This is a genomic window from Tritonibacter sp. SIMBA_163, assembly GCF_046535935.1.
Lineage (GTDB): Bacteria > Pseudomonadota > Alphaproteobacteria > Rhodobacterales > Rhodobacteraceae > Epibacterium > Epibacterium scottomollicae.
Map to the genome: position 1 here is coordinate 1 of NZ_JAWJBP010000010.1, position 57,671 is coordinate 57,671.

Annotated in this window: 46 protein-coding genes and 1 tRNA gene (1 of these 47 running past the window's edge); 24 read left to right on the top strand and 23 right to left on the bottom strand. The window is 62.4% G+C overall.

The window, feature by feature from the left end:
- Positions 1 to 245 precede the first annotated feature (245 nt).
- A tRNA-Leu gene (locus R0J92_RS14510) sits at positions 246 to 332 on the top strand.
- Between the two features lie 102 nt (positions 333 to 434).
- On the opposite strand, the gene R0J92_RS14515 is transcribed toward R0J92_RS14510, so the two are convergent.
- Positions 435 to 1,358 (bottom strand): LysR substrate-binding domain-containing protein, encoded by a 924-nt coding sequence (locus R0J92_RS14515; RefSeq protein WP_411052158.1) that lies wholly within the window; start codon positions 1,356 to 1,358, stop codon positions 435 to 437.
- Positions 1,359 to 1,528: 170 nt separating this feature from the next.
- Between R0J92_RS14515 and katG the strand changes: the two genes are divergently transcribed.
- The gene (gene katG, locus R0J92_RS14520) at positions 1,529 to 3,742 is read left to right on the top strand and encodes a catalase/peroxidase HPI (RefSeq protein WP_411052159.1); all 2,214 of its coding nucleotides are present in this window, start codon (positions 1,529 to 1,531) and stop codon (positions 3,740 to 3,742) included.
- Positions 3,743 to 3,794: 52 nt separating this feature from the next.
- On the opposite strand, the gene R0J92_RS14525 is transcribed toward katG, so the two are convergent.
- Genes R0J92_RS14525 through R0J92_RS14535 form a run of 3 tightly spaced genes read right to left on the bottom strand, consistent with a single transcriptional unit; the run spans position 3,795 to position 6,983 of the window.
- Entirely contained in the window at positions 3,795 to 4,907 is a 1,113-nt protein-coding gene (locus R0J92_RS14525) for an acetyl-CoA C-acyltransferase (RefSeq protein WP_411052160.1), read from the bottom strand.
- A complete protein-coding gene (locus R0J92_RS14530) occupies positions 4,907 to 6,067 on the bottom strand; it encodes an AMP-binding protein (RefSeq protein ID WP_411052161.1) in 1,161 nt (386 codons plus the stop codon). Before R0J92_RS14530 ends, R0J92_RS14525 begins: the two co-directional genes overlap by 1 nt.
- Positions 6,068 to 6,125: 58 nt before the next feature.
- Positions 6,126 to 6,983, bottom strand: coding sequence for a MurR/RpiR family transcriptional regulator (locus R0J92_RS14535; protein WP_106164401.1), 858 nt, complete (start codon positions 6,981 to 6,983; stop codon positions 6,126 to 6,128).
- Between the two features lie 113 nt (positions 6,984 to 7,096).
- Between R0J92_RS14535 and R0J92_RS14540 the strand changes: the two genes are divergently transcribed.
- The 10 genes from R0J92_RS14540 to R0J92_RS14585 all read left to right on the top strand — a co-directional run bounded on the left by R0J92_RS14540 (position 7,097) and on the right by R0J92_RS14585 (position 17,168).
- Positions 7,097 to 7,861, top strand: a complete 765-nt coding sequence (locus R0J92_RS14540; protein WP_411052162.1) for an N-formylglutamate amidohydrolase — start codon at positions 7,097 to 7,099, stop codon at positions 7,859 to 7,861.
- Positions 7,858 to 8,445 (top strand): TRAP transporter small permease subunit, encoded by a 588-nt coding sequence (locus R0J92_RS14545; RefSeq protein WP_106164399.1) that lies wholly within the window; start codon positions 7,858 to 7,860, stop codon positions 8,443 to 8,445. The genes R0J92_RS14540 and R0J92_RS14545 overlap by 4 nt, the downstream gene beginning before the upstream one ends.
- On the top strand, positions 8,442 to 9,761 hold the full coding sequence (locus R0J92_RS14550) for a TRAP transporter large permease subunit (RefSeq protein WP_106164398.1): 1,320 nt from the start codon (positions 8,442 to 8,444) through the stop codon (positions 9,759 to 9,761). The genes R0J92_RS14545 and R0J92_RS14550 overlap by 4 nt, the downstream gene beginning before the upstream one ends.
- Positions 9,751 to 10,488, top strand: coding sequence for a DUF4336 domain-containing protein (locus R0J92_RS14555; RefSeq protein ID WP_411052163.1), 738 nt, complete (start codon positions 9,751 to 9,753; stop codon positions 10,486 to 10,488). The genes R0J92_RS14550 and R0J92_RS14555 overlap by 11 nt, the downstream gene beginning before the upstream one ends.
- 29 nt (positions 10,489 to 10,517) lie before the next feature.
- Positions 10,518 to 11,552 (top strand): TRAP transporter substrate-binding protein, encoded by a 1,035-nt coding sequence (locus R0J92_RS14560; RefSeq protein ID WP_317384972.1) that lies wholly within the window; start codon positions 10,518 to 10,520, stop codon positions 11,550 to 11,552.
- Positions 11,553 to 11,627: 75 nt separating this feature from the next.
- Complete coding sequence (locus R0J92_RS14565) at positions 11,628 to 12,980, top strand: glutamine synthetase family protein (protein ID WP_411052164.1); 1,353 nt, start codon at positions 11,628 to 11,630, stop codon at positions 12,978 to 12,980.
- A 102-nt stretch (positions 12,981 to 13,082) separates the two neighbouring features.
- A complete protein-coding gene (locus R0J92_RS14570) occupies positions 13,083 to 14,465 on the top strand; it encodes an aldehyde dehydrogenase family protein (RefSeq protein ID WP_411052165.1) in 1,383 nt (460 codons plus the stop codon).
- 93 nt (positions 14,466 to 14,558) lie between these two features.
- Positions 14,559 to 15,704, top strand: coding sequence for an iron-containing alcohol dehydrogenase (locus R0J92_RS14575; RefSeq protein WP_411052166.1), 1,146 nt, complete (start codon positions 14,559 to 14,561; stop codon positions 15,702 to 15,704).
- Positions 15,705 to 15,856: 152 nt separating this feature from the next.
- On the top strand, positions 15,857 to 16,309 hold the full coding sequence (locus tag R0J92_RS14580) for a MarR family winged helix-turn-helix transcriptional regulator (protein WP_411052167.1): 453 nt from the start codon (positions 15,857 to 15,859) through the stop codon (positions 16,307 to 16,309).
- Positions 16,302 to 17,168: a serine aminopeptidase domain-containing protein gene (locus tag R0J92_RS14585; protein WP_411052168.1), complete on the top strand. Its 867-nt coding sequence runs from the start codon at positions 16,302 to 16,304 to the stop codon at positions 17,166 to 17,168. The genes R0J92_RS14580 and R0J92_RS14585 overlap by 8 nt, the downstream gene beginning before the upstream one ends.
- Before the next feature lie 4 nt (positions 17,169 to 17,172).
- Here the strand turns inward: R0J92_RS14585 and R0J92_RS14590 are convergent, their stop codons facing one another.
- On the bottom strand, positions 17,173 to 18,066 hold the full coding sequence (locus tag R0J92_RS14590; protein WP_411052169.1) for a rhodanese-related sulfurtransferase: 894 nt from the start codon (positions 18,064 to 18,066) through the stop codon (positions 17,173 to 17,175).
- 215 nt (positions 18,067 to 18,281) lie between these two features.
- Here R0J92_RS14590 and pncA point away from each other — a divergent pair, with 215 nt between their 5' ends.
- From pncA to pncB, 3 genes are all read left to right on the top strand, one after another.
- Positions 18,282 to 18,875 (top strand): bifunctional nicotinamidase/pyrazinamidase, encoded by a 594-nt coding sequence (pncA, locus tag R0J92_RS14595; protein ID WP_411052237.1) that lies wholly within the window; start codon positions 18,282 to 18,284, stop codon positions 18,873 to 18,875.
- An 86-nt stretch (positions 18,876 to 18,961) separates the two neighbouring features.
- Complete coding sequence (locus R0J92_RS14600; protein ID WP_411052170.1) at positions 18,962 to 21,232, top strand: ATP-binding protein; 2,271 nt, start codon at positions 18,962 to 18,964, stop codon at positions 21,230 to 21,232.
- A 63-nt stretch (positions 21,233 to 21,295) separates the two neighbouring features.
- A complete protein-coding gene (gene pncB / locus R0J92_RS14605) occupies positions 21,296 to 22,585 on the top strand; it encodes a nicotinate phosphoribosyltransferase (protein ID WP_411052171.1) in 1,290 nt (429 codons plus the stop codon).
- A gap of 81 nt (positions 22,586 to 22,666) precedes the next feature.
- Here pncB and R0J92_RS14610 read toward each other — a convergent pair whose 3' ends face one another.
- From R0J92_RS14610 to R0J92_RS14630, 5 genes are all read right to left on the bottom strand, one after another.
- Positions 22,667 to 24,124, bottom strand: coding sequence for an aldehyde dehydrogenase family protein (locus tag R0J92_RS14610; protein ID WP_411052172.1), 1,458 nt, complete (start codon positions 24,122 to 24,124; stop codon positions 22,667 to 22,669).
- Positions 24,117 to 24,590, bottom strand: a complete 474-nt coding sequence (locus tag R0J92_RS14615) for a GNAT family N-acetyltransferase (protein ID WP_106164388.1) — start codon at positions 24,588 to 24,590, stop codon at positions 24,117 to 24,119. The genes R0J92_RS14610 and R0J92_RS14615 overlap by 8 nt, the downstream gene beginning before the upstream one ends.
- Positions 24,587 to 26,197 (bottom strand): ABC transporter ATP-binding protein, encoded by a 1,611-nt coding sequence (locus R0J92_RS14620; RefSeq protein ID WP_411052173.1) that lies wholly within the window; start codon positions 26,195 to 26,197, stop codon positions 24,587 to 24,589. Before R0J92_RS14620 ends, R0J92_RS14615 begins: the two co-directional genes overlap by 4 nt.
- The gene (locus R0J92_RS14625; RefSeq protein ID WP_411052174.1) at positions 26,194 to 27,009 is read right to left on the bottom strand and encodes an ABC transporter permease; all 816 of its coding nucleotides are present in this window, start codon (positions 27,007 to 27,009) and stop codon (positions 26,194 to 26,196) included. Before R0J92_RS14625 ends, R0J92_RS14620 begins: the two co-directional genes overlap by 4 nt.
- Before the next feature lie 124 nt (positions 27,010 to 27,133).
- Entirely contained in the window at positions 27,134 to 28,081 is a 948-nt protein-coding gene (locus R0J92_RS14630) for an ABC transporter permease (protein ID WP_411052175.1), read from the bottom strand.
- A 109-nt stretch (positions 28,082 to 28,190) separates the two neighbouring features.
- On the opposite strand from R0J92_RS14630, the gene R0J92_RS14635 reads away from it, so the two are divergent.
- Complete coding sequence (locus R0J92_RS14635; protein WP_411052176.1) at positions 28,191 to 29,333, top strand: acetoin utilization protein AcuC; 1,143 nt, start codon at positions 28,191 to 28,193, stop codon at positions 29,331 to 29,333.
- An 87-nt stretch (positions 29,334 to 29,420) separates the two neighbouring features.
- On the opposite strand, the gene R0J92_RS14640 is transcribed toward R0J92_RS14635, so the two are convergent.
- A complete protein-coding gene (locus R0J92_RS14640; RefSeq protein WP_411052177.1) occupies positions 29,421 to 30,899 on the bottom strand; it encodes an ABC transporter substrate-binding protein in 1,479 nt (492 codons plus the stop codon).
- A 240-nt stretch (positions 30,900 to 31,139) separates the two neighbouring features.
- Between R0J92_RS14640 and panB the strand changes: the two genes are divergently transcribed.
- The 3 genes from panB (at position 31,140) to glpK (ending at position 34,418) form a co-directional block, all read left to right on the top strand.
- Positions 31,140 to 31,973 carry a 3-methyl-2-oxobutanoate hydroxymethyltransferase gene (panB, locus tag R0J92_RS14645; RefSeq protein WP_411052178.1) on the top strand — a complete coding sequence of 278 codons (834 nt, stop codon included), beginning with the start codon at positions 31,140 to 31,142 and terminating at the stop codon, positions 31,971 to 31,973.
- A gap of 15 nt (positions 31,974 to 31,988) precedes the next feature.
- Positions 31,989 to 32,831, top strand: a complete 843-nt coding sequence (gene panC / locus R0J92_RS14650; protein WP_411052179.1) for a pantoate--beta-alanine ligase — start codon at positions 31,989 to 31,991, stop codon at positions 32,829 to 32,831.
- Positions 32,832 to 32,933: 102 nt separating this feature from the next.
- Positions 32,934 to 34,418: a glycerol kinase GlpK gene (gene glpK, locus R0J92_RS14655; RefSeq protein ID WP_411052180.1), complete on the top strand. Its 1,485-nt coding sequence runs from the start codon at positions 32,934 to 32,936 to the stop codon at positions 34,416 to 34,418.
- 51 nt (positions 34,419 to 34,469) lie between these two features.
- On the opposite strand, the gene R0J92_RS14660 is transcribed toward glpK, so the two are convergent.
- The 11 genes from R0J92_RS14660 to R0J92_RS14710 form a co-directional block, all read right to left on the bottom strand.
- Positions 34,470 to 35,726 (bottom strand): flavin-dependent oxidoreductase, encoded by a 1,257-nt coding sequence (locus R0J92_RS14660; RefSeq protein ID WP_411052181.1) that lies wholly within the window; start codon positions 35,724 to 35,726, stop codon positions 34,470 to 34,472.
- 68 nt (positions 35,727 to 35,794) lie between these two features.
- Positions 35,795 to 36,349, bottom strand: a complete 555-nt coding sequence (idi, locus tag R0J92_RS14665; protein ID WP_317384991.1) for an isopentenyl-diphosphate Delta-isomerase — start codon at positions 36,347 to 36,349, stop codon at positions 35,795 to 35,797.
- A gap of 155 nt (positions 36,350 to 36,504) precedes the next feature.
- Positions 36,505 to 36,954 carry a c-type cytochrome gene (locus tag R0J92_RS14670; RefSeq protein WP_411052182.1) on the bottom strand — a complete coding sequence of 150 codons (450 nt, stop codon included), beginning with the start codon at positions 36,952 to 36,954 and terminating at the stop codon, positions 36,505 to 36,507.
- Between the two features lie 133 nt (positions 36,955 to 37,087).
- Positions 37,088 to 38,107, bottom strand: coding sequence for a P1 family peptidase (locus R0J92_RS14675; RefSeq protein ID WP_411052183.1), 1,020 nt, complete (start codon positions 38,105 to 38,107; stop codon positions 37,088 to 37,090).
- A gap of 99 nt (positions 38,108 to 38,206) precedes the next feature.
- Positions 38,207 to 38,953, bottom strand: coding sequence for an SDR family oxidoreductase (locus tag R0J92_RS14680; protein ID WP_411052184.1), 747 nt, complete (start codon positions 38,951 to 38,953; stop codon positions 38,207 to 38,209).
- 71 nt (positions 38,954 to 39,024) lie between these two features.
- A complete protein-coding gene (gene arfB, locus R0J92_RS14685) occupies positions 39,025 to 39,444 on the bottom strand; it encodes an alternative ribosome rescue aminoacyl-tRNA hydrolase ArfB (protein WP_106164456.1) in 420 nt (139 codons plus the stop codon).
- Positions 39,445 to 39,774: 330 nt separating this feature from the next.
- A complete protein-coding gene (locus R0J92_RS14690; RefSeq protein ID WP_106164375.1) occupies positions 39,775 to 40,407 on the bottom strand; it encodes a queuosine precursor transporter in 633 nt (210 codons plus the stop codon).
- A 133-nt stretch (positions 40,408 to 40,540) separates the two neighbouring features.
- Complete coding sequence (locus R0J92_RS14695; protein ID WP_411052185.1) at positions 40,541 to 41,470, bottom strand: esterase-like activity of phytase family protein; 930 nt, start codon at positions 41,468 to 41,470, stop codon at positions 40,541 to 40,543.
- On the bottom strand, positions 41,443 to 42,366 hold the full coding sequence (gene mepA / locus R0J92_RS14700; RefSeq protein ID WP_106164373.1) for a penicillin-insensitive murein endopeptidase: 924 nt from the start codon (positions 42,364 to 42,366) through the stop codon (positions 41,443 to 41,445). The genes R0J92_RS14695 and mepA overlap by 28 nt, the downstream gene beginning before the upstream one ends.
- Positions 42,363 to 43,748, bottom strand: a complete 1,386-nt coding sequence (locus tag R0J92_RS14705; protein WP_411052186.1) for an MFS transporter — start codon at positions 43,746 to 43,748, stop codon at positions 42,363 to 42,365. The genes mepA and R0J92_RS14705 overlap by 4 nt, the downstream gene beginning before the upstream one ends.
- Positions 43,749 to 43,791: 43 nt before the next feature.
- Positions 43,792 to 44,370: an acyl-CoA thioesterase gene (locus tag R0J92_RS14710; RefSeq protein WP_411052187.1), complete on the bottom strand. Its 579-nt coding sequence runs from the start codon at positions 44,368 to 44,370 to the stop codon at positions 43,792 to 43,794.
- A 133-nt stretch (positions 44,371 to 44,503) separates the two neighbouring features.
- Between R0J92_RS14710 and R0J92_RS14715 the strand changes: the two genes are divergently transcribed.
- From R0J92_RS14715 to yaaA, 3 genes are all read left to right on the top strand, one after another.
- Positions 44,504 to 44,791 (top strand): YggT family protein, encoded by a 288-nt coding sequence (locus R0J92_RS14715; RefSeq protein ID WP_106164370.1) that lies wholly within the window; start codon positions 44,504 to 44,506, stop codon positions 44,789 to 44,791.
- Between the two features lie 131 nt (positions 44,792 to 44,922).
- The gene (gene recQ / locus R0J92_RS14720; RefSeq protein ID WP_411052188.1) at positions 44,923 to 46,962 is read left to right on the top strand and encodes a DNA helicase RecQ; all 2,040 of its coding nucleotides are present in this window, start codon (positions 44,923 to 44,925) and stop codon (positions 46,960 to 46,962) included.
- A gap of 30 nt (positions 46,963 to 46,992) precedes the next feature.
- Positions 46,993 to 47,757 carry a peroxide stress protein YaaA gene (gene yaaA, locus R0J92_RS14725; protein WP_411052189.1) on the top strand — a complete coding sequence of 255 codons (765 nt, stop codon included), beginning with the start codon at positions 46,993 to 46,995 and terminating at the stop codon, positions 47,755 to 47,757.
- 3 nt (positions 47,758 to 47,760) lie between these two features.
- Here the strand turns inward: yaaA and R0J92_RS14730 are convergent, their stop codons facing one another.
- Positions 47,761 to 50,013, bottom strand: coding sequence for a response regulator (locus tag R0J92_RS14730; protein ID WP_411052190.1), 2,253 nt, complete (start codon positions 50,011 to 50,013; stop codon positions 47,761 to 47,763).
- 151 nt (positions 50,014 to 50,164) lie between these two features.
- Between R0J92_RS14730 and R0J92_RS14735 the strand changes: the two genes are divergently transcribed.
- Complete coding sequence (locus tag R0J92_RS14735) at positions 50,165 to 55,612, top strand: alpha-2-macroglobulin family protein (protein WP_411052191.1); 5,448 nt, start codon at positions 50,165 to 50,167, stop codon at positions 55,610 to 55,612.
- Between the two features lie 128 nt (positions 55,613 to 55,740).
- Positions 55,741 to 57,671, top strand: the 5' portion of a protein-coding gene (pbpC, locus tag R0J92_RS14740) for a penicillin-binding protein 1C (protein WP_411052238.1). The gene runs 118 nt beyond the window's last position; only the first 1,931 of its 2,049 coding nucleotides appear in the window; it begins with the start codon at positions 55,741 to 55,743; its stop codon lies beyond the right edge, outside the window.

The following is a 57,671-nucleotide window of genomic DNA, read 5'->3' on the forward strand; positions in this document are numbered from 1 at the left end:
GAATTGGTAGACGCGCTAGCTTCAGGTGCTAGTGTCCGCAAGGACGTGGAGGTTCGAGTCCTCTTCTGGGCACCATTTATACCCCCTTAAATGTAGCTAGACTAGTCAGAGCAACTCATTGAGTTGAAAGACAAATGCGCGCGGTTCAGCCGTGTTGAGGGTGGCTGAAAATATGCCCGCGCCCAGAGCATTTTCCGCTTGCTGCCCCTTTGATTTCCTCCTATACGGCTGACCACGATATCCGTGCCCAGATGGCGGAATTGGTAGACGCGCTAGCTTCAGGTGCTAGTGTCCGCAAGGACGTGGAGGTTCGAGTCCTCTTCTGGGCACCATTATACTTCAAAAGCACATGATAATTTATCACCCATAGCAGTGGGTATGCAGTCGCGTGATATATGCTGGCAGCTGTATTGCCGTTTGAATGAATGACACGGTCAGATTGGCAGCAAGTGCTGATTTTGCGCGTGAAGAGTCTCTGCGGAGTTGCGCACAACCTCGGCGATCTCATTTAGTTGCGGCGCCAGGGGGCTGGTCTTGCGCCAGACCATACCGAGCGAGCGACCCGGCTCCTCGCCCGGGAAACGCGCCAATGCAACCGGGGCGGAGCGGGTTTCGACCGATACAGCCATTTCCGGAATGATCGTCACGCCGATGCCCGCCCCGACCATCTGAACCAGCGTCGACAGCGAGCTACCGTCGAGGCCGTCGCGGGCAAGGGCTGGGCGGAGGTGGCAGAAGGAGACCGCCTGATCGCGAAAGCAATGCCCCTCTTCCAGCAGCAGAAGCTTCATCTCCCGCATGCCCTCGGGGGATGGCACCGGAGCCTCGGCGTCCTGAGCGTTGCGTACCAATACGAATTTCTCTTCAAACAGAGGGGTCTCGACCAGGCCGGGTTCGGACACCGGCAGTGCCACGATGGCCGTATCTAGCCGCCCGTCGAGCAACTCGGCAATCAGTCTCTGCGTTAGTGTTTCGCGGATATGCACGTCCAATCCGCTGTGCTTAGTATTCAACTGATGGATCAAGGTGGGCAGCAGATACGGTGCAACGGTCGGGATCACCCCGATTCGAAGACGTCCCACCATTCGATCCTTGGCCAGCCGGGCCAGATCGCCCAGCTCATCCACAGCACGCAGGACGTCGCGGGCGCGTTCGGCAAAATCCTGCCCGAACCCTGTCAGCCGAACCTGCCGCGCACTACGTTCAAACAGAACAACGCCAAGTGTTTCTTCCAGCTCCTTTATCTGCACGGATAAGGCGGGCTGCGAGATCGCACAGGTCTCTGCGGCGCGACCAAAGTGACGGTGGCGCGTCAGGGCTTCAAAATAACGGAGCTGTTTGAGGGTGATATTCATCATAGGATTTTCTTATCGACGCCATGAAAAAATGCAACTTAGAATAATTCTGAATGCTTGCTACGAATGAGGCCGAGGGTTGATGTCGCGGATTCGCCGACAGGGCGTGTTGCTGTCCCGGCCGACCCAACAGTTCAAACAGTCCCCACCACGGACATTTTCTGGAGGAAGATATGGACGGACAAGACAATAGCGCAGGCGGTTGCCCGTTTTCCGGAGCCAACGCCAGCAAGGGGCGTCGCTCCAACCGCGACTGGTGGCCGAACCAGCTGAACCTGGCGATTCTGCATCAGCATCAGGCCCGCCAGAACCCGCTGGGCGAAGATTTCAGCTATGCCGAGGCCTTCAAGAGCCTTGATCTCGACGCGGTGAAAAAAGACTTGATCGCGCTGATGACCGACAGTCAGGACTGGTGGCCGGCGGACTACGGTCATTACGGCGGCTTGATGATCCGCATGGCCTGGCACTCGGCGGGGACCTACCGGACCGCAGACGGTCGCGGTGGTGGCTCCACTGGCACACAGCGTTTCGCACCGCTGAACTCCTGGCCGGACAATGGCAATCTCGACAAGGCTCGCATGCTGCTGTGGCCGATCAAGAAGAAATACGGCAACGCCCTGTCCTGGGCCGACCTGATGATCCTTGCGGGCAATTGCGCCATTGAATCCATGGGGCTGAAGCCCTTTGGTTTTGGCGGCGGCCGCGCCGACGTCTGGGAACCCGAAGAAGACATCTACTGGGGGGCTGAGGACGAATGGCTTGCCACCTCCGACCACGAGCTGGCCCGCTATCAGGGTGACCGCGAGTTGGAAGATCCGCTGGCCGCCGTGCAGATGGGTCTGATCTACGTGAACCCCGAAGGCCCGGACGGCAACCCGGATCCGATCGCCTCCGGTCGCGACATTCGTGAGACGTTTGCCCGGATGGCGATGAACGACGAGGAAACCGTGGCGCTGACCGCCGGGGGCCATACCTTTGGCAAGGCGCATGGCAACGGGCCGGTCGAGGCCGTCGGACCAGAGCCCGAAGGCGCACCCATCGAGGCGATGGGGCAGGGGTGGCTGTCGTCGCACAAGTCCGGCAAGGGCGTCGACACCATCACCTCCGGCGTCGAAGGCGCTTGGACGTCCAACCCGATCCAATGGGACATGGGCTATTTCGACGTGCTCTTCGGCTACGATTGGGAGCTGACCAAATCCCCTGCCGGCGCATGGATCTGGCATGCAAAGGACCTGAAGGACGAAGACCATGCGCCCGAGGTGGATGGCTCCGGCAAGAAGGTTCCGATCATGATGACCACCGCCGACATGGCGATGAAGATGGACCCGATCTATGGCCCGATCTCCAAGCGGTTCCACGAGAATCCGGAAGAGTTCGCCGACGCCTTCAAACGCGCATGGTTCAAGCTGACCCACCGCGACATGGGGCCGAAGGCCTGCTACCTCGGCGCGGATGTGCCGGACGAAGATCTGATCTGGCAGGATCCGGTGCCTGCGGTCGATCATGCGCTGATCGGTGAGGCCGAAGTGGCGTCCCTGAAGGCGGACATCCTCGCCTCCGGCCTGTCGGTGCAGGATCTGGTCTATGTGGCCTGGGCCTCTGCCTCCACCTTCCGTGGTTCCGACAAGCGGGGTGGCGCCAATGGCGCGCGCATCCGTCTGGCGCCGATGCAATCCTGGGAGGCCAACGAGCCTGCCAAGCTGGAAAAGGTCCTGGGCGTGCTGGAAGGCATCCAGAGCAGCTTCAACGCTGCGGCGTCTGGCGGCATGAAGGTCTCGCTGGCCGATCTGATCGTTCTGGCGGGCACCGCCGCAGTGGAGAAATCTGCCAAGGACGCAGGGTTCGACGTGACTGTGCCCTTCACCCCGGGCCGCACTGACGCGTCTCAGGAGCAGACCGAGATCGAGAGCTTTGACGTGATGGAGCCGCAGATCGACGGCTTCCGCAACTACGCCAAGACCAAGTTCACCGTCTCCACCGAGGAGATGCTGATCGACAAGGCGCAGCTGCTGACGCTCTCCGCACCGGAAATGACGGTGCTGATCGGCGGTCTGCGGGCAATCGGAGCCACCTATGGCGACAGTGCCCATGGCGTGCTCACCACCCGCAAGGGCCAGCTGACGAATGACTTCTTCGTCAATGTGCTGGATCTGGGCACCAAATGGACCGCCACGGACGACTCGGGCGAGATCTTCGAGGGCAGCGACCGAGCAACCGGCGAGGTCAAATGGACCGGCACCCGCGCCGATCTGATCTTCGGCTCCAACTCGCAACTGCGTGCCCTGTCCGAGGTTTATGCCCAGGACGACAATGCCGACAAGTTCGTCAATGACTTCGTGGCGGCCTGGGTCAAGGTCATGGAGCTGGACCGCTTCGACCTCAGCTGAGCCGCTGAGGCCTAAAATATCGAGAAAGGCGTCGCGTCCTGCGGCGCCTTTTTTAGTCTGGGTCGACGGCCTCAAACAGTGCGGCGGTGCCGAGTCCTCCGGCTGCGGCGATCGCGGCCAAGGCCGGCCCGTCCCCCATAAGCAGGGCGTGGAACAGCTTCACCGCGAGGATCGCGCCGGAGGCACCAACAGGGTGTCCCTGCGCCAGCGCACCGCCGGCGGGATTGACAATATCAGGCTCTAACTGGGCGTTTGTGACACAAGCCAGCGCCTGAACGGCAAAGGCCTCCATGATCTCTGCCCGCTGCAGATCATTGGGCTGCAGGCCCTGACGGCGCAGCACCTCGTGAATGGCGGGGACGGGCGCGAGGCCGGGCTGATCGGGCGTGGCGCCAAGTGTCACGCCTTGCGCCAGTGTCATGCCGCCTTTCTGCAAACGCGTCGCTACACGATCGCTGACGACCACCACAAAGGCGGCGGCATCCGCAGCCACGGCCATGTTTGCGGCGGTGATGCTGCCGGTGACCGTCTTCGCCCGCTGGCAATGCCGATCCGTCAGATCGCGGGTAAATGCATCCTCAGTGACGCCTTCAACGGGCACAATTTCGGCCTGTCTTTTGTCCGCATGCGTGCGGGCGCGGGCATGACTGCGCTGCGCCCATACGTCCTGAGTGCCCTGCGTTATATTGAGCGTCCGGGCCAGTATGTCCGCCGCTTTGGCCATGTCGGGATCGCGCTCGGCCCAGGGCGTGAACCGCGCCTGATCGTAAGGAACAGGAGGGCGACCATCGGCAAAGGTACGGGACCGCAATGGTCGGCGGGAGTAGCTCTCCGCTCCGCCAGCGACCACCACCTCATGCACCCCGGCATCGATCAGCGCATGTGCCAGCAGGATGGCATCCAGCCCGCCCGCGCATTGACGGTCGATGCTGAGGCCTGCCACCCGTTCCGGCAGGCCAGCGGCCAGCGCCGCGATCCGCGCCGGGTTGCCACCGCTACCCAGCGCGTTGGACAGGATCAGTTCGCCGACATCACTGGCGTCAAGCGCGGCATCCGCAAGACAGGCCTCGATCACCGGTCTGGCCAGGTTATGTGGCTCTAACAAGGCGAATTTGCCGCCGCGTGGAACGACAGCAGTGCGGCGGGCCGCGATGATCCTCGGCATCAAACTTCGTCCCACAGGCGCGCGAGCGCGCGCAAATCGGGCTTGCCGGCGGGCAGCATGGGGAGGGTGTCAAGTTGGCGGATCTCCTTAGGCGCCGCGTGATCGCCAATCTCCTGTCGGCAAAGGTTTCGCAGTTTATTGGCCTCGGCAGTGCCCTGGATGACAGCAACAATCCGGTGGCCGCGCAGGGCGTCCGGCAAGGCCAGCGCCACCGCAAGCTCCACCTCTTCGACCCGCATCAGCACGCCTTCGATTTCTTCGGGGAACACGTTCTTGTCCGCCACCGTCACCATGCGGTTGCGCCGCCCCTTTGGGTAAAGGTTCCCGGCAGCGTCGATCCAGCCCATCTCGCCAATGGTGAGCCAATCGCCGTCCCAGCGGGTCTCGGCACTGTGTCCTTCGGCGTAGCCATCAAACAGGAACGGGCTGCGCATCCAGATCTCGCCCACGCCTGCCGCATCCATCTCCGTCAGGCGCAGCTCAACACCCGGATAGGCCGTCCCGACGGATCCTTCAGGGGCGTCAGGCCCGGCCAGCGTGATATAACTGGTCTCTGTGGCACCAAAGATCTCCTGCACCTCGGCCTGCGGAAATAAGACGCCAAGCGCCGCACGCGTCGTCTGATCCAGTTTGCCACCGGAGGAGAAGATCAGCCGGATACCGGGAAGCACCCGCCCCTCACCGGCCCGCAGCAACAGCCGAAGCTGCGCTGGCGTGGCGTAAAGAACTGAAGCGTGAAGGCGCTCTAGCCCAGCAATCTGCCCCCTCGGAGCCATGTTCCCCAGCATCGCCAGGTCGGCGCCGATGTGACAGGCCGCGACGGCTGCAAACAGCGTCAGCGAATGCGACAGCGTGCCGAGGCTGGCATATACATCCGCCGAGGACAGACCGAGCATCTCCTGATCCATCTCGAAGCTGCGGATCCAGCTGTCGGGCGTACGCCGGATTGTCTTGGCATAGCCTGTAGAGCCGGAACTCTGGCAATAGAGCCACTGTTTCGGCTCTAACACGGGGGAAACCGGCTCATCCGAGGGGCGTGCAAGAAGGGAATGGCCCTCGCGCAGGACCTCAAGCAGCACCGTCAGACCTGCCACATCCGGGGTCAGGACATGGGTCTCGGGCGAGAGGTGAAATCTGTCGTGAGCCTTGCGCATATCCATGTCCGCCTGATCCGGGTCGGCGCGCAGAATAGCCGAGCTGGCTTTCGGGGAACAGGGCTCAGGTGAACTTGCGAAACAGGCGGGTACGGTCGAAGGCCGCCTCAAGCTCATCGGTGCGCGCCTTCACCGTTTCCCAGTGATCTTCCTGGATTTTGGCGATCATGCTTTCGACCAGCAGCAGCAACGCGAGGCCTGAATCCCAGGCCGACGGCACCGCGATACGCGCGGCAAAGGTGTATGTCGCCTCCTTCTGGATCGGTGAGCGCCACTGATCGGTGAACAGCACGACCTTGACCCCACGCTCATGCGCCATTTCGGCCAGAAGCAGGGTGGCGTTCTCATAGCGACGGATATCGAACAGGATCAGCGTATCGCCGGGCAGAAGGTCGAGCACCGAATGGGTCCAGGAGGCCCGCGGCGGGATCATGAAGACATCTCTTCGGATCATCTGCAGATGCAGGTAGAAGGACTGCGCCAAGGTGCCACTGAGCCGTCCACCGGCAATATGGACCCGGTGATCCGTGTCCGCCAAGAGGGCGCAGAGCGTGTCGAACTCTTCCAGGTTCACATTCTCCAGCGTGGCGCGAATGTTGTCGTAAACCCCCACCGCGTAGCGGTTCAGCATATGTGATTCAGGCAGGGCAGGCGCCTGCTCGGCACGCTTTTCCACTGGGTTGGAAATGATCTCTCGCAGTTCTTCTCGTAGGGCATGCTGGAACTCGGGATAGCCGGAAAAACCCAGCTTTTGCACCATTCTAGCGACTGTAGGAGTGGAGACTTCGGCCAGCTCTGCCAGCTCTGTGATGCTGCCGAGGCCCGGAATGGGATAGTTGTCCAAGATCGCTGCCGCCAGTTGCCGTTCCGCCCGTGTCAATTCAGGTTCGCGGGCTTTCAGTTTCTCGGCGATCGTCGGCATCCACGGCTCTCCTGCTCAGGTTTTTCGCATTTTATTACAGAACGGATGATGATGAAAGAATTTTTACAGAAACCATATTGACAGAAGGGTGTCGGCTGAAGAGCATGCTACATATGAATACGGATTCCTCTGCCTTTGACTTCGGTCCCTCCTTCTCAACGACCTCATCTGCTGCTGGGGCTGAGGTGATTGTGGTGTGTGAGCACGCCGCCAACTGGATCCCTCCGGGTTTGGCGGATCTTGGCCTCGAAGTCTCTGCACGCAATAGTCACATTGCCTGGGATCCAGGTGCGCTGGGCGTGGCCCGCAAGCTGGCAGAACTGTTGCAGGGCCCGCTTGTCGAGGGGCGCATCTCGCGTCTGGTTTATGACCTCAACCGACCGCCGGAGTCACCGACCGCAATTCCCGCAGCGTCAGAGATTTTTGACGTGCCGGGCAATCAAAATCTGTCGGATGCCGCCCGTGCGCAGCGTGTGCAGGCGGTGTACGAACCGTTCTGCGCCGCGCTTGCCGATGAAATTCACCGGGGCAAGGACGCGTTGCGCCTGATGGTCACGGTGCATAGCTTCACGCCGATCTACAAAGGCGAGAGCCGGGCGGTGGAGTTGGGTCTTCTGCATGGGCGCGATGATCGCTTTGCCGAGGCGATGATGGTCAGGCAGCCCGAAACCTTGCCGTGGAATGTTCGGTTGAATGAACCGTACAGTGCCGCCGACGGGGTTGCACATACGCTGGACTTGCATGGCTGCGACAACGGGCTCCTGAACGTCATGCTGGAAATACGAAACGATCTGATTGCCACGGCGGAGCAGCAGGCGGATTGGGCTGAACAGCTCGCGCCCTGGATCCGCTCCACCCTGAAGGAGGCGTTTGCATGATCGGCGCCATGCTTGGATATGTGCGCGTGGTTGATGCGGTAAATTATCGGATTGGCCGCGTGATGATGTGGGGGTTGTTTGCGATGATGGGGATCCTGTTGTGGTCCTCGATCTCCAAGACCTTCTTTCTGCCCTCGCTCTGGACCCTGGAAATGGCACAATTTGCCATGGTCACCTATTATATTCTCGGCGGCGCTTACTCGATCCAGTTGGGCTCGAATGTGCGCATGGATCTGTTCTATCACAATTGGTCGACAAGACGGAAAGCGTGGTTCGATGCCTTCACCGTGCTGGCGCTGATCACCTATCTGGCCATTCTGTTCTACGGCGGACTTGGATCCACGGCGTATTCATTGGGCTATTGGGGCGACAATCCCTTTGCCTTCTTTTGGGGCTTGATCACCGGCGCCGAAGAAATTGGCCATATGGAGCGTGCCTCCACCGCGTGGCGCCCTTTCATCTGGCCGATCAAATCGATCATGGTCTTCGGCTTCTTCTTGATGCTGCTGCAAGCCATCTCGGAACTCTTCAAAGATATCGCCCGCCTCAAGGGCCATGACATCCCAAGCGAGCGCGCCTCATGAGCCAGGAATATATCGCCATCTTCATGTTTGCATCGATGATGCTGATGCTCTTTACCGGGCAGCGCGTCTTTGGTGCCATTGGTGCGGTGGGTGCCGTAGCGGCGCTGCTGCTGTGGGGCGTGGGCGGCTATGATATCCCCTTCTCAGCTGCGATGAAGCTGATGAAATGGTATCCTTTGCTGACCCTGCCGATGTTCATTTTCATGGGCTACGTGCTGAGCGAAAGCCGTCTGGCGGACGACCTCTACAAGATGTTCCATGTCTGGATGGGGCCGATCAATGGCGGGCTTGCAATTGGTACCATCGGCCTGATGGTGCTGGTTTCGGCCATGAACGGCCTGTCGGTGGCGGGTATGGCCATCGGTGCCACCATCGCGCTGCCGGAACTTCTGCGGCGCGGCTATGACAAAACCATGGTGACCGGCGTCATTCAGGCGGGGTCCTCCTTAGGCATCCTAGTGCCGCCCTCGGTGGTTCTGGTGCTCTATGCGATGATTGCGCGTCAGCCGGTCGGGCAGCTCTGGCTTGCCGGGGTCGTGCCGGGGCTGATGATGGCGGGCCTGTTCATCCTCTACATCTGGCTGCGCTGCAAGGCGAACCCGGAGTTGGGCCCGGCCATGGAAGATGCGCATGAGGTCCCGCGGGCCGAGAAGCTGCGCCTGCTCTGGGCCGGGGCGCTGCCGCTGATGATCTTTGCCGCGATGATGGTGCCGTTCGTCAACGGCTGGACCTCGCTGGTGGAAAGCTCAGCCATTGGCGCGCTCACCGCATTGGCGGCATCGGTCGCAAAGCGCCGCATGACCTGGAAGATCTTCGAATCCTGCACCAAGAGCACGCTGGCGATTTCCTGCATGTTCATGTGGATCATTCTCGCGGCCCTTGGCTTTGGCGCGGTGTTTGACGGTCTCGGCGCGGTCAAGGCGATCGACAGCCTGTTCACCGAGCAGCTGGGTCTCAACCCTTGGATGATCCTGATCCTGATGCAGCTCAGCTTCATCATCATGGGCACCTTCCTTGATGATACCGCCATGCTGGTGATCGTGGCGCCGCTCTATGTGCCGCTGGTGGCCGCACTTGGCTTTGATCTGGTCTGGTATGGTGTGCTCTACACGATCACCACGCAAATCGCCTATATGACGCCGCCGTTTGGCTACAACCTGTTCCTGATGCGCGCGATGGCCCCGCCGGAAATCTCGCTGACGGATATCTATCGTTCGATCGTGCCGTTTGTTGGGATCATGGTTCTGGCGCTGGCGATCATCATGGCGTTCCCGCAAATTGCGCTGTGGCTGCCGGAGACCGTCTATGGGAAATGACGGGCCTCTCCTGACGCCTCTGGGTGAGGATATCTGGATTGTGGATGGTCCGACCATCGACTTCTACCGGATCCCTTTCCCGACCCGGATGACGGTCATCCGGCTGGCGAACGGCGACCTCTTCCTGCATTCGCCCATCGCCTACACAGAGGCATTGGCGGAAGAACTGAAGAGGCTGGGCACCATCCGTCACCTCGTGTCGCCCAACTGGATTCACTACGCCTACATCGCGGATTGGCAGCGCAATTGTGCTGATACCATCGCATGGGCGTCACCCGGCGTGCGGGAGCGGGCACAGAGCCACAAGGTCGAGATCACCTTTGATCGAGATCTCGAGGACGGCCCTGCGACAGACTGGTCGGGTGAGATTGATCAACTTATCGTTCGCGGGAGCAAGGTGCACACAGAGGTCGTGTTCTTTCACCAAAAGAGCCACACGCTGGTGCTCACCGACCTGATCGAGAACATGCATGGCAAGGATCTGCCCCTGTGGATCCGACCCTTTGCTTGGGTGGCGGGTATCCTCGCCCCCAATGGAAAAATGCCGTTGGACATCTGGATGTCCTTCTCCGGCAATCGGGACAAGTTGCGCGATGCGCTGACCCGGATGCTGGATTGGCAGCCCAATATCGTCGTGCTCGCGCATGGCGACATCCTTCGCGAGAATGCACCGCAACGGCTCCGGGAAGGATTCAGACGGCTGAGGCCCTGCGGGCACAGCCATTGAACTTAGTCCGACAGAGGAGACTGAAAGACATGACAACACGTCGTAATTTTCTAAAGACCACAGCGCTGGGCGCCGCGGCGGCTCCGCTGGCCACCCCGGCCATCGCGCAGAACAAGATCACTTGGCGGATGCAGACCTATGCAGGTCCTGCGCTGGCAGCTCATGTGATCGATCCGGCGATCGAGATGTTCAACAAGATCGCAGGCGACCGCATGCAGATCGAGCTGTTCTACGCCGATCAGCTGGTGCCCACCGGCGAGCTGTTCCGCGCAATGCAAAAAGGCACGATCGATGCGGTGCAGTCCGATGATGACTCCATGGCCTCGCCGACCGAAGTCACCGTCTTTGGTGGCTATTTCCCCTTCGCGTCCCGCTATTCGCTCGACGTGCCGGTGTTGTTCAACCAGTACGGCCTGAACGAGATCTGGGACGAGGAGTACTCCAAGGTCGGCGTGAAGCACATCTCTGCCGGGGCCTGGGATCCCTGCCATTTTGCCACCAAAGATCCGATCAACTCGCTTGAGGACCTGAAGGGCAAGCGCGTCTTCACCTTCCCGACTGCGGGCCGTTTCCTGAGCCAGTTTGGCGTGGTGCCGGTGACCCTGCCATGGGAGGACATCGAAGTCGCGATGCAGACCGGCGAGCTGGATGGCGTCGCATGGTCCGGCATTACCGAAGACTACACCGTGGGTTGGGCCGATGTGACCAACCACTTCCTGACCAACAATATCTCGGGTGCTTGGGCCGGGTCGTTCTTTGCCAATATGGATCGCTGGAATGAGCTTCCGGAAGATCTGCAGGCGCTGTTCCGCGTCTGCACGGATCAGTCGCACTACTATCGCCAGTGGTGGTATTGGGGTGGCGAGGCGTCCTTGCGGGTCAACGGTGACAAGCTGAAACTGACGTCGATCCCCGATGCCGAATGGCAGCAGGTCGAAGACGCTGCTGTGAAGTTCTGGGACGAGATCGCAGCCGAGTCCGAGACCAAGGCGCGCGTTGTCGAGATCTTCAAGAAGTACAACGCCGACATGGCCAAGGCCGGCCGTCCGTATCGCTACGGCTGATCTCCGTAAGAAAACCAACATATGTCGGGGGCAGGGCTTTGTCCTGCCCCCTGTCAGAATAACAGGGAACGCCAGATGACTTTCGAGGATCTCAAGGAACAGATCGCCGCCGGACAGGTGGATACGGTTTTGGTCTGCATTGTGGATATGCAGGGCCGCCTGATGGGCAAACGCTTCCACGCCGAGGCCTTTCTTGAGATGGCCGAAGGCGAAACCCACTGCTGCAACTATCTGCTGGCCACCGACCTCGCCATGGCAACGCCCGATGGGTATGCCTCAACCAGCTGGGAGCGGGGCTACGGCGACTACATCATGAAGCCGGACCTCTCGACGCTGCGGCCGGTGCCATGGCTCGACGGGACTGCCATGGTGCTCTGTGATGTGATCGACCACCACACCCACGCGCCGGTGGCGCATTCCCCGCGGGAAATGCTGAAGGCACAGATCGCGCGTTGTGCGGAGCTTGGACTGTCGCCGGTCATGGCGACCGAGCTGGAGTTTTTCCTCTTCAAAGGCACCCATGACGAAATCGCTGCCGGTGGGTTCCAGAAACTTGAGCCAATCTCCACCTACAACGAAGATTACAGCATCATGCAAACCTCGAAGGAGGAACCTGTGATGCGCCCGATCCGCAACCATTTGCGCGCCATGGGTATTCCGATCGAAGGATCGAAGGGCGAGGCAGAAGCCGGTCAGGAAGAGCTGAACGTCAAATATGACGAGGCTTTGGCGACCGCCGATCACCACACGCTGGCCAAGCACGGCATCAAGGAAATCGCGCATCAGCAGGGTTATGCCGCGACCTTCCTGCCCAAATGGCACCAGGATCGTGTCGGGTCTGCCGCGCATGTGCATCAGTCGCTGTGGAAAGAGGGCGCGAACGCCTTCTTTGATGAGAGCGCGCCGCTCGGCAAGTCGAAGCTGATGGACCACTATATGGCGGGGCTGTTGAAATACGCGGCTGACTTCACCTATTTCATGGCGCCCTACATCAACAGCTACAAGCGTTTCGCCAAGGGCACCTTTGCACCGACACAGCTGGTCTGGTCGGTTGATAACCGGACTGCCGCCTTCCGCCTGTGCGGTGAAGGAAGCAAGGCGGTGCGGGTGGAATGCCGAGTGCCGGGATCTGATATGAACCCCTATCTGGCACAAGCTGCTATGCTGGCGGCGGGCCTCAAAGGGATCGAGGAGAAGCTCGAGTTGCAGGACGCCTTCGCTGGCGACGCCTATGCGGGCAAGCCGCAGCAGCACATACCGAACACCTTGCTGGCCGCACGTGAGGCGCTTTTGGCGTCTGATATGCTGCGTGAGGCCTTTGGCGAAGAGGTGATCACTCATTATGCCCGCGCGGCTGAATGGGAGATTGAAGAGTTCAACCGCGTGGTGACCGACTACGAAGTTGCGCGCGGGTTTGAGAAAGCCTGATATCGCGCGGACAGGCGGGGGCCAGCCCCCGCACCCCCGAGGTATTTGGAAAAAGCTGAAGATAATCGGGGCCGTATCCTGCGCCCCCGGAGGAGTTGGCCAATGGGCAAGACACTGAACTGTATTTCGCCGATCGACGGATCGGTCTACGCCAGCCGCGAGACGCTGGATCTGGACGCCGCCCGCGCCGAGGTGGTCGCTGTGCGGACGGCACAGAAGGCCTGGGCGGCGCGCCCGCTTCAGGAGCGCATTGACCTCGTGATGGCGGGTGTGGCGGCCATTGGCGAGATGAACGACGAGATCGTGCCGGAGCTGGCCCATATGATGGGCCGTCCCGTGCGCTTTGGCGGCGAGTTTGGCGGGTTTAACGAACGCGCATCACATATGGCGCAGATCGCGGCTGAGTCGCTGGCGGATATCGAGGTCGGCGAAGACGCGACGTTCAAACGCTACATCAAGCGCATTCCCCACGGCGTGGTTTTTGTGGTCGCGCCCTGGAACTACCCATATATGACCGCCATCAACACGGTCGCTCCGGCGCTCATTGCGGGCAATAGTGTGGTGCTGAAACATGCAACCCAGACTTTGCTGGTCGGGGAACGGATGGCAAAGGCCTTCCATGCAGCGGGCGTGCCCGAAGATGTGTTCAAGAATGTGTTCCTCGATCATGACACCACATCGGCGCTGATTGCCGAAAAGGCGTTTGATTTCGTGAACTTCACCGGCTCCGTTGGTGGCGGACAGGCGATGGAACGCGCAGCGGCGGGCACCTTCACCGGTGTTGGCACGGAGCTTGGTGGCAAGGATCCCGGCTACGTCATGGAGGACGCCGATGTGGATGCGGCGGTCGACACGCTGATCGACGGGGCCATGTTCAACTCCGGCCAGTGCTGCTGCGGCATCGAACGCATCTATGTGCATGAAAGCCTTTACGACAGCTTCCTTGAAAAGGCGCTGGCGGTGGTCAATGGCTACAAGCTCGGCAATCCGCTTGAGGCGGAGACCACCATCGGCCCGATGGCCAATGTGCGCTTTGCTCAAGAGGTGCGCGACCAGATCGCGGAGGCCGTCGAACAAGGCGCCGTGGCCCATATCGCCACCATGGAGGCAGACGATGGCGGCGCCTTTCTGACACCGCAGATCCTGACCAATGTCACCCATGAGATGCGGGTGATGCGCGATGAGAGCTTTGGCCCGGTGGTTGGCATCATGAAGGTCTCGTCCGACGAGGAAGCGATCAAGCTGATGAACGACAGCGAATTTGGTCTCACCGCCTCCATCTGGACCAAGGATCTGGAGCGCGCGCAAGCCGTGGGCGATCAGATCGAAACCGGCACCGTGTTCATGAACCGCGCCGACTACCTCGACCCCGCGCTGTGCTGGACCGGTTGCAAGAACACCGGTCGCGGCGGTGGCCTGTCGATGATCGGCTATCACAACCTGACCCGACCCAAGTCCTACCACCTGAAAAAAGTCACGGGCTGAGGCCCTTCATCTTTTTGAAAATATCTCGGGGGAGCTTGCCGTATGGCAAGCGGGGGCAGCGCCCCCACCCCGGCTCACCACAGGAACATGCTGATGTCTCTCATTGGAAACTGGTCGTATCCGACCGCAATCAAGTTCGGCGCAGGCCGGATCAAGGAACTGGCCGATGCCTGCGCGCAGGCCGGGATCAAGAAGCCACTTTTGGTCACCGACAAGGGGCTTGCGGATCTGCCCGTGACAAAATCCACCCTCGACATCATGGAGGCCGCCGGCCTTGGTCGCGGGATGTTTTCCGAGGTGGATCCCAACCCGAACGAGAAGAACCTCGACGCAGGTGTCGCTGCCTACAAGGCAGGTGGCCATGACGGCGTGATCGCTTTTGGCGGCGGCTCCGGTCTTGATCTGGGCAAGATGGTTGCCTTCATGGCGGGCCAGACCCGCCCGGTCTGGGATTTCGAGGATATCGGCGACTGGTGGACCCGCGCCGATGCCGACGCCATCGTGCCGATCATCGCAGTGCCGACCACTGCGGGCACTGGCTCTGAAGTGGGCCGTGCCTCTGTGATCACCGACAGTGTCACCCATCAGAAAAAGATCATCTTCCACCCCAAAGTCCTGCCCACCGTGGTGATTTGCGATCCCGAACTGACCGTCGGCATGCCCAAGTTCATTACCGCGGGCACCGGCCTCGATGCCTTTGCTCACTGTGTCGAGGCATTCTCCTCGCCGCACTACCATCCGATGTCTCAGGGCATGGCGCTTGAAGGCATGCGCCTGGTCAAGGACTACCTGCCGCGCGCTTACGCCGATGGCACCGACATTGAGGCGCGCGCGCATATGATGTCTGCGGCGGCCATGGGCGCGACAGCCTTTCAGAAGGGCCTCGGTGCAATCCACGCCATGAGCCACCCGATTGGTGCGCATTTCAATACTCACCATGGAACCACCAATGCAGTCTGCATGCCTGCTGTGCTGGAGTTCAACGCCTCCGAGATATCGGAGCGGTTTGACATGGCGGCAGCCTACCTTGGGATTGAGGGAGGCTTTGAAGGCTTCAGAGCCTTTGTGCAGGAATTCAACGACAGTCTCGGCATCCCGCGTGGCCTTTCCGAACTGGGCGTGACCGAGGACTCGATTCCGGAGCTTGTCAAAGGCGCGATCATTGATCCGAGCTGCGGCGGAAACCCGATCAAACTGACCGAAGAAAACCTGACGCAGCTGTTCAAAGCGGCGCTCTGACAGGGTCGCCCCCCGAAATGAGAGAGGCCGCGCCCCCTGGGCGTGGCCTTTTTTGTATCGAGGCGCGCTTGCCTGACGTCGGGACACCATTGTCAGGAGCTGAAAGTAGTTCCTATACAAACTAAATTGCTTTGCGTGCGAAGGAGATTGGTTTGACAAGGTTTCGTGTCTTTCATCACTTGCAAAAGGCCCATAGCGCGTTGTTCCGTGCTGCAGACAATCGCGGCAGGCAGGAACTGGATCTGAGCACTAGCCAGATGGCGGTGCTGATTATCCTGCTGAACGACGGTGCCCTTCCATCAACCGCACTTGCCGCCCAGCTTTCCATGGCCAACTCCGGCATCACAGGTCTGGTAGACCGGCTGAGCACGCGAGGGTTGGTGTCCCGAAAACCGGCGACAACCGATGGACGCAGCATTCTCGTCCACCTGACCGAGACGGGCGAAGCGCTGGCGATGCGCGCACGTCAGGACACACGTCACTATAATGAAACCTTGCTGGCTCCATTCAGCGACGAGGAATGCGAGGTGATCCGGCGCTTTCTGACCCATCTGGAAGACAACGCCGACGAGATCATTGCAGGGGGGCCAGCGTCCCATGGCTGAGACTTTGATCGAAGACATTGGCTTTGCGGCGGCAGATGGTTGGCCCCTGGCGGGCACGCTGTACCACAGTCAGGCCGAAGCGACACACGCGGTGATGATGTCGGCGGGCACAGGGTTTCCCCGCAGGTTCTACCGTCATTTTGCACAGTATCTTGCGGGTCGGGGTGCAATGGTATTGACCTACGACTATCGCGGTATCGGTGGATCCTTCAACGCTGGGCATGACTTTGCCAACATCGAGTACTCCGACTGGGGCCGGTATGACATGCCCGCCGCAGTTGATGTTCTGGCGCGCGTTGCCGGTGATCTCCCGCTCGCGCATGTAGCGCATAGTGTGGGGGGGCATTTTCTGGGTTTGATGCCCAACCAATCCCGGCTGCTACGGCATGCGTTTCTCAGTATTGGAACCGGTTACTGGGGCGGCCATCACTGGCGGAATATACCTAAGGAATTCTACTTCTGGTGGGGACTGGGAAGCTACTCTTTGTGGCGGCACAAGGCTGTGATGCCGATCGGAGGCTGGCAGGGCGAGGCGCTGCCTCCGCGTCTGTTCCGCACATGGAGACGCTGGAGCCACCGGCGGGGCTATTTCCAGCCTGATCTAGAGGGCGCCCTGCAGCCTCAAGCCTATGCAGAGGTCAACGCGCCGATCCGGTCGTGGATCTTCTCGGATGATCCCATAGCCACGCGCGCGAGTGGACGGGACCTGCTCGCGGTTTATCCGAGTGCGGATACGGAACTGGTCGTGCGCAGTCCACGAGAGTACGGCGTGAACCGCATCGGGCACGAAGGTGCCTTTCGCCCGGGGCGTGAGGCTCTTTGGGACGAGGTATCTGACTGGTTGGAATGCGGTCTTTAAAACGTCAGCTCAGCTCGCCGCGCTCGCGCGCCAGCTGGATTTGTTTCTGCCGCTCACGGAAGCGCGCTTTGTCCGCGTCGCTGGTGGTGTCGCGGCATTGGTGACAGGAGACCCCGGCCTCGAACTCCGGACGCGCCTTGTCGGCAGGCAGGATCGGACGTCGGCAGCCGTGGCATAGCTCGTGCGGGCCTTCCGCCAGCCCGTGCCCGACAGACACGCGATTGTCGAAGACAAAACACTCGCCCTGCCAGGTGCTGTTGTCCTCGGGCATTTCCTCAAGATAACGCAGGATGCCGCCCTTCAGGTGATAGACGTCCTCGACCCCCTGCGAGAGCAGGTAGTTGGTCGACTTCTCGCAGCGAATGCCGCCTGTGCAGAACATGGCAACGCGCTTGTTGTGAAAGCGGTCCTTGTTCTCTTCCCACCATTTCGGAAATTCGCGAAAACTCTCGGTTTTCGGGTCCAGAGCGCCTTCGAAGGTGCCGATGGCGACCTCGTAATCATTCCGGGTGTCGATCACCACCACATCGTCAGAGCGGATCAGGTCGTTCCATTCACCCGGTTCCACATAGTGGCCGACTGTGGCGCGCGGATCGACGTCCGGCTGGCCCATGGTGACAATCTCTTTCTTCAGCCGAACCTTCATCTTGCCAAAGGGAGCTTGCTCTGCTGTCGCTTCCTTCCACTCCAGCCCGTCACAGCCGGGCAGGGACTTGATGTGCGCAAGAACTGTGTCGATCCCGCGCCGCGGCCCTGCGATCGTTCCGTTGATCCCTTCCTTGGCCAGCAGAAGCGAGCCCTTGACGTCTTGCGCAAGACACAGGTCGAGCAGCGCCGGCTTTAGCGCGGCCGGATCGTCAAAGCGGGTGAACTGGTAGAGTGCGGCAATGGTGTACATAGAAGGGGCGGATAGAGCGAAGTGCGCAATTTTGCAAGATGAGAAAATGTCAACCATGAGCGCGGAAATAAGTAGCTGAAATATATCATTTGCTGGCGTTCGAGTCACAGGCAACCTCAGGGTGAAACACCTTGTGGTTGATTGCGCTTGCAGGCTGTTTGGCGCAGTCTTCTGATCAGACAGAGCCAACGATATGAACGATATTGGAGACGATGATGACCGAAGCGCTGATCGTAATCGATGTGCAGAATGATTTCTGCCCCGGCGGAGCGCTGGCCGTGCCGGATGGAGATCAGGTGGTCGCACCCATCAATGCCATGATGCAGCAGTTCGGTACGGTGATTCTGACTCAGGACTGGCATCCATCGGGGCATTCTTCCTTTGCCAGCTCGCATCCCGGACACGGGCCGTTCGATACGACAGAGATGCCCTATGGCCAACAGGTGTTATGGCCGGATCACTGTGTGCAGGGCAGTTCGGGCGCGGCGTTTCACTCCGATTTGCGAACCGATGGCGACCTGATCATTCGCAAGGGGTTTCGTCCCGATGTTGATAGCTACTCTGCGTTTTTTGAGAACGATCAGACCACTCCAACCGGGCTCGAAGGATATTTGCGCAGCCGCGGGATCACGGATCTGACGATGGTCGGTTTGGCCACGGATTTCTGTGTCGCCTTTTCCGCGCTGGATGCCCGTCGTCTCAATTTCTCCGTCAGGGTTGTGCTCGACGCCTGCCGGGCGATCGACCTTGACGGATCTCTGAGCACCCAAATGGAGAATATGCGTCAGCGGGGCGTGAAATTTGCCTGAGCAAGTCGGTCATTTGTTAATCTCAGTGCTGTAAGAAGATGTCTGAGCCTGCCGACAGAGAGCAGGCGCAACCGAGTACACGTGACATGGAGCAGACCAAACCTGCATCAGACGGCCCACTGTCGTTACACAATGCTCAGTTCAGCCCCAAGGGGCTATTGTCGCGCTATGCAGTCATTCGCAGCAGGCTTTTCTTTGGCCGCCTTTCGGTTGCCGTTGGGGCGACTCTTGTTCTGTCGCTGATTTTCAGCACCTTCTGGCCCTTGCTTGTTTTTGCAATCTACCTGACCGCTGATCTGGCAGAGACCGCATATCTGCGCAACTTGCCCAAGCGTCTGAATGCAGGGCTGCCGCTCGTTCGGGCACATCTGGTAATCTCTGTTTATTCAGGGGTGCATGCGCTGTGTATCTGCGCCTTCGCAATCATCCCTTATTTTCGAGTGCATGTGGAGCGCAGCTCTCATGATGTGCTGGTTGAGCCCTTCTTTGCCTTGTGCATCGTACTTGGCGCCTCGCTAAGCGCTTCTCTTGATTTTCGCTATTCGCCGTGGTCGGCCACGGTGCGCTTGATCTTCCTGCTCTTGCCGCCGCTTGGGATTGCAGCGCATATCTTGCAGGTACATGAAGTCGATAGCACAAGTTTGCAGGTCATGGGCGCCGGCTTCCTGGCCTTCGCCCTGACACAAATCTGGTTTCTGGTGCTGGTTCAGAAAAGGCATCGAAATGCGCGACGCACCCTGCGATCGCAGGCACTGCAGCGGCAGGCGCTCGAAGATGCCTATATGCGCCTGTTCGACCAGAAGCAGGAAGCGCGGCGCTTGGCAATGATCGCCGAGCACGCCAATGATGGCGTCATGCTGATCGGGTGCGATGGGATCGTACGCTGGGTCAACGACGGTTTCTCGCGGATGACCGGCTACTCCTTTGATGAGCTGGTGGGGTGCAATCCGGGAGCGATCCTGAACAGTGATGCGACTGACAAGGACACATTGCGGTTCATTGAGGATGGCCGCAAGGAGGCCCGTCCGTTTCGGGCAGAGCTGATCAATCGGCGCAAGGATGGCAAGAACATCTGGATCGAGACAAATCAGGTCCCTGTTTTCGATGATGCGGGTCGCGTGGAAACCTACATCGCGGTGGAGCGGGACGTGACCGCAACCAAGGAGCACGAACGCGAATTGAAAGAAGCCCGCAGGGCAGCCGAAGAGGGCGCGCGTATCAAGGAAGAGTTCCTCGCAACCATGAGCCACGAATTCCGCACGCCAATGAACGGGGTGATCGGCATGGCGCAGATGCTGCAGGCCACCGATCTGAGCGAGGACCAGAAACTCTACACCGAGACGATCCTCAGCTCCTCCCGTGCCTTGTTGTCGCTGATCAACGACGTGCTGGACCTGTCGCGCATGAACGCAGCCGGGGTGTCCCTGTTCAATGTGGAATTCGATCTACACGCCTGCGTGCGCGATACTGCGCTTCTGCTCCGTGGTCAGGCGGATGAGAAACAGCTGTCGCTCTCGATCAATATCGATCCCGATGTGCCCGCCTGGGTGTGTGGGGATGATCGCCGTTTGCGCCAGATCCTCGTCAACTTGGTGGGCAATGCCGTAAAATTCACCACCACTGGCAATGTCAAAATCCGGGTCAGCGCCGAGATGCGCGATGAGGCGCTTGCGACTGTCATTGCGGTGGAGGACACGGGGATTGGGATACCGGCAGACAAGCTGGATCATATCTTTGAGCGGTTCTCGCAGGCGGATAATGCCATTTCACGTAAATACGGCGGCACCGGGCTTGGGCTGTCGATCTCTCGGGGGCTGGCGCAGGCCATGGGCGGTGACATCAGCGTGACATCCACACCTGGCAAGGGCTCTTGTTTCAAGCTGACACTCGATCTGGAGCTGGCCTCCAATCCGACTGTACCGGTGGCAGTGTCCGAAACGGTGAGCCATCTTCCGGACCTGTCAGGGCTGGACGGGCTGCGGTTGCTGGTCGCCGAGGACAACCGGGTCAATCGTCTTTTGATCAGCAAATTCCTGGCTGATGCGCCACTCAATCTGCGTTTCGCCCGCAATGGCGCGGAGGCAGAGGAGCTGACGGTCGGTTTCAAACCACAGATCATCCTGATGGATATGTCGATGCCGGAGGTGAATGGGCTTGAAGCAACCCGCGCCATTCGCAAACTCGACATCGTGCAGCCGTTTATCGCCGCGTTGACCGCCAATGCGGACGACACCAGTCGCGAAGCCTGTTTTGAGGCCGGCATGGACACATTCCTGTGCAAACCGCTGTCGCGCCACGAGTTGCTGAACCTGTTGCTGGAATTCGCCGAAACCGCCCGCGAGACCGAAGGCGGTTGAACTGCTTGCTGAACTGGCGCAGCCTGTCCTATCAATCGGTGAACAACCGCAAGAGGTCGGCCCTTGGATATTGCAACGCGCGTCTACAATCACAAGTGGAAGATCGATCCGATCGTCCGGTCCCTGATTGATACGGATTTCTACAAGCTGCTGATGTGCCAGTCGGTGTTCCGCAACAAGCCGGACACTCAGGTCACCTTTTCGTTGATCAATCGCTCCACCTCGGTGCCTCTGGCAAAGCTGATCGATGAGGGAGAGCTGCGCGAGCAGCTGGATCACATCCGCTCGCTGTCACTGAGCCGGGGGGAAAGCACCTGGCTGCGCGGCAATACGTTCTACGGCAAGCGGCAGATGTTCCGCCCCGACTTCATGGAGTGGTTCGAGGGGCTACGCCTGCCGCCCTACCACTTGGAGCGCAAGGGCGACCAATACGAGCTGACGTTTGAGGGCTCCTGGCCTGAGGTGATGCTGTGGGAGATACCGGCATTGGCGGTGCTGATGGAGCTGCGCTCGCGCGCGGTGCTGGATCAGATGGACCGGTTCGAACTCCAGATCCTCTATGCCCGCGCCATGACCCGTGTCTGGGAGAAGATCGAGACGCTGCGCGGCATCGACGGGCTTGGTATTGCGGATTTCGGCACCCGTCGGCGGCATGGGTTCCTCTGGCAGGACTGGTGCGTGCAGGCGATGATGGAGGGGCTGGGGTCATCCTTCACCGGCACCTCGAACTGTTTCATTGCCATGCGGCGCGAGGTGGAAGCGATCGGCACCAATGCCCATGAGCTGCCGATGGTCTATTCGGCGCTGGCCGAGGATGACGCCGCCCTGGCGCGTGCGCCCTATGATGTGATGTCGGACTGGCATGAGGAGCACGACGGCAACCTGCGCATCATCCTGCCGGATACCTACGGCACCCAAGGGTTCCTCGACAATGCGCCGGACTGGCTCGCGGGCTGGACCGGCATTCGCGTCGACAGCGGCGATCCGGCGGCGGCGGCGGAGATCGCCATCCGCTGGTGGCAGGAGCGCGGCGAGGACCCGCGTGAAAAGCGGGTAATCTTCTCCGACGGGCTCGACGTGGACAAGATCGCCGAGCTGCACCAGCAGTTCTCAGGCCGGGTGAAGGCGTCGTTCGGCTGGGGCACACTGCTGACCAATGACTTCCGCGGGTTGGTACCCGATGAGGGGCTTGCGCCATTCTCGCTGGTCTGCAAGGCGGTCTCGGCCAACGGACGTCCCACGGTGAAACTGTCGGATAACCCGGAGAAAGCGATGGGACCGGCGGAGGAGATTGCGCGCTACAAGCGGGTCTTTGGTGTTGGGGCGCAGGAGAGCATGGACGTGATTGTCTGATCGCCTGTGGTGACAGGGGGGCGCTGCCCCCTCGGGCCATTGGGCCCTCACCCCCGAGGTATTTCTGAAAAGATGAAATGATCAGCCGTGGTGGGCGGCCACGGTTTTCAATTGTGAAAAGCCATAGAGCGCCTCGAAGCCCTTCTCGCGGCCATGGCCGGATTTGCCGATGCCACCGAAGGGAAGCTCGACCCCGCCGCCGGCACCATAGGTGTTGAGGAAGACTTGTCCCGCTTTCAGCCGCTTGGCCAGCCGGAGTTGCCGGGCTCCGTCGCGGGTCCAGAGGGCGGCAACAAGGCCGTAGTCGGTGCTGTTGGCGATCCTGACCGCCTCGGCCTCGGTCTCGAACGGGATCAATACCTGCACCGGGCCGAAGATCTCCTGCTGCGCCAGTGGATGATCGGCGGGCACATCGGCAAACAGGGTGGGGCGCACATAGGCGCCTGCTTCTGGCGCGTTGTCGCTGATCCGGCCCTGACCCGCGATTTCGAGACCCGCGCCTTTGGCCAGGAAGCCTTCGACAATCTCTTTCTGGCGGGTTGAGATCAGCGGACCAAGCCGCAAGTCCTCTGCCGCCGGGCCGACGGTGAGATCGGCATAGGCCGCAGCCATGCGCGCCTTGACCGCCTCGTAGACCGGGCGTTCGACCAGGATGCGCGAGGCGGCAGAGCAGGTCTGGCCGCCGTTCTGGATGCCGGCGTTGACGAGAAAGGGCAGGGCCGCGTCGAGATCGGCGTCGGCAAAGACGATCTGCGGGGATTTGCCGCCCAGCTCCAGCGTCACCGGCACCACGTTTTTCGCCGCTGCGGCCTGCACCAGCGCGCCGGTGGCGACCGAGCCGGTGAAGGAGATATGCTGCACGCCTCCATGGCCCGAGAGCGCCGCTCCGGCCTCCGCCCCCAGCCCCGGCACCACGTTCAACGCCCCTGCGGGCAGGCCCGCCTCCGCTGCCAGATGGGCAAAGGCCAGCGCGGTTAGGCAGGCCTCTTCGGCGGGTTTCAGCACGCAGGAATTGCCCATCGCCAGCGCCGCGCCAACAGAGCGTCCGATGATCTGCATCGGGTAGTTCCAAGGCACGATATGGCCGGTGACGCCAAAGGGTTCGCGCAGAGTGAAGACGGTGAAACCGTTCATATAGGGGATGGTGTCGCCGGTGATTTTGTCCGCCGCGCCACCGTAGAATTCGCAGTAGCGCGCCAGCGCCACCGCATCGGCGCGCGCCTGGGTGGGCGGCTTGCCGACGTCCATCACCTCCAGCGCTGCAAGCCTGTCCACGTTCTGGGATATCACCTGGCCGAGGCGGGTCAGGATACGGCCACGCTCGGTGGCGCTCATCTCGCCCCATGCACCCTCTTGCGCGGCCTGCGCTGCGGCAACGGCGGCGTCGATATCGGCAGACTGACCGCGTGCTATCTGGCAGATTTCGCTACCATCGGAGGGGTTTGTCAACGGCAGGGTGGCGCCATCCTGTGCGGGGCGCCACTGCCCGGCGATGAAGCACAGGTGCGGGTCGAACCAGAGGGGAGAGGTGTCAGCCATGATGCGGTCCTTGGATTTCAAAGGTGAAGCTCTTGACCTGATGGTCGGTAAAGGGCGCGCCCTCCTGCAGGGCCCTGACATTGGGCAGCAGACTGAGGCGGGTGCCCCAGAACGCCGCGGCCGCCGGTGAATGTCGGGAGATGCCCATACGCCAGAAGCCGGGAAATTCATTGAGGATAAGCGCTGCCGCCTGCATGCCCAGCCCCCGGCGACGGTGTTGCGGCAGGATCATGAATTCGGACAATTCACGCCGGTCATCGGGCAGGTTCAGCACGATGGCAAAGCCGACCCGACGGGCCGCGTCGTGGATCCAGAAGGTGGTGACATCCCTGCGATTGAGCAGCTGGCCCGCGCGCTCGGTCGGGTCGATGCGGGCCTGCGGGGCCACCTCGGCAAAATAGGGCGCCAGCAGGCTGGCAAGCCGTCCCCGCTCTCGCGGCAGGATCAGCGAGAGCGTGACGCTCATGCCGGGGTCTCAAGCGGTTCGGTCGGCGTGATATCCGGCAGCACGGGGGCGGCGGCCAGCAGTGTCTGGGTGTAGGCGTGTCTGGGCGCGGTAAAGACATCTTCCACCGGGCCTTGTTCGACGATTTCACCCTTTTGCATGACCAGCACCCGGTCGCAGACCTCGCGCACCACGCTCAGGTCGTGGCTGATAAAGAGATAGGTCAGCCCATAGGCGTCGCAGAGGTCGGCAATCAGATCGAGGATGCGGGCACGGACCGAGACATCCAGCGCCGAGACCGCCTCATCAAAGAGGATCAGTTCAGGCCGAGTGATGAGCGCCCGGGCGATGGCGATACGCTGGCGTTGACCGCCGGAGAACTGATGTGGGTATTTCTGCGCGTCGGCAGCGGACAGGCCCACGTCCTCCAGCACCTGCGCCACCAGATCCTGCCGGGCGCGGCCCATGGGGGCATCCGGCGACAGGTGAAAGGGTTCGGTCACCAGCCGTTCGACCCGGTGGCGGGGGTTGAAGCTGCCGTAGGGGTCCTGAAACACCACCTGCATCGCCTGCCGTTCGGCCGGGCTGCGCCGCGCCGCGAGCGATTTTCCGTTCAGCAGCAGCTCCCCGGCCTGCAGCTCTTCGAGGCCCAGTAGGGCCCGGGTCAGGGTGGATTTGCCGCAGCCCGACTCGCCCACCAGCCCAAGACGCTCGCCCTTGTGGAGCGTGAAGCTGACGTTGTTCACCGCGCGGAACCGCCCCGGTTTGCCAAGCCAGCCTTTGCGCGGCGTGGTATAATCCCGCACGGCTTCGCGGACCTCCAGCAAGGGGGCGGGAGCCGCTGGTGCGGCGGGCAGGGTGACCGCATGGCGCGACGCCTCGAACAGCATCCGCGTGTAGGGATGGCGCTGGTGGGTCAGGACGCTCATGGTCGGGCCACGCTCCACCACCTCGCCCTTGCGCATCACCACGATGCGGTCGGCAAGCCCTGCCACGACCGCGAGGTCATGGGTGATGATCATCAGCCCCATGCCATATTCGCGCACCAGATCGCGCAGCAGGTCGAGGATCTGCGCCTGCGTGGTGACATCCAGCGCGGTGGTCGGTTCATCCGCAATCAGCAGTTTCGGACGCAGCGCGATGGCCATGGCGATCACCACCCGCTGGCGTTGCCCGCCTGACAGTTCATGCGGGTAGCGGTCCAGCGGAAACCGCTCAGGTGGCAGGCCGACGCGGGTGAGGACGCGGGCGGCCTCTGCCTGCGCATCGGCGGTGGAGGTTTCGGTGTGGATCAGGATGGTTTCCATCACCTGCGCGCCGATGGTCATCACCGGGTTCAGCGCCGTCATCGGTTCCTGAAACACCATGCCGATGTCACGCCCCCGACGCTGGCACATCTCGTCTTCACTGAGGGCGCTGAGGTCTTCGTCCTCCAGATAGACCGCGCCACGGGTCGCCGCCGCTTGCGGCAGCAGGCGCATGACGGCCAATGCGGTCATCGACTTGCCGGAGCCACTTTCGCCGGTGACCGCAAGGATCTCGCCGGCGGCGATCGACAGGGTCACATCGCGCAGGATCGGCAGCGCCCCGATCGACAGCGTGAGGCCGGAGATGTCCAGTAGGCTCATGCGCGGCCCTCCATCAGGCGCGGATCAAACCGGTCGCGCAGCCCGTCGCCAAGGAGGTTCAGCCCCACCACGGTGAGGATGATCGCCAGCCCCGGCACGATGGCCAGATGCGGCGCCAGGCTCACGAGGGTCTGCGCCTCGGCCAGCATGCGGCCCCAACTGGGGGTCGGGGGTTGGGCGCCAAGACCCACGTAGGACAGACCGGCCTCGGCCAGAATGCCCAGCGAGAACTGGATGGTGCCCTGCACGATCAGCAGATTGGCGATATTGGGCAGGATATGCTCGGCCGAGATGCGGGCGCGGGATTTGCCCGCCACACGCGCGGTCAGAATGAATTCTCGCGACCAGAGGCTGAGGCTGCCGCCCCGAGCGACGCGGGCAAAGACCGGGATGTTGAAGATGCCGATGGCGATGATGGCATTGGTGGCGCTGGGGCCAAAAACGGCGGTGATCAGGATCGCGATTACCAGCGAGGGGAAGGCAAAGACCAGATCATTGCCGCGCATGATGACCTCATCCAGCCACGATCCGCGGGTGGCGGCGGCAGCAAGGCCCAGGGGAACGCCCAGCCCGACGCCGATGCCGACGGCCAGCAGTGCTACCGCCAGTGAGGTGCGCGCACCGACCATCACCATCGACAGGATATCGCGGCCAAAATGATCGGTGCCCAGCCAGTGCGTGGCGTTGGGCGTCTGGAGCTTGTCGGGGATGTTCATCACCGCATGATCAAACGGTGTCCACACAAAGGAGGCTATGGCCAGAAGCAGCATGATCCCCGAGAGAAGACCGCCAAGAAACAGGCTTCGGTTCATGACGCCCTCGCGTGCAAGATATGAGGACTGCGCTCGACCCTGGGTGGGTGCGAAGCGCCCTCCCGTGGGGAGGGTCGGGCGCGGTCCGGCAAGGCCGGACACTTAATTTCAGAGTTGATGTCTGTCATGCCGCCCTCCGAAGTCGCGGATCAACCACCGCATAGGTCAGATCGACGAGGAAATTCACCAGGATCACAGCAAAGACCAGCAGCATCACCACGCTTTCCACCACGATCAGATCGCGCGCGGAGATCGCCTGGAACACCAGTCGACCCAGACCGGGGAGGTAGAACACCTGCTCGATGATAATCGCGCCCGCCAACAGAAACGAAAACTGCAGCCCGATGATGGTCAGCACCGGGATCAGCGCATTGCGCACCCCGTGACGGCGGATCGCCTGCCGCTGGCTCAGCCCCTTGGCGCGAGCGGAGCGCATGAAGTCCTCGCCTAGCACTTCCAGCAGCGCTGAACGCATGACACGGGCGAGGATCGCCGCCTGCGGCAGGGCTAGCGCCACCGCCGGCAGGGTCAGCGCGTGCAGCCCGGCCCAGAGCCCCTTGTCCCAGCCGATAAATCCCCCGGCGGAGAACCAGCGCAGATTGATGGCAAACACCAGCACCAGCAGCATCGCGAACCAGAAGTTCGGCACCGCCACGCCCAGCTGCGTCGCGCCCATCACGGCCATGTCGCCCGCCTTGCCCCGGCGCGCGGCGGCATAGATCCCGGCGGGCAGGGCGATCAGCGTCGATAGCGTCAGCGCATAAAGTGCCAGCGGCAGGGACACCCAGAGGCGCTCGCCCACCATCTCTGCCACCGGGGTGCGGTAGGTGTAGGAGGTGCCGAAATCTCCGGTCAGCATGCCGCCGACCCAGGTCAAGTAGCGGCTGACCTTGCCTTGATCGAGGCCCAGTTCACTGCGCAGGGCGGCCACCGTATCCTCCTGCGCGCCCGTGCCGAGCATGAAGGAGGCGGGATCGCCCGGTGCCACCTCGATCACGGCAAAGATAACCATCGAGGCGACGGCAAGGCTCAGGATCAGCGACATCAGTCGTTTGAGGAGATAGTGCAGCATTGACGGTACGTTAGGCGCGCGCAGGTCATGCGTCCAGAGGCATGATTACAAAACTGCTTTGCGTGTCGCAGCGCTTGCCAATTCGGCGCGGTTCGCTAGCTATTGTGAGATGCTGCCACGCCCTCTTTTCATCGGTCATGAGATTTATCGCGGGTCGTCCTATGGCCGCTCGCATCCGCTGCGGGTGCCGCGTGTGTCGACCGTGATGGACGTGTCACGAGCGATGGGGTGGCTGCCGCAAGAGGCATTCGTGACATCGCCTCGGGCCAAGCCAGCCGCGTTGCACGCCTTTCACACGCCTGAGTATGTGGCGGCCCTTCAAGCGGCAGAGGCCGCGCAGGAGGCCAGCGCCGATGTGCGAGCGCGCCACCACATTGGCACCGTGTCGAACCCGGTCTTCCCGGAGATCTTTCGCCGCCCGGCTACGGCGGCGGGCGGGTCGATCCTGGCCGGAGAATTGCTTGCCCGGGGTGGGGTGGTCTACAATCCGGCGGGCGGCACTCATCACGGCATGCCGGATCGGGCCAACGGGTTTTGCTATCTGAACGATCCGGTGCTCGCGATGTTGTCGCTGCGCCATCATGGTGCTCCGCGGATCGCCTATGTGGATATTGACGCGCATCACTGCGACGGGGTCGAGGCCGCCTTTCCAGGCGATCGCGACGTGCTGATGATCTCGGTGCATGAGGAGAACCTCTGGCCGAAGACCGGGCTGCTGCAGGACGACGCGGGCGGCTCGGCTCTGAACCTGCCAGTGCCGCGGGGGCTGAACGACAGCGAGATGGCATATATCCGTGATGCGCTGGTCGTGCCTGCGGTGGCGGATTTCGCGCCGGATGCGGTGGTCCTGCAATGCGGGGCAGATGCGGTGACCGAGGATCCGCTGGCGCATCTCGACCTGTCAAACACTGCCCATTGGGCAGTGGTGTCGGCGCTGAATGGCTTGGCGCCGCGTTACTTGGTTCTCGGCGGCGGCGGGTATAACCCGTGGTCGGTGGGGCGGTTATGGACCGGGGTCTGGGCCACATTGCTGGGGGCGGAGATCCCTGACCATCTGCCCCCAGAGGCTGAGGCGCTTCTGCGCGCGCTGGAGTTCAAGGGCCACCGCCTTGGTCGCAACCCGCCGGAGCATTGGTTCAGCACATTGCGCGATGCGCCACGCAACGGGCCAATACGACAGGACATCGCGGATCGTGTCGCGCACTTGAGGCAACGATGGCAAGCCGCCGGTCAAAGGGTGCGGCGCGCCTAGTGGCAGACCGCTATGTCTTGGTTGAGGACGCCGGGCCAGGTGACCCGACGCCCCTAAAGACGGCGCAAAAACTGCAGCGGTCCGGCCTTATTCCGCCCAGCTCAGCGCGCCGATCTCGATGGCTGCGGTGGGTGCGTTGGCCCAGACTCCCTGCAAACCAGCCTTAGCGATACCAAGCTTTGCAAGCTGGAACAGATAGCCGTTGACGTAGTCGTCAGCGATGATTGTCTGCGCCTCCTGCAGCATTTCTGTCCGCTTGTCTGGATCCGTTGTGGCGTTCAAACGGTTCATCACACCCTGCAGGTCCGGATTGTCATACTGAAAGTAATAGTCCGGGCGTGTGTAAATGCCGATGTCCATTGGCTCCGTGTGGCTGACGATGGTGAGGCCGAACGTCTTGCCCTTGAACACCGTTTCCAGCCACTGCGCCCATTCGACATTGATGATCTCGGCCTTGATACCGACCTGAGCCAGCTGAGCCGCCACGATCTCGCCTCCACGGCGGGCATAGGCGGGGGGCGGCAGGTGCAGCGTGGTTTCAAACCCGTCGGACAGCCCGGCCTCGGCGAGCAATGCGCGGGCCTTTTCCGGATCAAAGTCAGACTGAGCGGTCAGGTCCACATAGGCCGGATTATGGGGGGCGAAATGGGTTCCGATCGGGGTGCCGTAGCCGAACATGGCACCGTCGATGATCGCGTTGCGGTCAATCGCATGGGCCAGGGCCTCGCGGACCTTGGGATTGTCGAATGGTGCCTGCGCATTGTTGGTGGAGAGGATCGTTTCCCCTTCGGTGGAGCCGATGATGACCTGAAACCGGGGATCCGCCTCAAACTGCACCATGTTCTCTGGCGCCGGAAAATTGTCGAACGCGTCGATATCTTCTGCCATCATGGCAGCAAACGCGGCGGTCGGATCTGAAATGAACTTGATCGTCGCGCTGGTCAGCTCGGGGATTTCACCCCAGTAATTGGGGTTGCGCACCAGCTCCACACGGTCGCCCTGAATCCACTCGTTGAAGCGATAAGGGCCCGTGCCCACAGGTGCGGTTTTCAGGGTCTCGACGCTCTCCTGTGCGACGATGACCGCATCCCCCCAGGCGAGGTTGAACAGAAGGCTACCATTCGGTTCCGACAAGGTGACCACAACGGTTTGCGGCTCTGTCGCCTTGACGTCGGCGATGGTGGAGAAGAGTGATTTCTGTGCGTTGGTGCTGTCTTCGGCACGGGCGCGGTCCAGCGAGAATTTCACGTCCTCCGCCGTCATGGCGGTGCCATCGTGGAAGGTCACGCCGTCCTGCAGCGTGAACGTATAGGTCATCCCGTCCTCGGAGATCTCCCATGACTTGGCCAGCAGCGGGACAACGGCCCCATCCGGGGTAAAGCGTGTCAAACCCTCGAAGATATTGAGATACACCACGGTGTCGATCGCCTGCGCTGCGCCGCCGGTCGGGTCCAGATGTGGGGGCTCCAGCTGCGTGGCATATGTCACTGTATCCTTGGCCCACGCCGCTCCGGCCATCAGGCCAAGCGCGGAGACCGCGGCCACAAAGGGCTTCTTCAATTTCATCGTCACAGGTCCTCCTCTGTCGACGGGCGCTGGGCGTCCGCCGGATCATTGCGCCCACGTTGCTGGGGCGATTGAACAGAGCGTCGGTCTTTTTCGCGACGTAATCAAGCTTTGCTGCGCTGCCGCACGGCTGGTATGCAGCTGTGTCAGTTGATATAGAATTTCCACTGTGCCGAAATGGTCACCTGCCCGCAGGCGGCGACCAGTCCCGCAGCGCAGGCCCAGACAGGGAGCCGAGACATGAGCGCCACCGCCCGAAAAACTGCCCTCAATGCGGCGGACATCCGCGCCATGAAGGGGCAGACCCCCATCGTGAGCCTTACCGCCTATACCACCCCGATGGCGCGACTGATGGATGAACATTGCGATTTTGTTCTGGTCGGCGACAGTGTCGGCATGGTGCTGCACGGTCTGCCGTCGACGTTGGGCGTGACGATGGACATGATGGTGATGCATGGGGCCGCCGTCGCTCGGGGACTGAGCCACGCCATGATGGTGATCGACATGCCGTTCGGCTCCTACGAGGAAAGCCCGGCGCAGGCCTTTCGCAATGCGGCCCGTCTGATGGCGGAAACCGGCGCCGCTGCGGTCAAGCTCGAAGGCGGCGTCGAGATGGCTGAAACCATCCGCGTCCTTGTCAAACGGGGCATCCCGGTGATGGCGCATATCGGACTGACGCCGCAATCTATCAACACTCTGGGTGGCTACAGGGTGCAGGGCCGCGATGAGGCGGCCAAGCCGCTGATCGCCGATGCCCGCGCGGTGGCCGATGCCGGTGCCTTTGCCGTGGTGCTGGAAAAAGTGCCGGCCACCCTGGCCGATCAGGTCACTGAAATCGTGGACATTCCCACCATTGGCATTGGCGCCTCGGTGGGGTGCGATGGCCAGGTGCTGGTTGTGGATGACATGCTGGGCTTCTTCACCGCCTTCAAACCGAAGTTCGTGAAACGCTATGCCGATCTTGGTACCCAAGCCGAGGCCGCGATTGCAGAATATGCCACCGAGGTACGGGCGCGACGCTTTCCGGAGCCGGAACACACCTTTGCCGATCAGGCCCCGGCCAAGAAGACCTGAAGGACCATGCCAAACATGACGACTCCGATTTTGCGCCGCCTTGAAGACCTGCGCGCGCTGCGCCGCGACTGGACCCAGAAGGGTGAGACACTCGCCCTCGTGCCGACCATGGGCGCATTGCACGCCGGTCACTTGTCGTTGGTGGAGGCTGCGAAGGCGGCGTGTGACCACGTTGTCGTGACCATTTTCGTGAACCCGAAGCAGTTCAACAGCCCCGAAGATCTGGCGAACTATCCGCGCACCGAACATGACGATGCCGAGAAGCTCGCCCCCTATGGTGCTGATGCGATCTATGTGCCCGATCCGGATCAGATTTATCCAGAGGGCTATGCGACCACGATCAGCCTCACTGGCGTCACCGACGTGATGGAGGGTCCCAATCGTCCGGGTCATTTTGAGGGCGTCGCGACCGTGGTGGCCAAGCTGTTTTTGCAGTCCGGCGCCGACAGGGCATTCTTTGGCGAAAAGGACTATCAGCAGTTGATGGTTGTCAAACGCATGGCGCGGGATCTGGATATTCCTATTGAGGTGATCGGGTGCCCCACTGTCCGTGAAGCCTCCGGTCTTGCCATGTCTTCGCGCAATATGCGGCTGTCGCCTGCGGCGGTGGCGGTAGCAGGTCAATTGAACCCCATGATGGAGGCCGCCGCCGAACGTTTGCGCGCCGGGGAGGTCTACGCCGCGCAAGAGGCCGACATGCGCCGCCAGCTGGCAGATCTGGGATTTTCTGAGGTGGAATACATCGACCTGCGCTGTGCCGAGACACTCTGCACGATGGAGCGCCTTGATCGCCCGGCGCGGATGTTCGTGGCGGCGTGGCTCGATGGGGTGCGCCTGATCGACAACATCGCTGTGTGAGCGCAATTCAGACTCTTGACCTACTAATTGATTAGTAGGGGCTGGTCGCGCTAACAATTTATGCCTAATCTCCGCCCCAAGAGATACTTTGGAGGGGACCTCATGACATTCATTCTTGCGATCGACCAGGGAACCACCTCGACGCGCGCGATCCTGTTCGATGCTGATATGCAGGTGGCCGCCGTGGCGCAGGAGGAGTTTCCCCAGCACTACCCGCAGGCGGGCTGGGTTGAGCATGACCCGGAGGACCTCTGGGCCACCACGCTCTCCACCTGCCGCAAGGTGCTTGAGCAAAAGGGTGTTTCCGCCTCCGACATTGCCGGGATCGGCATCACCAACCAGCGCGAAACCACGGTGGTCTGGGACAAGGCGACCGGGAAGGCGGTCCATAATGCGATCGTCTGGCAGGACCGGCGCACGGCAGAGACATGCGAAGCGCTCCGCGACGAGGGGCATGAGGATCTGGTGCGGGAAACCACCGGTCTGTTGCTGGATCCCTACTTCTCGGGCACCAAAGTAAAGTGGATCCTCGATACGGTCGAAGGCACCCGCGCCCGCGCCGAGGCGGGGGAACTGCTGTTCGGAACCGTCGACAGCTTCCTGATCTGGCGTCTGACCGGGGGGGGCTCGCACGTCACCGACGCCACCAACGCGGCCCGCACGCTGATGTATGACATCAAGGACGGCCAGTGGAGCGCGGAGATTTGCAAGATACTCGACGTTCCGATGGCCCTCCTGCCCGAGGTCAAAGACAGTGCTGCGGACTTCGGACACACCTCTGCAGAGCATCTGGGTGGCGCTATCCCGATCCTTGGGGTGGCCGGGGACCAACAGGCTGCCACCGTGGGCCAGACCTGTTTCAAACCGGGGATGATGAAATCCACCTATGGCACCGGGTGCTTTGCGCTCCTGAACACTGGCGACACGCCGGTGCTGTCGAAGAACCGCATGCTGACCACCATCGCCTATCAATTGGACGGCAAGCCGACATATGCGCTGGAAGGATCGATCTTCATCGCAGGTGCGGCGGTGCAATGGCTGCGCGATGGGCTGGGCATTATCGGCAAGGCGAGTGAGTCGGGCGTGCTGGCGGATAAGTCGGACCCGACGCAGGACGTGATCCTGGTGCCTGCCTTCACCGGTCTAGGCGCCCCCTATTGGGAACCCGAATGTCGTGGCGGCATGTTTGGGCTAACCCGCAATTCTGGGCCGGCAGAATTTGCTCGCGCGGCCCTGCAAAGCGTGGCCTATCAGACCCGTGATCTCTGGGAGGCGATGCGGGCCGATTGGCAGGGCGAAGCCAATGTCACCCTGCGCGTCGACGGCGGCATGAGCGCCAGCGACTGGGCGATGCAGAGCCTGTCGGACATTCTCGGCGCGGCTGTTGATCGTCCTGTGATGCAGGAGACCACGGCGCTGGGCGCTGCTTGGCTCGCCGGAATGAAGGCGGGTGTCTACCCGGATCAGGAAGGCTTTGCCGCAACCTGGGCGCTTGATCGCGAGTTCAAGCCGATGCTGGACACAGGCCGCCGCGAAGAGGCCTATGCCCGTTGGAAACGTGCCGTTCAGGCAGTGATCGGGGTCTAACCGAAACGAGTCTGATGATGGCAGGGCCCCGGCGCGTTCGGGGCCCTGCTGTCAGGTCAGTCGCGCACCGTCGGCAATGGTGCGCGGTCGCGCGTTGAGAGCCTCGATGGAAAAGCCGGAGATGGCTTTGTATTTCGCGGCATGCGCGGCCAGATCGGCCCGTGGGATAACGCTGTCGATGTTTTCAAACGCGCCGCCACACAGGGCCTCGACCTGCTGCAATACCGCATCCGGGCCGTTGCCAGAGCGATTCGCCATGCCGATCTTGGTGGCCGCCGGGCGCATCTCGGCCTCATAGGCGTGCAGCGCTTTGGGGGTCAGCCCCTGCGTCAGGACATGTGCCCCCATCACGCGAGCATCCAGAATCGCCTGGCTCGCCCCATTTGATCCCACCGGATAGGTTGGATGCGCGGCGTCTCCCATCAGGGTACGGCGGCCAAAGGTCCAGCGCGGCAGCGGATCGCGATCCACCATCGGGTATTCATAAACCGTCTCGGCGCCGCGGATCAGGGCGGGCACGTCGATCCAGTCGAACCGCCAGTCTGTAAACTCCGCCACGAAGCGTTCCACGTCCACGGCCCGGTTCCAGTCCTCGCGCTGGAAATCCTGATTGGGATCAAAGCGCTTTTCCGCAATCCAGTTGAGCGTGGCGAGGCCGTCTGCATCGGGGGCACAGATCGGGTAGGATACAAACCGCAGATCATCATGGCCGATCATCACCATTGCGCCCTCGCCCCGAAACAGCGGCGCGCGGGTGGTGGCACGCCACAGGATGCGCCCATCCCAAATCGGAGCGCCTTCATCGGGGTATTCAACTGCACGCAGGGCGGAGTGGATGCCGTCAGCGGCCACCACCAAGGCGCCCGAGGCATAGCGCCCGTCGGCAAGCTGCAATATCGCCTCCGTGCCTGTATCTGCCCAGCCCGCGGCGCGGGCGTTGGTCTCGATCACATCCGGTCCAGCCCGGTCAAGCAATGTCCGGTACAGCAGCATCTGCAGTTCGCCACGGTGCACGGAAAACTGTGGCCAAGCATAGCCCGCATCCATCCCGCGCGGCTCTTCCCAGATCGTGTTTCCCAGCTTGGAGAAGAAACCAAGGCTCTGCGTGCGCACGCCTATGGTATCCAGCTCGGCTTCCAGTCCCAGATCGAAGAGTTCGCGCACCGCATTGGGCTGGAGGTTGATGCCAACCCCCATGGGCTTGAGCTCCCGCGCGGCCTCGAAGACCTTAAACGGCACCCCGATCTGGTGAAGCGTCAACCCGAGGGTGAGCCCGGCGATACCGCCGCCTGCAATCAAAACTGTCATCTGTTCTGGTTCCTCCCGCGCGGCATAAGACCACGCGTTCAAAACAAAAGGCAAGCCGCAGACAGGCCTCAGATGCGTGAAGAGACGATCAGTTCCGGGCCGAAGATCACGTCGGCATACTCCGCAAGGTAGATCTTCAGCCATGGCGTGAAACGCTCTGGGTGGCGGCTGACCTCGGCCAGAAGATCATGATAGTCGACCCAGCGGGTCTCCATCACCTCTGCCGGGTTTGGCGCGAGGCCAAGCGGCGCCAGCATATGGGCCAGATAGACATCGACTACCTCATGCTCGATCAAACCGTCGCCCACGTCGGCACGATACTCCAGCGTGTGGCGGTATTCCGGGTGCAAGCCGGAGAGGCCGAGTTCCTCTTCCAGCCTGCGCACCGCGCAATGATCCGAGGCTTCGCGCCACATCGGATGGGTGCAGCAGGTGTTCGCCCAGAGGCCGGGTGTATGGTATTTGCCCATCGCCCGTCGCTGCATCAGGATCTCACGGCCCTGGACCACAAAGACGGAAACGGCCTTGTGCCGCAGGCCCTCCTGATGGGCGCGCAACTTGTCCACCGGGGTCAACGTATCATCGACCCAGGCGGGGATCAGATCGGGGCGGCGCTCTGGCATGGTGCTCCTGCGGATGAGCGGCCGGACGGGGCCGCGTGTGGAAAGCCGGTCATGTAGGGCAAGCCGTGACATATCTCAAGTGCGCGGGCGATGACGCAAGACGCTGCGGCCCGGAAGGCCGCGGCGTGTGTCGCAAGATTTCGCCAAGACAGACCTTAGTCGGTCGCGGTGGCCGCGTCGTCTGCTGCGGCCTCGGCTGGGCCAAACTGCGCCAGATAGGCGTAGACATCCTCGCCGCCTTTCTTCAGGCGAAAAGACATCTTGGATTTGGCGCCACTATCGTCAAGCTCTTCCTTGAGGAAGCCACGCGGGTCCTGGACGTAGGCCACGAATTTTGCCTCATCCCAGACCAGTCCGGCTTCACCTGCGGCTACGAGATCATCCCCGTAGCGGAAGTCCTCGACGGTGCCAGCTTGACGGCCAGCGATGCCCCAGAGGTTGGGGCCGGTTCTGCCGCCTCTGACGATGGTTTCATCCGTGTCAGAGACGATCTGGTGACAGGATTTGCACTTGTTGAAGGCTTTCTCGCCCTTCTCGGCGTCGCCTTCGGCAAGGGCTGGCATCGCGAGACAAACAAGCGCGGCGGTGGTTAGAATTCGTTTCATAAACTGGCTCCTATGAGTTCTAGTCGCTGGCGGCAGGTTCGGGGTGTTTCCGGTGTGAAGTCAACGCGACATAAGAGACATGTGGTCGCGCTGATCAGAAATCACTTTCAAATCATGCCAAAAGGCTTGCCGATCAGGCCTGCCAGCACGGCAGGATATCTCCATCGGCCGGACGCGCTTCGTAGACCGCACGGGCAATCGCACGGGCCAGGCACAGCGAGGCGGCGTGACAAAGGCCCAGCATGTCCTGCGTCGGATCCTCCAGAGGGCGGGACCCGGTTGCAGCTGCAAACACCAGATCGCCGTCATGTGGCCCATGTGAGGGTAGGATGGCGCGGGCCATTCCGTCGTGCGCGGTGGTTGCCATGCGCTGGGCCTCGGCCTTGGTCAGTGTGGCGTCTGTCGCGACGATGGCAATGGTGGTGTTTGAGCCGTTTGAGGACACTGGTGCACCGGCCAGCGCAGCCATGGCTTCCATCTTGCGGCTGTGCAAACTACGCCCGAGCCCCGCTGCCGGGTCGGGGCCAAGGCCGCCAAACTCCTCGTCGATCTCGAACGGTGCGGCCCAGAAATGCCGTTCGCCCGGTGTGGTGACCGATCCGATCGGGTTTGCGACCACCAGCGCGCCGACGGTGTGGCCGCTGTCGAGCACCAGCGAGGATGAGCCAAGCCCGCCCTTTTGCATCCCGGTGAGCGCGCCAGTCCCGGCACCACTGGTGCCGAGCGCAAAATCCGCGCTTGCGTTTTGCAGCGCAGCGCGGCCCAGAGCGGGGTAGGGGTTTTGGTCCCAATCCTTCTCTCCGCCATTCAGCAGGTCGAAGATAATGGCACCGGGGACGATCGGAACCAGCGCGGGACCAAGGCGAAAGCCGCGCCCCATGGCCCGCAGTCCGTCCACAACACCGGAACAGGCATCGAGCCCATAAGCAGAGCCGCCAGATAGAACCAGAGCGTCCACCGCCTGTACCGTTTTGTCGGGGGCGAGCAGATCGGTCTCTCGGGTGCCCGGCGCGCCCCCCATGATATGCACGGCAGCGGTAAAGGGCTGATCTGCGGTCAGCACCGTGGTGCCGGACTTCAACGCCGTGTCGGATGCATTGCCGACCTTGAGGCCGGCGACATCGGTGATCAGGTTGCGGGGGCCGGGTTTCATTTTCTCTGATCCTTGCGGGAGGGAGGGGTGCGAAGCGGAGCGCCCGTGCCGGGCGCGCAGGGTCAGCGCTGACGCGCCGTTTGGTGGGGGAGGACTGCTTCAGATACACCTGCCGCCGTCCACCTCCATGCAGACGCCGGTGACCATGCTCGCCTCGTCCGAACAGAGGTAGAGCGCCGCGTTGCCCATGTCCTGTGGCGTGGAGAAGCGACCCAGCGGAATGGTGGAGAGGAATTTTGCCCGCACCTCCGGCGTGTCCTCTCCCATGAAGGACTTCAACAGAGGCGTTTCGCCCGCCACCGGATTGATAGCATTCACGCGCACGCCGGAGGGGGCCAGTTCGACCGCCATGGTGCGGGTCGCCGTGATCATCCAGCCCTTGGAGGCATTATACCAATTGAGGTTGGGACGCGGTGACACGCCCGCGGTGGAGGCAACATTGAGGATTGCGCCGCTGCCCTGCGCTTTCATATGCGGCACCAGCGCCTGCGCGGTCAGGTAGACGGATTTCATGTTCACGTTGACCACCCGGTCGAACTCTTCCTCGGAGACGTCCTCCAGGGGCGTCGGAAGATGGGTGACACCGGCGTTGTTCACCAGGATATCGACCTGGCCAAAGGCCTGTCGCGCGGCCTCGCTCATGGCGTTCACCGAGGCACGGTCGCCAACGTCTACGCGCTGAGCGATGGCTTTGTCTCCGCAGCGGTGGGCCAGATCAGCGGCAGCATCTCCGTTGATATCTGCGATCATCACCCGCGCACCTTCGCGCAGGAATGCCTCTACGATGCCCTGTCCAAACCCGGAAGCGCCGCCGGTTACGATGGCGGTCTTGTCCTTGAGACGCATGAATAATCCTCCCTCAAATCGCTTGTTTCGGGCAGGATGGCGCGCAGTGATCAGAAGGGCAATCGTGTAATTCAGTCGCCGTCGACACGCCCGCGCATGTTCTTGACTTCGGCGCGGGTTTTCTTGGCCTTGAGACGCCGTTCCACGCTGCCGCGGGTCGGCTTGGTGGCGATGCGCCGCTTGGGCTTGACCAATGCGCGGCGGATCAGCTCGGCCAGACGCTCGCGTATGATCTCGCGGTTGCGGGCTTGTGAGCGGGTCTCGTCACACTGCATCACCAGTGCGCCGTCGTTGGTCCAACGGCGTCCGGCAATACGACGCAGACGTGTCTTGACCGGTCCCGGCAGATGCGGCGAACGCTCTGCCTCGAAACGGAGCTCCACGGCAGAGGACACCTTGTTCACGTTCTGCCCACCGGGGCCGGAGGCACGCATGAAGCTTTCGGTCAGCTCCCAGTCCTGCAGGGTTATGTCATCACTGATACGCAGCATGGTGCGGACCATAGAACGTTGATGCCAAAGGGCAAATGAAAAACCAACGAGAGCATGTGCGAAGGTGGAACATACAGGGCGGAATATAAAAAGGGCCGCCCCGAGGGGAGCGGCCCTTCCGAAAGTTTGAGAGCAAAGGCAGGTTAGGGTGCAATACCCAGCCGGTCGGCCACTGCCAAAGAGGGCTGCCTCAGAGGCGGGCCGCTCCGGTTGTTGCTACGCCTTGCTCCAACACCTTTTCTGACACTGGATCACCTCCTATTCTCTCTGTTTCCGTTGATTTCAGACTGGCACGGAATTCGAGGATCTCCAAATGAAATTCTCGCGAAATCAGGCGTTCGCGGGTCGCGCGCTTGTGAGGCGCGCAACAATCAGGCGGAACGGAACCAGCGCGAGCAGAGCCAGAGACAGTTTCACCAGCCAGTCAGCGACCGCCAACGAGACCCAGAGCGGGCTGATCGGGCCGACGCCCAGCAGCGGCAACATCTCACCGGCCCAGGATACGTCGTTTGCAGGTTCGATAAAGCTCAGCGCGCCGGAGAAGGCCACGGTGAAGAAGATCGCCGTGTCGAGCGACGATCCGATCAGCGTCGAGGCCAGCGGCGCACGCCACCATTTGCCGCCACGCAGGCGGGCAAAGATTGCGACATCCGACAGCTGCGCCAGCAGGAAGGCAAGGCCGGAGGCAAGCGCAATACGCAGGGTCACCAGCGGGCCAAATTCGCCCATGATCTGCGTGCCGATGAGGGAGCAGATGACACCGACGACAAAGCCGGCCAGGACCACTTTGCGGGCAGGGCCGACGCCATAGACGCGGTTGGTGACATCGGTGACAAGGAAGGCCACCGGATAGGTGAACGCGCCCCAGGTCAGCCAGTTGCCGAACAGGAATTGTACGAGAATGTTTGAGGCCACCACGACGGCAGCCATGGCAAGAATGCCAGGTAGATAAGTGCGGGTCATGTTTTCATACCGTTTTTTAGACAAGGTCGCGGAGACTTGTGCACCCCGTCCGGTCAGGACACCGGGCGCGAAGGATCGCCTCAGTTATTCGGGTCAGGCTGGAATGGCAAGTGATTCCCCGATTCGTGATCGCTCAGAGCGGGTCGGGCAGCCGGTACTCGACAATCTCGGTGCGCTGGACCCAGAAGAAATTATCGTCCGAGATCATGGTGGCCCGAAGCGCCCCGCTGCCGTCTCGCCAGATGCTGAGGCCTTCGAGGTTGTCATGCTCTGCCAGCGGCGTATTGAGCAGCACATCTCCACCCGAAAGGCCTGTACTGGTTACGGTGAACCGGCGCAGGCGGCTGCGAAATCCGATGGTGACAAACTTTCGCTCAAGCACATAGAGCGTCCCGTCCGGCCCGAAATCTGCGCCAACAGGCAGAAACCCGTCCCGCTCCGGATAGGCGCCAAGGCCGTGCCAGCCGGTGTCGCGGGACCAGGTCCAGACGCGGGCAACCTGTGGCTGACGCGAGGGTGCTTCGGAAATCATCAACAGTTGCCCAGCGGCGTCGCGGGCGAGACTCTCGAACGAGGCATTGAAGCGGAAGGTGGAGAATGCCTCTGGTGAGGGCAGTGCGCGGGGGCCTTCGGGGGTGTACTCCAGAACCCGATGCGGGCTTTCGAAGGAGACGTAGAAATGCCCGTCGCCAGCCAACGCCAGCCCTTCGCTGTCCTCGGCACCTTCTTTGACGGGGGTGCCGTCTGCATCCAGCAGCCGCGACTCCCGCAGCATACGAACCGAGGTGATGTTGCCTGCTTTCCGGACCAGCGTGCCTTCGACGATATGGGAACGATCAGTGATCGCAACAAATTGCGTACCGTCGCTGTTCAGTTCAAGCCCGGACAGGCCACCAAACCAATCAGCCTCTGAAGACCAGCGGAAACTGGCAATGTGCCGGGCACTGTTGCTGTCGGTTTGCGTCGCCTTCCAGACCGCAGAGGCCGCCCAGGCTGCCGCGCAGAGCGTGACGACCAAGGCGGCAGAGAGCGTGATCAGTCGGAAGAGAGAACGGCGGCGCATTGCTGGGGAAGATCCGAAAGGGTGTAGTCCCTGCGCGGTTTAGGCTTTGGCGCGTTCGGGTCAACCGGTTTTGGCGGCGGCGGGTTGATGATGTTGGACACCCATTCACGGGCATCATCACAGCCATCGCCGCGTGGTGGCGGATCCTGCTCGACACAGCCTCGGGCGCCGCGCGGGCAATTCAGCCTGACGTGGAAATGGTAGTGGTGCCCCCACCAGGGGCGGATCTTGCGCAGCCAGCTGCGATCACCGGTGGCTGTATCGCACATCTTCACCTTGGCGCCGGGAAAGACAAATATGCGTGCAACACGCGGATCGGAGGCGGCAGCCTTCAAAATAGCCTGATGCTGCGGGCTCCAGTTGTCGTTGACATAGGCGCCGCTGGCCCGCCGCAGCGAGATTGAGGAGATGTTCTCACGCGCATCGCGGCTCAGGTCGAGACGGTTCGGCGGCAGCATCCAGATGTCGGCATCCAGCCCGATCTGGTGACTGCGGTGGCCCGACAGCATCGGCCCGCCACGCGGCTGGCTGATGTCGCCCACATAAAGGCCCTGCCAACCGGGCTGACGTGCGGCCACGCGGCTCAGGTCCTGAATGAAGTCAATCGTTTCGGGATGGCCCCAGTTGCGGTTGCGGCTCAGGCGCATCGCCTGCCAGGTGGGTCCGGTTTCCGGCAGCTGCGCCGCGCCTGCAACACAGCCCTTGGCGTAGGAGCCGAGAGGCGCCGGGCGCTGGGCTGAGCTATTGCGCTTGGCACCAAACAGCTGTTTCGCGGGCACTGTGGAATTCACGGCCTTGTTCGCAAATGCCGTTGCGGATGCGCGCGGACTGTCCTGTGCCGGGGCACAGGCGGCCAGAAACAGCGCCGCTAGGGTGACGTGTCGAATAAACCTCAAACCTGATCTCCTTCACCATCCACCCGCATCAATAAGAGCAGACCAAGGGCAAAGAGCGCAATCACCGGTGTAATTCCGAGGCGCGCACTGCCTGTCATTGTTGTCATCAGGCCGATCAATGCGGGTGCAAGAAAGGCCGTCGCTCGTCCAGAAAGGCCATACAAACCAAAGGCTTCGGTTGCGGTTTCCGGGGTTGTATGACGCACCATAAGGGTGCGGCTGGTGGCTTGCAATATTCCGCCGAAGCCGCCGATCAGCACGCCGCAGGCAAAGAACACCTGATCCGGAAGCGCTGTCCCATCCGCCAGCGGGATGCCAAAAAGATGCGTGCGGGACATGTTGACGACGATCAGGCAAACCAGGCTCAGCACCAGTATGGCGCTGATGATGACGGGTTTCGGCCCGAGTTGCTTGTCCGCAAACCCGCCACCCCAGCTGAACAGCGCAGCGGAAACGGCGGCAATGATGCCGAAGATGCCGATCTGGGTGATCGACCAATCGAGCACCAGCCCCGCATAGACGCCGCCAAAGCCATAAAGCCCGTTCAGCGCGTCACGATAGAGCATGGAAGACACCAGATAGCTGGTCAGGCTGCGGCGCTGCCCCAACCCTTTGACGGAAGCGACCACCATGGACACTGCGCGTGTCAGACTGGCCGTGCCCAGACGCGGTCCACGCGGGTCGCGCACCCAAGCGAAATAGGGGATCATGAACACCGCAAACCACAGCGCCACAAAGGGGCCGACGGCCCGGGTGCCCTCTCTGGCGCTGGCGTCCAGCCCGAGCGCGGGATCAAGGCCGATCAGCGTCTTGCCGCTGTCCTGCTCGACAAACAACAGCAGCATGATGAAAAGGGCCACCACCCCGCCGAGATAGCCAAAGGCAAAGCCGGAACCGGAAAGCTGCCCGACCTCCTCCTTGGAGCCCAGCGAGGGCAGCTGCGCGTTGACGAAGATCAGCGCAAACTCCGCGCCGATGAAGCCGATGCCGAAACTGATCAGCATCCACCACAGGTTGCTGCCCGCGGGGTCCATGAACCACAGGCCGGCTGAGCCGACGACATAGGCGACGGAAAAGCCGATGATCCACGGCATCTTGCGCCCGGCAATGTCGGCCAGCGCCCCGAGGAAAGGAGCCGAAAGCCCGATGATCAGCCCGGTGATGGTCAGGCAGAGCGACCAGCTCGATTGGGCCTGCGCCCGCGCCGCCTCGTCATTCAGGCCGGTGGCGAGGAAATACTCCGTCGCGGTGGCGGCAAAGAAGGGGCCAAAGATAAAGGTCACCAGCAGGGTGTGATAGGGCTGGCTGGCCCAGTCAAAGAACCACCACCCCCAGATGCGTTTGCGCAGGGGGATGCCCTGCGCCACTGAAACCTCTGCCATCACTGCCCCCGACGTGCCTTGTTCGGGCAAGGTATGGCAGGGGTCAGGAGGCGCTGGCAAGCCTCACGTGGTCCGGGTCGGCCTCGGTGTCGCTCATCGGCGGCCAGGGGCGCTTGTCTTCTGCCGCACACCAGGCCAGCACCCAGTCGGGCAGGGGCGGGCTGTCGATATCCAACCCCCAGGCCTTGATCACCCGCGCGGGGGCCACGATACCGTTCTTGTCCGTCACCACCGTGCGCAACAGCGCATGGTTGGCGCAGTCGCCGTTGGCCTTCCACATGCCCTGTTCCACATAAATGAACCGGTCGTCCCAGCCGATTGCCCGACTTTTCATCTCAAAACGTTCAAAGGCCTTGATGCGGCGGCGATACCTGATCGACGTACCGGCCACAGCCACTGCCCAGCCTTCGCGCTTCAGCACCCCGGCCAGCCCGCTGCGCAAGGTCAGCATGGTGCGCCCGAGATCGTAGAGCGTCAGCGTGCGGCCGTTGTTCAGCTCCATCCAGATGTCGATGTCCCAGGGCCAGCAATGGTGGCGCGACACATGGGTGTCGAGCGGCGCAAGGCGCGGTTGGCGGCTGGCAAGAACAGCGTCTTTCAGCAGGCGGACAATCGGGTACATCTGAACACTCCGGTTTACTTGTTCCCTAGATGCCACCCGTTCACTTCACGTCAACCAGGGACCTTGCGGAAGGGTTGCGAAATCGGCATGTCCCGCCTACCTGTGATGCAGAGCGAAAGAGGAAATTTCAAAGATGCAGTCGCTGTTTCAAATTCTGATGCTGGTTCTGGACATTGTCTGGTTCTTCATCATTGCCCACGTGATCATGAGCTGGCTGATCAATTTCCAGGTTCTGAACCTGAACCAGCAGTTCGTTGCGCAGATCTGGTATGGTCTCAACCGTATTCTTGAGCCGATTTATGCGCCCGTGCGCCGTGTTCTGCCTAACATGCAGGGTATTGATCTAGCGCCGTTGGTGGTTCTGGTCGCGGTCTACGCTCTGCGCATCATTCTCGTGAACAACGCGAGCGTTTTCTACTAATCGGATCTGGTGCAGGGCGATGTAAGGCGCGTCAATTGAACGCCATCCCGCCCTGCACCTCTTGCCCCCCGATTCCACCTGTGGGATTGTGCCGCGCATAGCATGAGCAGACCAACCCACAGGCCCCTCACATGAGCGACGCAATCCCCCTGTTGCGCGATATCTTTGGATTCGACGGCTTTCGCCCCGGACAGGAAGAGATCGTCGATGCCGTGACCGCGGGCGAAAACGTACTGGCGATCATGCCCACCGGGGGCGGCAAATCCCTGTGTTTCCAGCTGCCTGCGCTGCGGCGCGATGGGATCACCGTAGTGATCTCGCCGCTAATCGCCCTGATGCGCGATCAGGTCCGCGCCCTGCAGGAGGCCGGCGTCTGCGCGGGCGCGCTCACCTCCGGCAACACGGAAGAAGAGACCGAGGCGGTCTGGAATGCCATCGAGGCGGGCGAGCTGAAGCTGCTTTATATGGCCCCCGAACGTCTGGCGGCGGGCAGCGCCATGGGCATGCTGCGCCGCATCGGCGTGTCGCTGATCGCGGTGGACGAGGCCCATTGCGTCAGCCAGTGGGGCCATGATTTCCGCCCAGACTATCTGCGCATCGGAGAGCTGCGTCGGGCGCTGGATGTGCCGCTGGCGGCCTTTACCGCAACAGCGGATCAGGAAACTCAAGCAGAAATCGTCCAGAAACTGTTCGACGGTGAGGCGCCGCGCGCCTTTTTGCGTGGCTTTGATCGACCCAACATTCACCTCGCCTTTGCCGCCAAAGACAGCCCGCGCAAACAGATCCTTGAGTTTGCCGATGCACGGCGCGGCCAGTCCGGCATCGTCTATTGTGGCACCCGTGCCAAGACCGAGGACATCGCCCGCGCGCTGGAGGCATCGGGCCATGTGGCCTGCCACTATCACGGCGGCATGGAGGCCGAGGATCGGCGCATCGTCGAAACCCGTTTTGCCCGCGAGGATGGTCTGATCGTGGTGGCCACGGTGGCCTTTGGCATGGGTATCGACAAGCCTGATATCCGCTGGGTGGCCCATGCGGATCTGCCCAAAAGCATCGAGGCTTATTATCAGGAGATCGGCCGTGCCGGTCGCGATGGCGCCCCGGCGGAGACGATGACGCTGTTCGGCCCCGAGGACATTCGCCTGCGCCGCACCCAGATCGACGAAGGGCTCGCCCCGTCCGAGCGTCGTGGCGCTGACCACGCGCGGCTCAATGCGCTGCTGGGTCTGGCCGAGGCGATGATCTGCCGCCGCCAGACGCTGCTGGGCTATTTCGGCGAAGACGCGCAGCCCTGCGGCAATTGCGATCTCTGCGACACGCCGGTGGCGACCTTTGATGGCACCACTTCGGTGAGGAAGGCGCTGTCGGCGATCCTACGCACCGAGGAGACCTATGGCGCGGGGCATCTGATCGACATCCTGATCGGCAACGCCAATGACCGGGTGCGGCAGAAGCGCCATGACGACCTGTCGGTTTTCGGCTGCGGAAAGGATCACTCGAAACCGGAATGGCAGGCGATCTTTCGTCAGATGATGGGCCGCGACCTGGTACGGCCCGACCCGGAACGCCACGGTGCGCTGCGGATGACCGAACCGGCGCTGCCGATCCTGCGGGGCGAGGCGGAGATCACACTGCGCAAGGACACCGTGAAATCCGCCACCCGCCGTCCGGCAGTGAAGGCGCTGGTCTCGGATGAAGACGCGCCGCTGCTCTCTGCTCTGAAGGCAAAGCGCCGCGCCCTGGCCGAGGCGCAAAAAGTCCCGGCCTATGTGATCTTCCCCGACCGCACCCTGATCGAGATGGCCGAGAAGCGTCCGCAGACCCTGGACGAGATGGCGCGGATCAGCGGTGTCGGCGCAAAGAAGCTGGAGCGCTATGGCGATGCCTTCCTCACTGTGATCACCGGCGAGGCAGAGGCGCTGCACCCGGCGCGGCGTAAGCTGGCCGGGCGCGAACAGGGCTCGATCTACGACACGCTGCTGGAAGTGCAGGCGCGGTTGCAACGGGGCGAGTGCGGCACCCAGAAGCCGCTGACCTGTTCGGCCTCGCAGCTGGCGAAAGTGGCGCAGATGCGCAGTGATGATGAAACGGGTCTTGAACGTCTGCTGGGGGAGCGCCGCGCGGAACGTTTCGCCATGGCGTTTCTGGACGTCTTGCGCGGCGCGGGCTAAGTCGGTGCCCAGAACCAACGGAGGCAGTGAATGCTTGTAGTGACATCCCCCGCCAAGAAACTCGACTGGTCCGACCGCGATGTGGATATGACCTATCCGGCGCTGCAGGGCGATGCCATCGCGCTGGCCGAAGAGGCACGCAAGCTGTCGGTGGGCGATCTGATGAAGCTGATGCATATCAGCGAGGATCTGGCCAAGCTAAACCACGACCGCTTTCGCGCGTTTGAAGATGACCCCAAATTTGAGGACCTGCGCCCTGCTGCGCTGGCCTTTGCCGGCGACACCTATCAAGGGCTTGATGCGGCCTCGCTGGACGCGGAGGAAATGGCCTGGGCGCAGGATCATTTCCGTATTCTTTCAGGCCTTTATGGGCTCCTGCGGCCGCTAGACGGGATGCAGCCCTACCGGCTGGAGATGGGCTCGCGGCTGAAGACGGCCAAGGGCAAGAACCTCTACGAGTACTGGGGTAGCACCATTGCCGAAGCGCTGAATGCGCAAGCCGGGGCCGTGGGCGGCGATCTGCTGGTGAACTGTGCCAGCCAGGAGTATTTCGGCGCCGTGGATCTGCAGGCGCTGAAGCTGCGCGTCGTGACGCCGGTGTTTATGGAAGATAAGCCGGGCGGGCCCAAGGTTGTGAGTTTCTATGCCAAGAAGGCCCGTGGCGCGATGGCTCGCTTCATCATCCAGCATCGGTTGACCGACGCCGAAGCGATCCGTGATTTCGACAGCGGTGGCTATGCGTATCAGTCCGAATTGTCGGAGACCGATAAGCCGGTGTTTCTGCGCAAGGGCTGACCCCTAGCCGGTGGCGCGCAGCCGGCCCGCCTCGTCGGTCAGCGGCGCCACATCATCAGGCTTGTTGTCCATGATACGCTCGTGGATCAGGGCCTTGCGGAGCGGTTTGGTCAAATAATCGTCGAGGCCAGCCGCCAGAATACCCTCGGAGTCACCGTCCATGGCATGGGCGGTGAGCGCCACGATCTTGATCCGACGCTCTGACTCCTGCTCCAGTCCCCGAATCGTGCGGGTGGCTTCCTTGCCGTCCATTTTTGGCATCGAGATGTCCATGAAGATCATGTCGGGCTTGAAGTTCTGGTAGAGTTCCACCGCTTCCTGCCCATTGCCGGCAAACTGCAGATCGATGTTCAGGTCTTTCACCATCTTGCGGAACACAAGTTGGTTGGTGCGGTTGTCTTCTGCCGCCAGAATTCGCATTGGCCGTTGATCTGATTGACCTGCCGGCTTTGGCGTCTCTTGGGGGGCAGACCCGGTCGATGTCGGGGGTGTCGTGTCCGTTGGGGCAGGGGATGTTTCAACGTCCATGGTCGATGTGTTGAGACCCGCCAGCGCCGTAAAGAGGGCGCCGCGTGGTAGCGGTTTTTGCAAGACACCGGAAAAGATCTCGCGGATCGCGGGATCGCGACTGTCGGCGGGGTCGGATGACAGCAACAGCACCGGCATATTCCGCTGCGCGTGCCGCAGGCTGCGTGCCAGCTTCAGCCCATCCATGCCGGGCAGGTTGCGATCAGTGATCACCAGATCGACCTCGTCGGAGACCTTCTCCAGCGCCTCGGCGCCGTTGTTGACCGCAAGCACCTTGAGCCCAAGGCGTTGCAGCTGGCGGTTGAGGATCTCGCGATTGACCTCCATGTCGTCCACGATCATCACGCAGTTCAGGTTCTCCGGCAGCTCCGGCGCATTGATCTGGCTGCCGTTTGATACCACGAGCGGCAGGCGGAACCCAAAGCACGACCCTTGGCCAAGCTCACTCTCGACCCATATTTCGCCATCCATCATCTTGATCAGCCGTTCGGTGATCGCAAGGCCAAGACCGGTGCCCTCGAACTGGCGATTGGCTTCATCCTCGACCTGATTGAACTCGCCAAAGATGTGCTGGATTTTTTCCTCGGGTATACCGATGCCGGTGTCCTCGATCGCGATATGCAGCATCACGGTGTTGTCTTCGGGATGGGGCACCCCGGTGACCCGTGTGGTCACATGGCCGGTGTTGGTGAATTTCACCGCATTCCCGATGAGGTTGGTCAGGATCTGACGAATGCGACCCGGGTCGCCGATGAAGCTGGTCGGCATGAACAGATCGTAATCCACCAGCAATGTCAGACCCTTGTCGCGGGCATTGGCCTGAAGCAGCATGACTACCTCATGCATGCAGGCCTCCAGATCGAAGGGTTCGGGATGCAGGACCAGCTTTTCCGCCTCGATCTTGGAATAGTCGAGCACGTCATTGATGATCACCAAGAGCGCGTCGCCGGAATTCTTGATGGTGTTTGCGTATAGGCGCTGTTCTTCGCTGAGGCTGGTATCGTTCAGCAGCTCGGCCATGCCCACGACACCGTTCATCGGCGTGCGGATCTCATGGCTCATGTTGGCGAGGAAAGCGGATTTGGCTCGGTTGGCGGCCTCGGCGCGTTCGCGGGCCGTGCGCAGCTCTTCCTCGTAATGCACGGTCGCGGTGATATCGAGTGCAAGACTGACGATATCGCCATCATGGCCGCGTTGGTCGATCAGCTTCAGGTAGCGGTCATTCCACAGGCGGATCACCGTGGGTTCCGGCGCGGGCGACATCCAGCGTTCGGTCATCGTCGCGCGCCAGGCATCCGCCGATAGTTCCTCGGTATCGATCAGCCCCTCATCCGTCAGGATCTGCAGAATGCGCACATAGGAAACGCCGGGCGAGACCTCCTCGACCCCTTCAAAGATGTTGAGGTAGGCGGTGTTGGCGCCGATCAGCTTGCTGTTGTTGTCGAAAAACGCAAACCCGTCCTGAAAGGCTTGAATGGAATGCCACAGGCGTCGTTCGGCCTGTTCAACCTTCTCATTGGCCGTGTTGAGATCGCTTTTGACCTTTTCGTTTTCGTTGCGAAAGGTCGCGATCTCTGCCTGCGTTGCACCGATGCGTTTGGTCAAGGCCAGCGCATGCCGACCGAGCTTGCGGTTGGCGTCCGTCAATTCCGCTTGTTTCAGCTCCAGTAGTCGCTCTGCCGCCAGACGGGCTCTGCGTTCCTGGGCCAATTTATCAGCAAGCGACATATGCGCCAACTCCAACACTACTCATTTCCAAACCTGCGGCCTCAATCTCGCAGCCAATCCTTAATTTGCCTTTAGCGCTAGTGGTATGGCGAGCATGCTTGCCATGAGGTTAACCGCATGCGAGCCTCTGCGCGTTGACAGGGAGAATGCCATGCGGCGCCTTTTGATTTTATTCACTTTTCTTTTTTCTCATATTTCGGTGCCCGCAGTGCAGGCCCAGGCTGATGATTCTGGCCCTTTGCCGGCACAACGGTTTGTCACGCAGCCTGACACCGATCATTTTGGTGCCGACCTGCAGGCGCTCTTCGATACATCGCTGAAGTCCTGCCAGCGGGCCTGCGCTACGCAATCGGCCTGTGTCGGCTTCGTCTACAACCTGAAATCCGATGCCTGTTTCCCGAAATCAGCGCTGCGCGATCCCTCCTCCTTTGTCGGCGCCCTGACGGTCCGCAAACTGTCGGTGGATGAAGGCCTCGCTGCACGTGCCGCGGAGCGTGCGTCCCGGCTGTCCTTGCCCGGTGGCGTGGATATCGCGTCTGCGCGTGATCTCGCCGTCGAGATCGGCACGCGGTACCAGCTGAGCGGACGTGATCTCGACACGCTGGTCGAAGGGGCGCAACAGTTCTTTGTCGGCAATAATGCCGAAATGGCTGTCCGCTGGATGGGCGAAGCCGTGGCTCTCAGCGACGCTGCCGATCTCTGGGTCGAATATGCCCGCTACATGCGCGCAATGCCGACAGATGGCGGCAGTGAAACCCGCCGCAATCATGCCGAGGCCGTTGCGGCCGCATTGAATGGATATCTGCGTGCTGACTCGCTGCCAATGCAGGCCACCGCATTGACCGAGGCTGCACTCGCGCTGGAGAAACTGGGCCGTGGCCGCGATATGATTTCCGTGCTGCGTCTTGCGGAGACCATCGAACCTCGTAAGCAAATTGCTGACATTCTGAGCCGGGCCGTGGCAAAATACGGCTTCCGCGTCAGCGACACCCGGGTAGAGGCCGACAGTGCCGACCCGCGCATGTGCGTGGTCTTCTCCGAGGAGTTGGTCAAAACCGGCGTAACCTATGGCGACTACGTGAAATCCGAGGCCGAGGGTCTGGCGGTTGAAGCCGCGGGGCAGGAGCTATGCCTCACCGGTCTCAGCCATGGCCAGCACCTGCGGGTCACGCTGCGCCGGGGCCTTCCGGCGGCCAATGGTGAGACACTGATCAAGGACGTCGACCTCAGCCAATACATCCGCGACCGCAGCCCCTCGGTGCGCTTTCCGGGCCGCGCCTATGTGCTGGCGCGCAGCGATGTGATCGCGCTGCCGGTGGAGACGGTCAATGTCGACAAGCTCGATCTGAAACTCTCCCGCATTAGCGATCGCAACCTGTTGCGCAGCATGCAGGAGGATCTGTTCGCACGCCCGCTGAACCAGTGGCAGAGCGACAGTTTTGACGCCACGCTCGCCGAGGAACTCTGGACCGGCACCGCCGAGGTGGAGCAGGACCTCAACCGCGACATGACCACACGGTTGCCGCTGGACGATGTGCTTGCCGACCAACCTGTGGGCATCTACGCGCTCAGCGCGGCGGTGCCGGGCGCCGATCCCTATGACAGCCCGGCGGCAATGCAGTGGTTTGTGCTCACGGATCTTGGCCTCAGCTCCATGTCCGGGGCCGATGGTTTGCATGTTCAGGTTCAGGGCCTGTCGGATGCCAAGGCCCGCACAGGCGTCGAGGTCGAGCTGATCTCGGAGGCCAACGCGGTGATTGCCCGAGCCACCAGCGATGCCACCGGCTATGCGCATTTTGCACCAGGCCTGACGCGGGGCACCGGCAGCGCCGCGCCCGCGATGCTGCTGGCCCGTGCGGGTGAAGAGGACTTTGCCTTCCTGTCGCTGCGTGATGCCGCTTTTGATCTGTCGGACCGTGGTGTCGAGGGCCGTCCCGCGCCCGGCCCGGTTGATGTCTTCCTGACCACGGATCGTGGCGCTTATCGTGCCGGTGAAACCATCAACGTCACCGCCTTGTCGCGCGATCCCCGCGCGCAGGCCATCGAAGGCCTGCCGCTGATCGCGGTGCTGAAACGCCCTGACGGTGTGGAATATTCGCGCCATATATCTGACGGTGGTAACGCCGGTGGCCATGTGTTTGCCTTGCCCCTGGGCGACAGCGCCCCGCGCGGCTCCTGGGCGGTGGAGCTCTACACCGATCCAAAGGCCGATCCGCTGGCGCGGCAAACCGTATTGGTCGAGGATTTCCTACCCGAGCGGATCGATTTCGAGCAGGACATCCGCGACGCCGCCAGCCTGCGCCCCGGCGGCCAGCTGGTTGTCGACATCGACGCCCGCTTCCTGTTTGGCGCTCCCGGCGCTGGCCTGAGTGTCGAGGGCGATGTCTCTCTCGCCCCGGTGCGGCAGCTGGCCGATTGGCCCGGCTATCGCTTCGGTCGCTATGATGCGCAGACCACCCGCCAGACCAGGTATTTTGGTGGCGATGAAACGGACCCGAAAGGGCAGTCCGTGGCCATCGGTGACCTGCCCGAGGTCGAAGCCGCCGGCCTGCCGCTTGAGGCACGCTTGCGCACGCGACTCTCGGATGGCTCCGCCCGTCCGGTTGAGCGTGAACTAACCGTGCCGGTCCAGCCTGCGACGCCCGTGATCGGGATCAAGACACAGTTTGCCGATGACGTGGTGGCCGAAGGCACGGAGGCCGGGTTCGAGCTGATCTCGCTCGCACCGGATCTCACCCCCGCGCCGATGCAGGTGCAATGGGTGCTGAACCGGGTCGAGACGCGCTATCAATGGTATCAGCTCTATGGCGACTGGCAGTGGGAGCCGATCACCCGCCGCACCCGCGTGGCCTCGGGCGAGGCGATGCTGGACGGCGATCCGGTGGCAGTCACCGCGCCGGTCGACTGGGGCCGCTACGAGCTGGTGGTGGAACGTCTGGATGGCGACTACGTGACCGCTGCGCAGGATTTCTACGCGGGCTGGTATGTGCCCGCCTCCGACGCGCAGACTCCGGATCGTCTGGAGCTGTCGCTGGATGGCGAAAGCTATACACCCGGCGACACCGCTCGCCTGCGTATCGTACCGCAAGCGGCGGGCACCGCGCTGATCTCCGTCATGGGCAGCGAGCTGATCCACCGTCAGGCGGTTGAGGTGACGGCGGGCGAGAACGTGATCCCGCTTGAGGTCACATCCGAGTGGGGCAGCGGTGCCTATGTGACCGCCTCTGTCGTGCAACCCGTCGCCAGTCGGCAGGGCCGCACTCCGACCCGGGCGCTGGGCATCGCCCATGCCACGGTGACCCAGCCGGGGCAGCAACTGGATGTCACGATCAAGACCCCCGAAGTCACCCGCCCCCGCCAGACGGTCGAGGCGACCGTGACTGTCGCCGGGGCCGAGGCGGGCGAGGAGGTCTGGCTGACGCTGGCCGCCGTTGATGTCGGCATCCTGAACCTCACTGGCTTTCAAAGCCCTGACCCCGTGGGCTATTTCCACGGTCAGCGGCGTCTGGGGATGGAGCTGCGCGACATCTATGGCCGTCTGATCGACCCCGGCAATGGCGCGTTGGGACGTGTGCGCTCCGGCGGCGATGCCGGGCTTGGGGCGCAATTCCAGTCCCCCCCGCCGACGCAGGACCTGATGTCGGTCTTCCACGGCGCAGTGCAGGTTGGGGACGATGGCAGCGTGACCCTGCCCATCGATCTGCCAGACTTCAACGGCACCGTGCGGCTGATGGTCGTGGCCTGGACTGACCGATCGGTAGGGCAGGCAGACACCGACATGATCGTGCGTGATCCGGTGGTGCTGACCGCATCGCTGCCGCGCTTCCTGGCGCCCGGCGATCAGAGCCGCATCCGCCTCGACATCACCCACGCCGATGGGCCTGCGGGCGAGATCGGTCTGGCGGCCGAGGTGATCGGGGCCGGGCTGCAACTGGGCGCGCTGCCGCCTTCGGTGACCGTTACCGAACAGGGCCGTGTGCTGCTGGAGCTTCCGGTCGCGGCAGAGGCCGTGGGCGATCCCGAGCTGCGCCTGAGCTTGACCACCCCCGGCGGCGAGGTGCTGGACCAGACCCTGCGTCTGCCGGTGCGGGCCAATGATCCGGAGGTCTCGGAAACCCGGCGCTTCTCGCTGGCGGGCGGTGACAGCTTCCTGTTCAACGCGGATGTGTTCGCGGGTCTGCGCCGCGGCTCCGCCCGCGCGGTGATGTCGGCAGGACCGCTGGCCAAGTTCGACGTGCCGGGTCTGTTGTCGCAACTGGACGGCTACCCCTATGGCTGCACCGAGCAGGTGACGTCGAAGGCGCTGCCGCTCCTCTATCTGTCGTCGGTGGCCGAGGCCGCCGGTCTGGGCGATGGCCCCAAGGTGGACGCGCGCATCAACGGCGCCATCCGCAAGGTACTGACCCGGCAGGCCGCCAATGGCGCCTTTGGCCTTTGGCGCGCCGAGAGCGGCGATTTGTGGCTGGATGCCTATGCCTCCGACTTCCTCAGCCGGGCCCGGACCAAAGGCTACATCGTGCCAGATCAGGCCTTTGCCCGCGCCATGGACAATCTGCGCAATCGGTTGAACTACGCGCCGGATTTTGACAGCGGCGGTGAGGACGTGGCCTATGCGCTGCTGGTGCTGGCGCGTGAGGGCGCGGCGGCGATGGGCGATCTGCGCTATTACGCGGATGTGAAGGCGGAGGCCTTCTCGACCCCGATGGGCGCGGCGCAACTGGGGGCCGCACTGGCGGCCTATGGCGATCAGCGCCGGGCGGACAAGATGTTTGCCCGCGCCGCGCAGATGATCGCCGGCCAAGGCGCAGAAAAGCCAGTGTGGCGTGTCGATTACGGCACCCAGCTGCGTGATTCGGCTGCGGTCTTGGCGCTCGCGGTGGAGGCTGGCAGCACGGCAGTCAATCGTGATTACCTCACGGCGCGGGTTTCGGGCGGTGACGGCCATCGCTCCACCCAGGAAGCGGCCTGGAGCCTGATGGCGGCGCAGGCGCTGGTGGACAATCCCGAAGACTCTGGTCTGCGCGTCAATGGCCAGCCAGTCACCGGCGCTTTTGTTGAGGTGATGGAGGGCGACAGCCCGGCGGATCTGTCGGTCACTGCTGCCTCCGGGCGGAGCACTGACATCACCCTGACCCGCATCGGCGTGCCTATCGTGCCGCCTGCGGCGCGTGGCTACGGCTTTGCCCTGACGCGGGAGTATTACACGTTGGAAGGGGAGCCGGTGGATCTGGCCTCGGTCGCGGTCGGCACCCGGCTGGTCACGGTGCTGCGGGTGTTGCCGCAGGAGGAGATCGGCGCGCGGCTGATGGTCAATGATCCGCTGCCGGCGGGGCTGGAGATCGACAATCCCAACCTGCTGCGCTCCGGCGATCTGCGCGATCTGGACTGGCTGAGCCTCTGGGAGGCGGATCACGTGGAATTCCGCTCGGATCGCTTTCTGGCGGCGGTGACCTCGCGGGGGGATGATCCGATCACGCTGGCCTATATGGTGCGCGCGGTCAGCCCCGGTGAGTTCCACCACCCGGCGGCCTCGGTTGAGGACATGTATCGCCCGGCCTATCGCGCCAATACGGCGGCGGGACGGCTGCAGGTCAAATGACACCGACAGATCGCCCCGGCTGGCTGCGCATGTTGCGGCGACGGCGGGGGCGCCCGGCCCCTGCCGGGGCCGGGCGTGGCCTGACCGTTCGGTCAGGCGGGGGCGGTGCCCGCCCCTTGGTCCAGACGATGGCGCGGCTCAGGACGCCGCTGTTGGTGATGCTGGTTGCAGGGGTTCTGGGTGGCAAAGGGCTGGAGGCTTGGGTCGCGGCCACCGAGCTGCCCCGCAGGCTTGCGGAAACCTCGGTCGAGCTGCGGGACCGCGCTGGTCGCCTGTTGCGGGCCTATCCTGTGGAGGACGGCATCTGGCGCATGGCGGTGCGGGCCGAGGATGTGGACCCGACCTATCTGCAGATGTTGCGGGCCTACGAGGACAAGCGGTTCGACACGCATATGGGGGTTGACCCGCTGGCGATGCTGCGCGCGGCCGGGCAGGCCCTGTGGCACGGGCGCACGGTCTCTGGCGGCTCCACGCTGACCATGCAGGTGGCGCGGTTGCTGGAGGATGGTTCCACCGGCCGATGGAGCGGCAAGCTGCGCCAGATCCGGGTGGCGCTGGCGCTGGAGCGGCAGCTGTCCAAATCGGAGATCCTGACGCTCTATCTGACCCATGCGCCCTTTGGCGGCAATCTCGAAGGGGTGCGGGCGGCGAGCTTTGCATGGTTCGGCAAGGAGCCGCACCGTCTTACTGCCGCCGAGTCGGCCTTGCTGGTGGCGCTGCCGCAATCGCCGGAAACACGACGCCCTGACCGTTCGGTAAGCTCAGCACGCTCCGCACGGGCGCGAGTGTTGCAACGCAGCCATGAGGCCGGGGTGCTGTCGGCACAGGTCGCGCGTCAGGCGGCGCAGGCACGGGTGCCGGACAGCCGCCGCCCGTTCCCGTTGCTGGCGCCGCATCTGGGCGACCAGCTGCGGACGGCCTCGCCAGCGCAGGCGCGGTTTGACGTGACGCTGGACGCCGATCTGCAGGCGCGGCTACAGGCTGTTCTGCACCGGCGGGTGACGGCGGCGGGGCCGCGGCTCAGTGCGGCGATGATCGTGGCGGACCACCAAACGGGCGAGATTCTTGCCCGGATCGGCGCGCCGGACTATACCAATTCCGCGCGGCGCGGTTTTGTCGATATGGTGACGGCTGAGCGCTCGCCCGGCTCGACCCTGAAACCGCTGGTCTACGGCCTCGCCTTTGACGAGGGACTGGTGCATCCCGATACGCTGATCCGCGATGCGCCGGTGTCCTTTGGCGGCTACGCGCCGCAGAATTTCGACGGCAGTTTTCGCGGCGACATTCGCGTGCGGGATGCGCTGCAGATGTCACTTAACACGCCGGTGGTGACCCTGACCGAGGCTCTTGGTCCCTCGCGGTTGATGGCGGCAATGCGCCAGGCCGGCATGCGCCCCGTGCTGCCGGGTGGCAAACCCGGGCTGGCGGTGAGCCTTGGTGGCGTTGGCGTCAGCCTGCAGGATCTGGTGCAGATGTATGCGGTTCTGGCAGCAGGGGGCTCGGGAACACGGCTGACGGTTCAGGCAGGCGAGGGCAGCGACCGGACCCCGAGGGTGATCTCCGCCGTGGCAGCCTGGTATCTTGGCAATATCCTGCGCGATGTGCCGGTGCCGCGCGGTGCCCGGGCCGGGGTTCTGCCCTACAAGACCGGCACCTCCTACGGCCATCGCGATGCCTGGGCCGTGGGCTGGGACGGCCAGCATGTGATCGGCGTCTGGCTGGGACGGGCGGATGGTACCCCGGTTCCGGGCGTCTTTGGCGCGGAACTGGCGGCGCCGGTGCTGTTCGAGGCCTTTGCCGCGCTGAAGCCCGACCTGACGCCGTTGTCGCCGCCGCCGCCCAATGCGCTGGTGCTGTCCTCGGCCGAGTTGCCGCAACCGCTGCAGCGGTTCCGCGCCCGGGATGAGGTGTTTTCTGACGCTGGCACCGGGGCGCCGGAGGTGGTTTTTCCGCCCACCCGCGCCCGGCTCGCGCTGGTGGAGGGCCGTCTGGCGCTGAAGCTGCGCGGCGGGCGGCTGCCGTTCACGGTGCTGGCCAACGGTCTGCCGGTGGCCCGGGG

Excerpts from the sequence above, each read along its gene's own strand:
- R0J92_RS14515 (WP_411052158.1), bottom strand. The coding sequence starts at position 1,358 with ATGATGAATATCACCCTCAAACAGCTCCGTTATTTTGAAGCCCTGACG.
- katG (WP_411052159.1), top strand. The coding sequence starts at position 1,529 with ATGGACGGACAAGACAATAGCGCAGGCGGTTGCCCGTTTTCCGGAGCC.
- R0J92_RS14525 (WP_411052160.1), bottom strand. The coding sequence starts at position 4,907 with ATGCCGAGGATCATCGCGGCCCGCCGCACTGCTGTCGTTCCACGCGGC.
- R0J92_RS14530 (WP_411052161.1), bottom strand. The coding sequence starts at position 6,067 with ATGGATATGCGCAAGGCTCACGACAGATTTCACCTCTCGCCCGAGACC.
- R0J92_RS14535 (WP_106164401.1), bottom strand. The coding sequence starts at position 6,983 with ATGCCGACGATCGCCGAGAAACTGAAAGCCCGCGAACCTGAATTGACA.
- R0J92_RS14540 (WP_411052162.1), top strand. The coding sequence starts at position 7,097 with ATGAATACGGATTCCTCTGCCTTTGACTTCGGTCCCTCCTTCTCAACG.
- R0J92_RS14545 (WP_106164399.1), top strand. The coding sequence starts at position 7,858 with ATGATCGGCGCCATGCTTGGATATGTGCGCGTGGTTGATGCGGTAAAT.
- R0J92_RS14550 (WP_106164398.1), top strand. The coding sequence starts at position 8,442 with ATGAGCCAGGAATATATCGCCATCTTCATGTTTGCATCGATGATGCTG.
- R0J92_RS14555 (WP_411052163.1), top strand. The coding sequence starts at position 9,751 with ATGGGAAATGACGGGCCTCTCCTGACGCCTCTGGGTGAGGATATCTGG.
- R0J92_RS14560 (WP_317384972.1), top strand. The coding sequence starts at position 10,518 with ATGACAACACGTCGTAATTTTCTAAAGACCACAGCGCTGGGCGCCGCG.
- R0J92_RS14565 (WP_411052164.1), top strand. The coding sequence starts at position 11,628 with ATGACTTTCGAGGATCTCAAGGAACAGATCGCCGCCGGACAGGTGGAT.
- R0J92_RS14570 (WP_411052165.1), top strand. The coding sequence starts at position 13,083 with ATGGGCAAGACACTGAACTGTATTTCGCCGATCGACGGATCGGTCTAC.
- R0J92_RS14575 (WP_411052166.1), top strand. The coding sequence starts at position 14,559 with ATGTCTCTCATTGGAAACTGGTCGTATCCGACCGCAATCAAGTTCGGC.
- R0J92_RS14585 (WP_411052168.1), top strand. The coding sequence starts at position 16,302 with ATGGCTGAGACTTTGATCGAAGACATTGGCTTTGCGGCGGCAGATGGT.
- R0J92_RS14590 (WP_411052169.1), bottom strand. The coding sequence starts at position 18,066 with ATGTACACCATTGCCGCACTCTACCAGTTCACCCGCTTTGACGATCCG.
- pncA (WP_411052237.1), top strand. The coding sequence starts at position 18,282 with ATGACCGAAGCGCTGATCGTAATCGATGTGCAGAATGATTTCTGCCCC.
- R0J92_RS14600 (WP_411052170.1), top strand. The coding sequence starts at position 18,962 with ATGGAGCAGACCAAACCTGCATCAGACGGCCCACTGTCGTTACACAAT.
- R0J92_RS14610 (WP_411052172.1), bottom strand. The coding sequence starts at position 24,124 with ATGGCTGACACCTCTCCCCTCTGGTTCGACCCGCACCTGTGCTTCATC.
- R0J92_RS14615 (WP_106164388.1), bottom strand. The coding sequence starts at position 24,590 with ATGAGCGTCACGCTCTCGCTGATCCTGCCGCGAGAGCGGGGACGGCTT.
- R0J92_RS14620 (WP_411052173.1), bottom strand. The coding sequence starts at position 26,197 with ATGAGCCTACTGGACATCTCCGGCCTCACGCTGTCGATCGGGGCGCTG.
- R0J92_RS14625 (WP_411052174.1), bottom strand. The coding sequence starts at position 27,009 with ATGAACCGAAGCCTGTTTCTTGGCGGTCTTCTCTCGGGGATCATGCTG.
- R0J92_RS14630 (WP_411052175.1), bottom strand. The coding sequence starts at position 28,081 with ATGCTGCACTATCTCCTCAAACGACTGATGTCGCTGATCCTGAGCCTT.
- R0J92_RS14635 (WP_411052176.1), top strand. The coding sequence starts at position 28,191 with ATGCTGCCACGCCCTCTTTTCATCGGTCATGAGATTTATCGCGGGTCG.
- R0J92_RS14640 (WP_411052177.1), bottom strand. The coding sequence starts at position 30,899 with ATGAAATTGAAGAAGCCCTTTGTGGCCGCGGTCTCCGCGCTTGGCCTG.
- panB (WP_411052178.1), top strand. The coding sequence starts at position 31,140 with ATGAGCGCCACCGCCCGAAAAACTGCCCTCAATGCGGCGGACATCCGC.
- panC (WP_411052179.1), top strand. The coding sequence starts at position 31,989 with ATGACGACTCCGATTTTGCGCCGCCTTGAAGACCTGCGCGCGCTGCGC.
- glpK (WP_411052180.1), top strand. The coding sequence starts at position 32,934 with ATGACATTCATTCTTGCGATCGACCAGGGAACCACCTCGACGCGCGCG.
- R0J92_RS14660 (WP_411052181.1), bottom strand. The coding sequence starts at position 35,726 with ATGACAGTTTTGATTGCAGGCGGCGGTATCGCCGGGCTCACCCTCGGG.
- idi (WP_317384991.1), bottom strand. The coding sequence starts at position 36,349 with ATGCCAGAGCGCCGCCCCGATCTGATCCCCGCCTGGGTCGATGATACG.
- R0J92_RS14670 (WP_411052182.1), bottom strand. The coding sequence starts at position 36,954 with ATGAAACGAATTCTAACCACCGCCGCGCTTGTTTGTCTCGCGATGCCA.
- R0J92_RS14675 (WP_411052183.1), bottom strand. The coding sequence starts at position 38,107 with ATGAAACCCGGCCCCCGCAACCTGATCACCGATGTCGCCGGCCTCAAG.
- R0J92_RS14680 (WP_411052184.1), bottom strand. The coding sequence starts at position 38,953 with ATGCGTCTCAAGGACAAGACCGCCATCGTAACCGGCGGCGCTTCCGGG.
- arfB (WP_106164456.1), bottom strand. The coding sequence starts at position 39,444 with ATGCTGCGTATCAGTGATGACATAACCCTGCAGGACTGGGAGCTGACC.
- R0J92_RS14690 (WP_106164375.1), bottom strand. The coding sequence starts at position 40,407 with ATGACCCGCACTTATCTACCTGGCATTCTTGCCATGGCTGCCGTCGTG.
- R0J92_RS14695 (WP_411052185.1), bottom strand. The coding sequence starts at position 41,470 with ATGCGCCGCCGTTCTCTCTTCCGACTGATCACGCTCTCTGCCGCCTTG.
- R0J92_RS14705 (WP_411052186.1), bottom strand. The coding sequence starts at position 43,748 with ATGGCAGAGGTTTCAGTGGCGCAGGGCATCCCCCTGCGCAAACGCATC.
- R0J92_RS14710 (WP_411052187.1), bottom strand. The coding sequence starts at position 44,370 with ATGTACCCGATTGTCCGCCTGCTGAAAGACGCTGTTCTTGCCAGCCGC.
- R0J92_RS14715 (WP_106164370.1), top strand. The coding sequence starts at position 44,504 with ATGCAGTCGCTGTTTCAAATTCTGATGCTGGTTCTGGACATTGTCTGG.
- recQ (WP_411052188.1), top strand. The coding sequence starts at position 44,923 with ATGAGCGACGCAATCCCCCTGTTGCGCGATATCTTTGGATTCGACGGC.
- yaaA (WP_411052189.1), top strand. The coding sequence starts at position 46,993 with ATGCTTGTAGTGACATCCCCCGCCAAGAAACTCGACTGGTCCGACCGC.
- R0J92_RS14730 (WP_411052190.1), bottom strand. The coding sequence starts at position 50,013 with ATGTCGCTTGCTGATAAATTGGCCCAGGAACGCAGAGCCCGTCTGGCG.
- R0J92_RS14735 (WP_411052191.1), top strand. The coding sequence starts at position 50,165 with ATGCGGCGCCTTTTGATTTTATTCACTTTTCTTTTTTCTCATATTTCG.